49 protein-coding genes and 2 pseudogenes (1 of these 51 only partly in view) are annotated in these 57171 nt (G+C 65.0%); 23 read left to right on the top strand and 28 right to left on the bottom strand.

The window, feature by feature from the left end:
- Positions 1 to 60 precede the first annotated feature (60 nt).
- Together ACVJ19_RS09360 and mepA are read right to left on the bottom strand one after the other, a co-directional pair.
- Complete coding sequence (locus tag ACVJ19_RS09360) at positions 61 to 564, bottom strand: hypothetical protein (RefSeq protein WP_453949221.1); 504 nt, start codon at positions 562 to 564, stop codon at positions 61 to 63.
- Positions 565 to 881: 317 nt separating this feature from the next.
- Positions 882 to 1826 carry a penicillin-insensitive murein endopeptidase gene (mepA, locus tag ACVJ19_RS09355; RefSeq protein ID WP_453949222.1) on the bottom strand — a complete coding sequence of 315 codons (945 nt, stop codon included), beginning with the start codon at positions 1824 to 1826 and terminating at the stop codon, positions 882 to 884.
- Positions 1827 to 1957: 131 nt separating this feature from the next.
- Here mepA and ACVJ19_RS09350 point away from each other — a divergent pair, with 131 nt between their 5' ends.
- Together ACVJ19_RS09350 and ACVJ19_RS09345 are read left to right on the top strand one after the other, a co-directional pair.
- Positions 1958 to 2401, top strand: coding sequence for a L,D-transpeptidase (locus tag ACVJ19_RS09350; protein ID WP_453949223.1), 444 nt, complete (start codon positions 1958 to 1960; stop codon positions 2399 to 2401).
- 348 nt (positions 2402 to 2749) lie between these two features.
- Positions 2750 to 4960: an EAL domain-containing protein gene (locus ACVJ19_RS09345; RefSeq protein WP_453949224.1), complete on the top strand. Its 2211-nt coding sequence runs from the start codon at positions 2750 to 2752 to the stop codon at positions 4958 to 4960.
- 196 nt (positions 4961 to 5156) lie between these two features.
- On the opposite strand, the gene ACVJ19_RS09340 is transcribed toward ACVJ19_RS09345, so the two are convergent.
- Positions 5157 to 6308 carry an acyl-CoA dehydrogenase family protein gene (locus ACVJ19_RS09340; protein ID WP_453949225.1) on the bottom strand — a complete coding sequence of 384 codons (1152 nt, stop codon included), beginning with the start codon at positions 6306 to 6308 and terminating at the stop codon, positions 5157 to 5159.
- 204 nt (positions 6309 to 6512) lie between these two features.
- Here ACVJ19_RS09340 and ACVJ19_RS09335 point away from each other — a divergent pair, with 204 nt between their 5' ends.
- The 7 genes and pseudogenes from ACVJ19_RS09335 (at position 6513) to ACVJ19_RS09305 (ending at position 12576) form a co-directional block, all read left to right on the top strand.
- Positions 6513 to 7157, top strand: a complete 645-nt coding sequence (locus tag ACVJ19_RS09335; RefSeq protein ID WP_453949226.1) for a hypothetical protein — start codon at positions 6513 to 6515, stop codon at positions 7155 to 7157.
- 9 nt (positions 7158 to 7166) lie between these two features.
- A pseudogene (locus ACVJ19_RS09330) lies at positions 7167 to 7397 on the top strand (class I SAM-dependent methyltransferase); the annotation flags it as partial.
- A gap of 72 nt (positions 7398 to 7469) precedes the next feature.
- Positions 7470 to 8480, top strand: a complete 1011-nt coding sequence (locus tag ACVJ19_RS09325; RefSeq protein ID WP_456739377.1) for a hypothetical protein — start codon at positions 7470 to 7472, stop codon at positions 8478 to 8480.
- Between the two features lie 189 nt (positions 8481 to 8669).
- Positions 8670 to 9971, top strand: coding sequence for a serine hydrolase domain-containing protein (locus ACVJ19_RS09320; protein WP_453949227.1), 1302 nt, complete (start codon positions 8670 to 8672; stop codon positions 9969 to 9971).
- Positions 9972 to 10138: 167 nt separating this feature from the next.
- On the top strand, positions 10139 to 11092 hold the full coding sequence (locus tag ACVJ19_RS09315; protein ID WP_453949228.1) for a tetratricopeptide repeat protein: 954 nt from the start codon (positions 10139 to 10141) through the stop codon (positions 11090 to 11092).
- 299 nt (positions 11093 to 11391) lie between these two features.
- Positions 11392 to 11805 (top strand): SRPBCC family protein, encoded by a 414-nt coding sequence (locus ACVJ19_RS09310; RefSeq protein ID WP_453949229.1) that lies wholly within the window; start codon positions 11392 to 11394, stop codon positions 11803 to 11805.
- Between the two features lie 81 nt (positions 11806 to 11886).
- Complete coding sequence (locus ACVJ19_RS09305) at positions 11887 to 12576, top strand: aspartate/glutamate racemase family protein (protein ID WP_453949230.1); 690 nt, start codon at positions 11887 to 11889, stop codon at positions 12574 to 12576.
- A gap of 68 nt (positions 12577 to 12644) precedes the next feature.
- On the opposite strand, the gene ACVJ19_RS09300 is transcribed toward ACVJ19_RS09305, so the two are convergent.
- The 5 genes from ACVJ19_RS09300 to lepA all read right to left on the bottom strand — a co-directional run bounded on the left by ACVJ19_RS09300 (position 12645) and on the right by lepA (position 17608).
- Positions 12645 to 13382 (bottom strand): cupin domain-containing protein, encoded by a 738-nt coding sequence (locus ACVJ19_RS09300; RefSeq protein ID WP_453949231.1) that lies wholly within the window; start codon positions 13380 to 13382, stop codon positions 12645 to 12647.
- 215 nt (positions 13383 to 13597) lie between these two features.
- Positions 13598 to 14296, bottom strand: coding sequence for a helix-turn-helix transcriptional regulator (locus ACVJ19_RS09295; RefSeq protein ID WP_453949232.1), 699 nt, complete (start codon positions 14294 to 14296; stop codon positions 13598 to 13600).
- Between the two features lie 142 nt (positions 14297 to 14438).
- Positions 14439 to 14819, bottom strand: a complete 381-nt coding sequence (locus ACVJ19_RS09290) for a nuclear transport factor 2 family protein (protein ID WP_453949233.1) — start codon at positions 14817 to 14819, stop codon at positions 14439 to 14441.
- Positions 14820 to 14933: 114 nt separating this feature from the next.
- Positions 14934 to 15407, bottom strand: a complete 474-nt coding sequence (locus ACVJ19_RS09285; protein ID WP_453949234.1) for a GNAT family N-acetyltransferase — start codon at positions 15405 to 15407, stop codon at positions 14934 to 14936.
- 389 nt (positions 15408 to 15796) lie between these two features.
- Positions 15797 to 17608 (bottom strand): translation elongation factor 4, encoded by a 1812-nt coding sequence (gene lepA / locus ACVJ19_RS09280; RefSeq protein WP_453949235.1) that lies wholly within the window; start codon positions 17606 to 17608, stop codon positions 15797 to 15799.
- A gap of 114 nt (positions 17609 to 17722) precedes the next feature.
- Between lepA and ACVJ19_RS09275 the strand changes: the two genes are divergently transcribed.
- Positions 17723 to 19348 carry a glycosyltransferase family 39 protein gene (locus ACVJ19_RS09275; protein ID WP_453949236.1) on the top strand — a complete coding sequence of 542 codons (1626 nt, stop codon included), beginning with the start codon at positions 17723 to 17725 and terminating at the stop codon, positions 19346 to 19348.
- 164 nt (positions 19349 to 19512) lie between these two features.
- Here the strand turns inward: ACVJ19_RS09275 and ACVJ19_RS09270 are convergent, their stop codons facing one another.
- The 5 genes from ACVJ19_RS09270 to ACVJ19_RS09250 all read right to left on the bottom strand — a co-directional run bounded on the left by ACVJ19_RS09270 (position 19513) and on the right by ACVJ19_RS09250 (position 23503).
- Complete coding sequence (locus tag ACVJ19_RS09270) at positions 19513 to 19830, bottom strand: HPr family phosphocarrier protein (RefSeq protein WP_157336915.1); 318 nt, start codon at positions 19828 to 19830, stop codon at positions 19513 to 19515.
- Positions 19827 to 20228: a PTS sugar transporter subunit IIA gene (locus tag ACVJ19_RS09265; RefSeq protein ID WP_007597752.1), complete on the bottom strand. Its 402-nt coding sequence runs from the start codon at positions 20226 to 20228 to the stop codon at positions 19827 to 19829. The genes ACVJ19_RS09270 and ACVJ19_RS09265 overlap by 4 nt, the downstream gene beginning before the upstream one ends.
- 208 nt (positions 20229 to 20436) lie before the next feature.
- Positions 20437 to 20886, bottom strand: a complete 450-nt coding sequence (locus tag ACVJ19_RS09260) for an HPr kinase/phosphorylase (protein WP_453949237.1) — start codon at positions 20884 to 20886, stop codon at positions 20437 to 20439.
- Positions 20883 to 22682, bottom strand: a complete 1800-nt coding sequence (locus ACVJ19_RS09255) for a stimulus-sensing domain-containing protein (RefSeq protein ID WP_453949238.1) — start codon at positions 22680 to 22682, stop codon at positions 20883 to 20885. The genes ACVJ19_RS09260 and ACVJ19_RS09255 overlap by 4 nt, the downstream gene beginning before the upstream one ends.
- A 119-nt stretch (positions 22683 to 22801) precedes the next feature.
- Positions 22802 to 23503, bottom strand: coding sequence for a response regulator transcription factor (locus ACVJ19_RS09250; protein WP_008542552.1), 702 nt, complete (start codon positions 23501 to 23503; stop codon positions 22802 to 22804).
- 242 nt (positions 23504 to 23745) lie between these two features.
- On the opposite strand from ACVJ19_RS09250, the gene ACVJ19_RS09245 reads away from it, so the two are divergent.
- The 4 genes from ACVJ19_RS09245 (at position 23746) to ltrA (ending at position 30904) form a co-directional block, all read left to right on the top strand.
- Complete coding sequence (locus ACVJ19_RS09245) at positions 23746 to 24495, top strand: HugZ family pyridoxamine 5'-phosphate oxidase (protein ID WP_453949239.1); 750 nt, start codon at positions 23746 to 23748, stop codon at positions 24493 to 24495.
- A gap of 64 nt (positions 24496 to 24559) precedes the next feature.
- Positions 24560 to 27154 (top strand): CHAT domain-containing tetratricopeptide repeat protein, encoded by a 2595-nt coding sequence (locus tag ACVJ19_RS09240; protein WP_453949240.1) that lies wholly within the window; start codon positions 24560 to 24562, stop codon positions 27152 to 27154.
- A gap of 285 nt (positions 27155 to 27439) precedes the next feature.
- A complete protein-coding gene (locus ACVJ19_RS09235; RefSeq protein WP_453949241.1) occupies positions 27440 to 29056 on the top strand; it encodes a phosphoenolpyruvate carboxykinase in 1617 nt (538 codons plus the stop codon).
- 471 nt (positions 29057 to 29527) lie between these two features.
- Positions 29528 to 30904: a group II intron reverse transcriptase/maturase gene (ltrA, locus tag ACVJ19_RS09230; protein WP_028144467.1), complete on the top strand. Its 1377-nt coding sequence runs from the start codon at positions 29528 to 29530 to the stop codon at positions 30902 to 30904.
- A 265-nt stretch (positions 30905 to 31169) separates the two neighbouring features.
- On the opposite strand, the gene ACVJ19_RS09225 is transcribed toward ltrA, so the two are convergent.
- Together ACVJ19_RS09225 and ACVJ19_RS09220 are read right to left on the bottom strand one after the other, a co-directional pair.
- On the bottom strand, positions 31170 to 31985 hold the full coding sequence (locus ACVJ19_RS09225) for an acyl-CoA thioesterase (protein WP_453949242.1): 816 nt from the start codon (positions 31983 to 31985) through the stop codon (positions 31170 to 31172).
- A gap of 94 nt (positions 31986 to 32079) precedes the next feature.
- Complete coding sequence (locus ACVJ19_RS09220) at positions 32080 to 34596, bottom strand: glycogen/starch/alpha-glucan phosphorylase (RefSeq protein WP_453949243.1); 2517 nt, start codon at positions 34594 to 34596, stop codon at positions 32080 to 32082.
- 220 nt (positions 34597 to 34816) lie between these two features.
- On the opposite strand from ACVJ19_RS09220, the gene ACVJ19_RS09215 reads away from it, so the two are divergent.
- A complete protein-coding gene (locus tag ACVJ19_RS09215; RefSeq protein WP_211404245.1) occupies positions 34817 to 35050 on the top strand; it encodes a hypothetical protein in 234 nt (77 codons plus the stop codon).
- Between the two features lie 91 nt (positions 35051 to 35141).
- Here the strand turns inward: ACVJ19_RS09215 and ACVJ19_RS09210 are convergent, their stop codons facing one another.
- On the bottom strand, positions 35142 to 35432 hold the full coding sequence (locus ACVJ19_RS09210; protein ID WP_453949244.1) for a GIY-YIG nuclease family protein: 291 nt from the start codon (positions 35430 to 35432) through the stop codon (positions 35142 to 35144).
- Between the two features lie 192 nt (positions 35433 to 35624).
- Here ACVJ19_RS09210 and ACVJ19_RS09205 point away from each other — a divergent pair, with 192 nt between their 5' ends.
- On the top strand, positions 35625 to 36056 hold the full coding sequence (locus tag ACVJ19_RS09205; protein WP_453949245.1) for a hypothetical protein: 432 nt from the start codon (positions 35625 to 35627) through the stop codon (positions 36054 to 36056).
- Between the two features lie 102 nt (positions 36057 to 36158).
- Here the strand turns inward: ACVJ19_RS09205 and ACVJ19_RS09200 are convergent, their stop codons facing one another.
- Positions 36159 to 36935, bottom strand: a complete 777-nt coding sequence (locus ACVJ19_RS09200; RefSeq protein WP_453949247.1) for a DUF2865 domain-containing protein — start codon at positions 36933 to 36935, stop codon at positions 36159 to 36161.
- Between the two features lie 247 nt (positions 36936 to 37182).
- The gene (gene pyrE, locus ACVJ19_RS09195) at positions 37183 to 37746 is read right to left on the bottom strand and encodes an orotate phosphoribosyltransferase (protein WP_453949248.1); all 564 of its coding nucleotides are present in this window, start codon (positions 37744 to 37746) and stop codon (positions 37183 to 37185) included.
- A gap of 202 nt (positions 37747 to 37948) precedes the next feature.
- On the opposite strand from pyrE, the gene ACVJ19_RS09190 reads away from it, so the two are divergent.
- A complete protein-coding gene (locus ACVJ19_RS09190; protein ID WP_453949249.1) occupies positions 37949 to 38575 on the top strand; it encodes a glutathione S-transferase family protein in 627 nt (208 codons plus the stop codon).
- A gap of 179 nt (positions 38576 to 38754) precedes the next feature.
- Here ACVJ19_RS09190 and ACVJ19_RS09185 read toward each other — a convergent pair whose 3' ends face one another.
- From ACVJ19_RS09185 to ACVJ19_RS09175, 3 genes are all read right to left on the bottom strand, one after another.
- Positions 38755 to 39390 (bottom strand): LysE family translocator, encoded by a 636-nt coding sequence (locus tag ACVJ19_RS09185; RefSeq protein ID WP_211404240.1) that lies wholly within the window; start codon positions 39388 to 39390, stop codon positions 38755 to 38757.
- A gap of 276 nt (positions 39391 to 39666) precedes the next feature.
- A complete protein-coding gene (polA, locus tag ACVJ19_RS09180) occupies positions 39667 to 42744 on the bottom strand; it encodes a DNA polymerase I (RefSeq protein WP_453949250.1) in 3078 nt (1025 codons plus the stop codon).
- A 187-nt stretch (positions 42745 to 42931) separates the two neighbouring features.
- Complete coding sequence (locus tag ACVJ19_RS09175; RefSeq protein ID WP_453949251.1) at positions 42932 to 43999, bottom strand: acyltransferase family protein; 1068 nt, start codon at positions 43997 to 43999, stop codon at positions 42932 to 42934.
- A 193-nt stretch (positions 44000 to 44192) separates the two neighbouring features.
- On the opposite strand from ACVJ19_RS09175, the gene ACVJ19_RS09170 reads away from it, so the two are divergent.
- The 6 genes from ACVJ19_RS09170 (at position 44193) to ACVJ19_RS09145 (ending at position 51251) form a co-directional block, all read left to right on the top strand.
- Positions 44193 to 45509, top strand: coding sequence for a UDP-glucose dehydrogenase family protein (locus ACVJ19_RS09170; RefSeq protein WP_453949252.1), 1317 nt, complete (start codon positions 44193 to 44195; stop codon positions 45507 to 45509).
- 140 nt (positions 45510 to 45649) lie between these two features.
- Positions 45650 to 48124 (top strand): ATP-dependent helicase HrpB, encoded by a 2475-nt coding sequence (hrpB, locus tag ACVJ19_RS09165; RefSeq protein ID WP_456739376.1) that lies wholly within the window; start codon positions 45650 to 45652, stop codon positions 48122 to 48124.
- A 269-nt stretch (positions 48125 to 48393) separates the two neighbouring features.
- A complete protein-coding gene (locus ACVJ19_RS09160) occupies positions 48394 to 48906 on the top strand; it encodes a TIGR02281 family clan AA aspartic protease (protein WP_453949254.1) in 513 nt (170 codons plus the stop codon).
- Between the two features lie 62 nt (positions 48907 to 48968).
- A complete protein-coding gene (locus tag ACVJ19_RS09155; RefSeq protein WP_453949255.1) occupies positions 48969 to 49265 on the top strand; it encodes a nucleotidyltransferase family protein in 297 nt (98 codons plus the stop codon).
- A complete protein-coding gene (locus tag ACVJ19_RS09150; protein WP_453949256.1) occupies positions 49255 to 49596 on the top strand; it encodes a HepT-like ribonuclease domain-containing protein in 342 nt (113 codons plus the stop codon). The genes ACVJ19_RS09155 and ACVJ19_RS09150 overlap by 11 nt, the downstream gene beginning before the upstream one ends.
- A 155-nt stretch (positions 49597 to 49751) precedes the next feature.
- Positions 49752 to 51251, top strand: coding sequence for a phosphomannomutase/phosphoglucomutase (locus ACVJ19_RS09145; RefSeq protein WP_453949257.1), 1500 nt, complete (start codon positions 49752 to 49754; stop codon positions 51249 to 51251).
- Between the two features lie 143 nt (positions 51252 to 51394).
- On the opposite strand, the gene ACVJ19_RS09140 is transcribed toward ACVJ19_RS09145, so the two are convergent.
- From ACVJ19_RS09140 to ACVJ19_RS09110, 7 genes and pseudogenes are all read right to left on the bottom strand, one after another.
- Positions 51395 to 51904, bottom strand: a complete 510-nt coding sequence (locus ACVJ19_RS09140) for an Lrp/AsnC family transcriptional regulator (RefSeq protein ID WP_453949258.1) — start codon at positions 51902 to 51904, stop codon at positions 51395 to 51397.
- Between the two features lie 98 nt (positions 51905 to 52002).
- Complete coding sequence (locus ACVJ19_RS09135) at positions 52003 to 52926, bottom strand: sugar kinase (protein WP_453949259.1); 924 nt, start codon at positions 52924 to 52926, stop codon at positions 52003 to 52005.
- A 6-nt stretch (positions 52927 to 52932) separates the two neighbouring features.
- Positions 52933 to 53872, bottom strand: a pseudogene (nudC, locus tag ACVJ19_RS09130) (NAD(+) diphosphatase).
- A 10-nt stretch (positions 53873 to 53882) separates the two neighbouring features.
- Positions 53883 to 54302, bottom strand: coding sequence for an HIT domain-containing protein (locus ACVJ19_RS09125; RefSeq protein WP_453949261.1), 420 nt, complete (start codon positions 54300 to 54302; stop codon positions 53883 to 53885).
- Between the two features lie 282 nt (positions 54303 to 54584).
- Entirely contained in the window at positions 54585 to 55712 is a 1128-nt protein-coding gene (locus ACVJ19_RS09120; protein ID WP_453949262.1) for a muconate cycloisomerase family protein, read from the bottom strand.
- Positions 55709 to 56464: an SDR family NAD(P)-dependent oxidoreductase gene (locus tag ACVJ19_RS09115; RefSeq protein ID WP_453949263.1), complete on the bottom strand. Its 756-nt coding sequence runs from the start codon at positions 56462 to 56464 to the stop codon at positions 55709 to 55711. The genes ACVJ19_RS09120 and ACVJ19_RS09115 overlap by 4 nt, the downstream gene beginning before the upstream one ends.
- On the bottom strand, positions 56464 to 57171 hold the 3' portion of the coding sequence (locus ACVJ19_RS09110; protein WP_453949264.1) for an amino acid ABC transporter ATP-binding protein. 87 nt of this gene lie beyond the right edge of the window; 708 of the gene's 795 nt are visible here — the last part of the coding sequence; its start codon lies off the right edge, out of view; the stop codon is at positions 56464 to 56466. Before ACVJ19_RS09110 ends, ACVJ19_RS09115 begins: the two co-directional genes overlap by 1 nt.

The following is a 57171-nucleotide window of genomic DNA, read 5'->3' as shown; positions in this document are numbered from 1 at the left end:
GTGCAAACATAGCAGGCCGGGGCCTCAGGTCAAAGGCGCCGTTTGACTGGCCAGACGGCGCTATTGGGCCGGCAGGATCGCGATCGAGACCGCGTTGTCCCTGGTGCCGCTGACCTGGAGCACGAAAGGCTGCGCCGACAGCTCGTATTTCATGGTCTTGCGGATGCCGTCGCAATCGGTCGCGCCGCTGAAGGCGACGGGCTTGAGGAAATGGCCGTCCTGGACCACGTCGACCCAGGCGCCGACCGACAGGCTGATCGTGTAGAGCCCCGCCTTCGGCGCCTTGATGCTGGTGAAGCCGGCAAAGGTGCCGTCCTTCGGCGCCCGCTCCGGCGGCGAGGGCAGTTTCGCTTCGCTTGGGGCGACCAGCCCCAGCGTGATGGCGGATGATGGTAACGTCGCCTGCTCGCTCCCCGAGGCGAGTTTTGCGCGATCCGGCGCCATCAGCACGGCGCGCTCGCGCTCGATCGGCCATTTGAACTTGTCGCAGCCGCTCGGCTCCTCGGCAGCCAGAGCAGAAGTCGCGCCGAGCAGGAGCGCAGCGAGGAAGGTGAGGACGCGCATGTGAAATCCATCGTTGGCCACGCGAACGGCGCGAGGCGTGCGGTCAGGCTTGTTGAATGACGGGATGCGCGTCCCGGGACGCCGCCGGCTTACGGCACGGCGGCAGGGTGATCCTAACGCACCAGGGAAGGCGCACCAACTCTCTAGTTCGTCATCCCGGGGCGCGCGTAGCGCGAGCCCGGGATCCATAACCACAGGATTGCGTTTGGCGAAGACTCGGAGCGACGACCTCGCGCCATAACCACTCCCTGTGGTTATGCGTCCCGGGCTCGCTTCGCGCCCCGGGACGACACCGGTTGGGAGGCGGCAGCGGTGCACTACGGCTTCGCATCCCCCGCATGCAGCACGGCCTTGCACGCGGCCGGCATCTGCGCCAGCGTCATCGGCGGTTTGGGCTTCGGCGGCTCCGGCGGCGGCTTGGGATGCAGCACGGCGTCCGAGAACCAGTAGGCGAGATCGGCGTCCTTGCAGCCTTCGTCCTCGGACTGCGACGGCTGGCCCTCGCAATCGCCGGCGCCGGCCGGGCAGTGCATGCGGATGTGGAAGTGATAGTCGTGGCCCCACCAGGGACGGATCTTCGACAGCCAGGAGCGGTCGCCCCTGGCCTCGCGGCACAGCGCCTTCTTGATCGCGGCATTGACGAAGATGCGTTGCACCGCCGGCTCCTGCGCCGCATCGCGCAGCACCCGCACATGGCCTGGGGTGAACACCTTCGGATCGATATCGAGCCGGTCCTGACGCACCATCATCACCGCCGACATCTCCTCGCGCTCCTCGCGCGAGAGGCGGCGGTCCGGCATCGGCGTCAGCCAGATGTCGGCGTCGAGGCCGATCTGGTGGCTGGCGTGACCTGACAGCGCCGGCCCGCCGCGCGGCTGGGCGATGTCGCCGACCAGGATGCCCGGCCAGCCGGCGTCCTTGTGCGCCCTGGCCGCAAGGCGCTTGATCAGCGCGATCATGTCGGGATGGCCGAAATTGCGGTTACGCGACAGCCGCATCACCTGCCAATTGTCGCCGTTGAGCGGCATCTGCGCGGCGCCGCCGATGCAGCCCTTGGTGTAGGAGCCGATGACATGCGCCGGCCCTTTCGAGGGCAGCAGTTTTCGCGCGAACAGTTCCTTGGCGCCGAGATGCGGATCGTTGGGGTTGGCCAGCGGCGGCAGCGGCTTCGGATTGACGCTGCCCCTGTCCTGGGCCAGCGCGCCGCCGGCGGCCAGGAGTGTCATGACAAGCAGGAGAGGGGCGATGCGGCGGGGACTCATGCCCGCTCGTTATAACCCAACGCCGCGTCAGGGTTAAGAATTAGGCTTGTCACGCGGGCGCCATCTCACGGCGTCTTTACAGTCGCCGGTTTGCGGCGACATCATGCCCTCGAGGCTGAAGGCTTTTTATTATGACATTTGTCTTGGCGCGGCTCGCGGGGCGGGTCGCCTTGGCCGCTTTTGTGTTGGCGCCGGTTCTCGCGACCGCGGCCCGGGCCGATCTCAGGGTTGACATCGACAAATCAGCCCAGCGCATGTCGGTACGCGTCGACGGCGCGCCGCGCTACTCATGGCCAGTGTCGACGGGCCGCCGCGGCTACGGCACGCCGAGCGGCACCTTCCATCCGCAGGTGATGATGCGGCGCTATTTCTCGCGCAAATACTACAATTCGCCGATGCCGCATGCGATCTTCTTCCACCACGGCTTCGCCATCCACGGCACCACCGACATCTCGCGCCTGGGCGGCCCGGCCTCGCATGGCTGCATCAGGCTGCATCCCGCGCATGCGGCAACCCTGTTCGCGCTGGTCCAGCGCGAGGGCGCGCGCAACACGACGATCCGTATCTCCAACTAGGATCATTCGAAAGTCGCAGTTTTTTTGCGCCCTCCGGCCGCATTTTTAACGGCACGATAACCGTATCCTGCATTGACCAAAATTCGTGCGCGGAATGGGGGAACGCCGCGGCCCGCATGCAATCGCGCGCGATTTCGGAAATGATTCAAGCGCGCGCGTAATTTTGCGCCAGCGCGCCATCTGATGGCGACGGCGGAATGGGTTTGACGCGTCGGCCGACGCATTTTGCGCCTCGCAAACAGGCACGAGTGCCGGCCAGAGGCCGGCGGTCCCGTGGCCAAGATTACTTTTTTTTCAGACACTTGCCCCAAAACTTGCGGCCACAGGGCGCGACTGGGACATGTGACGTTGAGTTTGGGGTCTCGAAAAGCAAAAAGGCGAAAGCGCAGCGAGCTTGGTACGGCCGGCAGGCGGCCGCGCAAGCCGCGATTCGCGCGCGCGCCGCATTCGGCCGTTGCACAGGACGAACTCGTGCAGAGCCGCGCGGAGGCAGAGGCCGCGATCGCGGAGGCGCGCAAGGCCCATGAGCGGCTGCGCCAGGCCATCGACATCCTGCCGCAGGGCATCGTGTTCCTCGATGCCGAGGGGCGTTACGTCCTCTGGAACAAGAAATACGCAGAGATCTACAGCAAGACCGCCGACCTTTTCGCTGAAGGCGCGCGCCTCGAAGACACGTTGCGCGTCGGCGTCGCGCGCGGCGACTATCCCGAGGCTGAGGGCCACGAGGACGAGTGGATCGCCGAGCGGCTGCAAAAGCTCTATCAGCCCGGCGCACGCCACGAGCAGAAGCTGGCGGACGGCCGCGTCATCCTGATCGACGAGCGGCTGACCGAGGATGGCGGCGTGGTCGGCCTGCGCGTCGACATCACCGAGCTGAAGCAGCGCGAGGCCTCGTTCCGCCTGCTGTTCGATGGCAATCCCGTTCCCATGATCATCTGCGCGCTCGACGACGAGCGCATTCTCGGCGTCAACGACGCCGCGATCGCCCATTATGGCTATGGCCGTAGCGACTTCGAGAAGCTGACGATCCGCTCCTTGCAGGCCTTCGACAGCGAGCCGCCCTGGACCATCGACGTGACCGGCGAGGAACAGGCCGGCCGCACCTGGAAGCACGTCAAGGCCGACGGCGCCCTGATCGACCTTGCGATCTATTCCCGCGAACTGACCTATGCGGAGCGGCCCGCGGTGCTGCTCGCGCTGATGGACATCACCGAGCGCAAGCGCGCCGAGGCGCGGCTCGCCTTCATGGCCCAGCACGACGGGCTCACCGGCCTGCCGAACCGCAACCTCCTGCGCCAGCAGGTCGACGAGATGCTGCTGCATACGCGCCGCAGCGCCGAGAAGGTCGCGGTGCTGATGCTCGGGCTGGACAATTTCAAGGCGGTCAACGACACGCTGGGACACGCCATCGGCGACAAGCTGCTGCGCGGCGTCGCCAAGCGGCTGCGCTCCACCTTGCGCGAGGAGGACGCGCTGGCGCGCCTCAACTCCGACGAGTTCGCGATCGTGCAGAGCGGGTTGGCCCGGCCGGAAGATGCGGTGGGACTCGCAAAACGCCTGCTCGAGGCCATCTCCGATCCCTATCTGCTCGACGGCCATTCCGTGGTGATCGGTGCCTCCATCGGCATTGCGATGGCGCCCGGCGACGGCGACGATTCCGAAAAACTGCTCAAGAGCGCCGACATGGCGCTGTCGCGCGCCAAGCTGGATGCGCGCGGCACCTTCGCCTTCTTCGAGGCCGCGCTCGACGCCAAGGCGCAGAGCCGCCGCAAGATCGAGGTCGAGCTGCGCGATGCGATCCAGAACGACGTGCTGCGCCCCTATTACCAGCCGCTGATCGACCTGCAGAGCGGCCGCATCACCGGCTTCGAGGCGCTGGTGCGCTGGCCCCATGCCGAGCGCGGCATGGTCTCGCCGGCCGAGTTCATTCCGGTCGCGGAAGACACCGGCCTGATCAATCCGCTCGGCGGCCTGATGCTGCGCCGGGCGTGCCTGGACGCCGCGACCTGGCCGGACGATGTCCGCGTCGCCGTCAATCTGTCGCCGCTGCAGTTCCGCAGCGGCAACCTGCTCTCGATGGTGACGGACGCGCTGAAGCATTCCGGCCTGCCGCCGCGCCGGCTCGAGCTCGAGATCACCGAGACGCTGCTCTTGGAGAAGAGCGCGCAGGTGCTGGCGACGCTGCATGCGCTGCGCGCGCTCGGGGTGCGCATCTCGATGGACGATTTCGGCACCGGCTATTCCAGCCTCAGCTATTTGCGCAGCTTCCCCTTCGACAAGATCAAGATCGACCAGTCCTTCGTGCGCGATCTCGGCGCCAATCGCGAGGCGCAGGCGATCATCCGCTCCATCGTCAGCCTCGGCAAAGGCCTCGGCGTCACCATCACCGCCGAGGGCGTCGAGACCGAAGCCGAGCTCAGCTGCCTCCGCGCCGAGGGCTGCGACGAAGGCCAGGGCTTTCTGTTCAGCAAGGCCCGGCCCAATATCGAGATCATCAGCCTGCTGCAGGCCCAGCGCGGCATCGATGGAGCAGACGAGGACGCTGCGCTGGTGGCGTGAGCGGGTGCGCCGTTTGAAGATTCCGACGTAAGGGATGCACCGCTCTCTCGGTTAACCTCTCCCGCTTGCGGGAGAGGTCGCGCCGGAGGCGCTGGTGAGGGCTCTTGCCTCTAGGGGGTTCTCGATTGTGGAGACACCCTCTCCCCAACCCTCCACCGCAAGCGGGGGAGGGAGCGCAGCGTCTTTGCGGCTGCTATCAGCCTCCAGCCAAAATCACCTTCCCCACATCCTCGTAATGCGTATCCCGCGCCTGGATCTGCTGAGCGATCGCGTGCATGTCGCGGAAGCGCCGCTCGAACGGCTGGCTGCGGAACACCGCGGTGGCGCCGGCCATGTGATAGGCGGTGTCGACCACCTTTGCCGACTGGTGGATGGTCCATGTCGCCGCCAGCCGAACGGCGCTGTGATGCGCCGCGCTGAATTCGCCGGTCGCGCCGAGATCGCGCCACATCGCATTTGCCGTGGCATAGAGGTAGGCGCGCGCGGCGCGCAAATCGCCCTCGGTGCGGCCGATCAATCCCTGGACCGCCGCGTTGTCGCGCATGGCGCTGGCCGCGAGCGACTGATGCTTTGCGCGCGCCAGCGCAATGGCGGCATCCAGCGTGGCGCGCGCAACGCCGAGCGAGACCGCGGCAAAACCAAGGCTGAAGGTCGAGCCGGTACCGATCCTGTAGAGCGGCCCCGTCTCACGCAGCGCGGACGGCACGTCGCGGAACGCGGTGAAGCGCTCGGGGATGAAGAGGTCGGCCACCTCATAGGAGTCCGTCCCGGTGCCGGCGAGCCCGATCGCCTGCCACACGTCGTGCAAGGTCGCGTGCGCGACCGGAAACAGGATGGTGCGCACCTCCGGCGAGCCGTCCGCATTTTTGCGCGGCGTGCCGTCATCATTGACGATGCGGACATGTGCCCCAAGCCAGCTCGCCTGCCGCGAGCCCGAGGCAAAATCCCAGCGCGCCGTGACGCGATAGCCGCCCTCGACCGCGCGCGCCTCATGCGCGATCGCGCCCCAGGCGAGGATGCCGGGCGCGGTGTTGAAAATCTCATGCGCGGTGTCGTGATCGAGCCAGGCCGCGATCATCGCGCAGACGCTGCATTGGCCGAGGCACCAGGCGGTGGAGGCATCCGCCTTCGCAATCTCCTCCAGCATCTGTATGAAGGCTTCCGGCGCGGCCTCGCTGCCGCCGAGGCTCTGCGGCAGCAGTGCGCGGTAGAACCCGTTCTCGATCAGGGCGGAGACCACGGCAGGCGTCAGCCGCCGCGTACGTTCGATCTCGTCGGCTTCGCCCGCGATCAGCGGCGCGAGCGCGCGGGCACGTTCGACCAGGCCAAGTCCGGAAGCTGCATTCATTGCTGCGTTTCCTCGCCCATTCTTGTTGTGAGCGGTCTTGAGGATGCGATGGTGGTCTATTTGGCGGGAAGGATCAAGGCGGTGTGGCTATCGCTTCAGAGCCCAACCCATCCCGCGACCTGCTTGATTGATCTCGCCTGATTTCGCGCGGGAGGACGTTCAATCCGGGGGGCAATCTGTCCCGTTCTCGTTCGGTCAGGTCGGATGTCGATTGAAACGGCTGCTGCGATCACGCGCATTTTTGGTCCGTGCCGGATCGTGCAATGGAATGCCCGTGACCCGAATCTGCTGCATGAGCTGCTTCTCATGGGATGCGATGCCCACGCCGTCGGCCGGGGAGCATTCGCGCATCCGCGCTGGATTTCACGCTGCAGCGATACCCGCGTTCCGCCCAAGCCTATCGCCGTCGTCGAAATCGCCGCCGGGCAGGAGACGCTTGTCCTGATCGAGACGCTCGCGGCGCTGGATCATCTGCAAGGCCTGTTCCTGATTGGTCCGGATGTTGCCGGCCTTCGCAGGCCGCTCGAGAACCGGCTGTTCGAGCGGGGATGGCGGCGCCATCCGGCCGCGCTCGCCACCTCCGATTACGAGCGCATGCAGGATGATGTGCTGCCGCGCCATGCCGTCTACCAGCGCATTCCGGCGGAGGCCGCTTCCCGATGGCCGGTGGAGACCTTGCTGGGCGAACGCAATCTCCACATGGACATGCTACGCGAAAGCGGATCGCGCGCCGATGCGCATGTCGTTCGCTATGCGCTGGCCGCTTCGCTCGTCCGGCCCGGCGACATCGTGCTCGATTGCGCCTGCGGGCTTGGCTACGGCTCCGCGGTGATCGCCGCGACCAGCTAGGCATCGCAAATCATCGGCGTCGATGTCGATGCCAACACCGTAGCGTATGCGCGTGCGAATTACGGCGGGCAGAACCTGCGTTTCGAGACTTCAGATGCCTCGCGCCTCCACCATCTTGCCGATGCCTCCGTCGATCTCATCGTCTCGATGGAGACGATCGAGCATGTCGAAAACTGGATAGCCGTGGCCAAGGAGTTCGCACGGGTGCTGAAGCCGGACGGGCGTCTGGTCGCCAGCGTTCCGGACCGATGGGCGGACGAGACCGGAAGCGATCCCAATCCGTATCACCACCACGTCTTCGACTGGGCCAAATTGCGCGAGGGGCTGGTCGAGGATTTCGTGATCGAAGCGCGCTACATGCAGACGGCGCCGGGCGGTTTCAAATGGCAGCAAGCCGCCCGCCGGCTGGGCCGCGTGCCCCTCGACAGCGATGTCGAAGGCGAATGGATCCTGGTCGTTGCCTCCGCCAATCCCTTCGCCAGGGCCGAAGAGCTGCGCGAGTCATTCCGCCACCCCGCATTCGCCGACGCGCTGTCCGCGAGCGGAGCGGCGGCGCTCGATTTCGGCGGATGTTACGACAATCCATGGCTGTACCGGACGCTGGTCCAGGTCGGAGAGCGCCTCGACGATGCGGCGGTGCTGGGCCGGCTCGCCAGCTGGGTTGCCGACAACGCCCGTCCGGAATCGGCGGACCGGGGCGCGGCGCTTTGCGTCGCAGGCTATCGCATCCTCGAACGCCGCAAGGCGCAGGAGACCGGCGAACTGATCGGGCGGATCGAGAGCTATTGCCGGAGCACCCGGCACACGACGAACCCCCATGTCCAGCGCTGGCGCATCTCGCTGGCGTTTCTGGCGGGCTGCCTGTGCGAGCTGTCGGGTGCGCTGGACGACGCGCTCAAATGGTTCTCGCTCGCGGCCGAGCTGGACTGGCGCTCTTTCTCGCCGATCCTGACCACCAAGACCATCGCAGCGGCCTTTCATGCGGCCCGCCTTTCCCTGACCTGCGGCGACGAGACGGGCGCACTTTCGTTCTTCAGGATCGGTTTCGAGACGGCGCTGGAAGCCGCGCGCAGCAAGCCTACGGATTTTGCCGGCTCGGTTGAATCCCCGATTCCATTCGGCCTCGTCGAGCTCGCCGAGGTCATGGACATGGGCGGCCAATGCGCGGTCGCGATTGCAACGCTTCCGCTCTGGCGGCGTGCGCCGGGCGCCTTCTGGTCCCGGGTGGACACCAAGCGCTTCGGACTGCTGGCCTGGAATCAGGCGCTCGAACGGGAAAACGCCTGTCTGCGCGGCCAGCTTCAGAACGCGGGTGTCCGGTGAGGCAGCGCACCTCGTCCGACGAGGCCGCATTGGACTCGCCGAAGTAGCTCGCACCGACGCTCGTGTCGATCTGGTCGCCGTGTTTGCCGCTATCCCCGTCGACCCACATGCTGACTCCCTCCACCCCTGATGATAGCCTGCCTCTCATCAATGCACGCACACGCCAGAACGTGTGAGGAGGCAAGTCCAATGCACCGGGGAGCGCTCTGCAGGCCGCGCGGTTGCCGCGAGCTTTTCTTAGCCGTCATTCTCGCCTCCGCGCTCTCAGCGCCCCTGGCCTGCGCACAGGACGTCCGCAGCGCTCCGGGCGAAGCGGGACCGGTCTTTTCGGAGAGCGGCCCCGATGCCGAGCTCTACGGCGCGGCTGAGGGCTATCCAGTCGGCACGCGCGGGACCACCACCCCGCTTGACAAGCTCGTCGGGGTCTACAGCCATTTCGGCGAGATCTACCCCTCGCGCCCGATCGCTCGCGCGACGGCGCCGTGGCACTTCAAACGCGCACCGGAGCCATCGATCGCCTACAGCTTTGGCACGGAACGGCTGAGCATCGCGGATTACCTCAAGCGCAACCCGGTGACAGGCCTTCTGATCGCCAGGGACGACACCATCCTGTACGAGCACTATCAATATGCGCGGACCGACCACGACCGCTTTCTGTCGCAGTCCATGGCCAAGACGCTGGTGGCCATGCTGGTCGGGATCGCGGTCTCGGAGGGACGGATCAAGTCGATCGACGACCTCGTCTCGACCTATGTCCCCGGCCTTGCAGGAACGGAATATGGAAACACATCCATCCGCGCCTTGCTGAACATGTCTTCGGGCGTCGAGTTTTCGGAAGTCTATGACGGGCACGATGACATCGCCCGGCTTGGGCGCGCCCTGTTCGTCGAAGACACGAAAGATCCCGTCGCCGTCGTCGCGCAATTCAATACAAGAACCGCACCGCCGGGCACCCGATGGCACTATGCGAGCGTGGAAACCGAGATCCTGGGCCTGGTGCTGCGCGCCGCCACGGGCGCCCCGGTTGCCGACTATCTCCACGACCGGATCTGGGATGCCATCGGCACCGAAGCGGATGCCTCATGGGCGATCGACGGCAGCGGGCAGGAGATTGCGTTCTGCTGCTTCAACGCAACCCTGCGCGACTATGCGCGCCTCGCCCGGTTGCTCGCGCACGACGGCGCCTGGGAAGGTCGTCAATTGATCCCCCGGCAATGGCTGCTGGATGCCACGACCGTCAGGCCGGGCGATAATCATCTCGCTCCGCGCGTGGCCACACCCTATTTCGGCTACGGCTATCAGGTGTGGCTCCTCCCCGGCGAGCAGCGCCGATTTGCCCTGCTCGGCATCCGCGGTCAGGTCATCCTGGTCGATCCGGCCTCGAAGCTCGTCATGGTGCATACGGCCGTTCGCCAGAAGCCGTCCGAGCCGGGAGCCCTCAGGGAGCCGCTGGCGTTGTGGTCCGCCGTGCTTCAACAGCTCGGTCAATGATGATGTGACGGCGTCCGCCGGCGCGCTGTCGATCGCGCTCGTCCTCCTGGCCGGGACCTGGCGACCAGCCATGGGCCCGCCGGCGCCGCGGCTGCATTGAACCTGTCCGGCTTCCGGGAGCACCAAGGGCGTGGAGGTCCCTGATATCAGCGACGAAGGAACGCGCGATGAAGGCCCTGAAAGCGTCGATCCGTGTTGCAGTCACCGCGCTTGCCTTGAGCCTGTCGTTCGGCGCGCCATCCTATGCCGAAGAGGATGAGGCGGGCACGCTCACGCGGCAGATGAAGGAGTTTTATCGGGCCGGGAAGTACTTGGAAGCGCTGCCACTGGCCCAGAAGTCCCTGGCCCTTCGCGAGAAGGAGTTCGGCCCTGATGACGCGCACGTTGCGATGCCGCTGAACGACCTCGGCACGATCCATTACAATCTCGGCCAATACGCCGTCGCCGAGCCGCTGTACAAGCGCGCGCTGGCCATCCGGGAGAAGACGCTCGGTCCGGATCATGCGGAAGTCGCAATGGTGCTGAACAATCTGGGCGATCTCTATCGCGCGGAAGGGCGCTACGCGGAAGCAGAGCCGCTTCTCAAGCGGTCGATCGCCATCAGCGAGAAAACAAATGATCCGTCGATCGTGCTGGCGTTGAGCAATCTCGGCGCCGTCTACAGCCATCAGCGCCGGTACGACCAGGCTGTACCGCTGTTCAAGCGAGGCCTCGCCGTGCTCGAGAAGGCGCTCGGGCCGGACGATCCCGAAGCCACGGTGCTGATGAACAATTTGGCCGACGCTTATATCAACCGGCATCGCTATGCCGATGCCGAGCGGCTGCTGAAGCGGGCGATTGCGGTGACCGAGAAGGCGTTCGGCCCCGATCACCCCGACATCGCGCAGGCGCTGAACAATCTGGCTGCGCTCTATGCGCGTCAGGGGCGTAACGCCGAGGCCGAGCGGCTGTTCAAGCGGTCGGTGGCCACTTTCGAGAAAACCCTCGGTCCCAACCATCCGGATCTCGCCGATATCCTCGATAACCTCGCCGGTCTCTACAAGGATCAGGGCCGCTATGCCGATGCCCAACAGGTCCTGAAGCGGTCGATGGCCATTCGAGGCAAGACAAGGCCGATCTGAATAGCTTTCGTAGGGTTGGCAAAGGCGCGAGAAGCGCCGTGCCCACCACTCTTCCCGACGGCACACAAGTTGGTGGGCACGCTTCCGCCTTCGCTCTTCGAGCTACGGCGGACAAGTCGCTTTGCCCATCCTACGACTTTTCTAACTTTTTTGGCGCATTGACGGCCGGACCATGTCGGCATGGACCGGTCTCGATCGTCCTTGGGTGGACACGTTCCGGACGTGCTGGAGATGGACCCCGCACACGTGACGTGATTTCGTCAATTCGAGCCGTCAAAGTCGCAACCGGAGCAATGCCCATGAGGATCACCGTCGAAACCAGCGTAGCCGCCCCCATCGATCAGGTCTGGCGTGCCTATACGACACCAGCCGACATCGTGAACTGGAATGCCGCGTCCGACGACTGGCATACTACCAGGGCGACGGTCGACCTGCGGGACGGCGGCGCCTTCTCCTCGCGCATGGAGGCCAAGGATGGCAGCATGGGCTTTGACTTCGCCGGCACCTACACCAAAATCGTCGAACACAAGCGGATCGAATATGCGTTCGGCGATCGAAAGGCCGAAGTCGAGTTCGTACCCGGTCCGAACGGGATTGTCGTCCGCGTCGTCTTCGACAGCGAACCGACGCACTCGGTCGAGCAGCAGCAGGGCGGCTGGCAGGCGATCCTCGACAATTTTGCACGGTACGTCGAGGCGAAGAAGACGGCGTGAGGGTGTGCAGGGCGCGGAGCCTTGGCGGGCGTCCGCGTCTTCGTCTACGATCCGATCGCGCTATTTTCCGGAGACGCAAGGATGCGAACCATTGGCCTGATCGGAGGCATGAGCTGGGAGAGCACCGCGCTCTACTACAAGCTCATCAACGAGCGCGTCCGCGACCGCCTCGGCAAGCTGCATTCGGCTCCGCTGCTGATGTATTCCTACGATTTCCAGGAGATCAAGGAGATGCAGTATGCCGGCCGCTGGCAGGAGGCAGCAAGCAGCCTCGCGGAGGTCGCGCGGCGTCTCGAGAGCGCCGGCGCGCGCGCCATCGTGCTGTGCACGAACACGATGCACAAATTGGCGCCCGACATCACGTCGAGCCTGACCATCCCCTTCATCCATATCGGCGACGCGACCGCGCAACGCATCCGGGCCAAGGGATACCGGCGGGTCGGGCTGCTCGGCACCAGGTTCACGATGGAGGAGGACTTCTACATCGACCGGCTGCGCGCCCATGATCTCGACGTCCTGGTTCCTCCCGAAGGCGCACGAGCGGACGTGAACCGGATCATCTACGAGGAGCTGTGCCTTGGCATCGTCGCCGCGCCCTCGCGCCGCCGCTATCAGGACGTGATGGCGGCGCTCGTCGCCTCGGGCGCCGAGTGCATCATCCTCGGCTGCACCGAGATCACGATGCTGGTCGGGGAGAGTGACACTACGGTCGAGACATTCGACACCACCGCCATTCACGCGGAGACGGCGGCTGATTTTGCCATCGGGTGATGGCTGTCAAGTCATCCTGCGGGCTGCAAACGGCCCGCGGGGACAGCCCTCCTGCAACTCTCCGGGTGTCAGGCGCGCTTCCCGCCGACCGAGATAAACGCCATGAGGCAGGGCTCCGGCAACGGGTTGCGCCAGCGATGGCGCGTTCCGTTCTGCACGATGCAATCGCCTTGACGCAGATGGACCTTCTGCCCATCGTCCAGCTCCAGCGTCATCTCGCCACGAACCACGACTCCGTAGTCTATGGTATCCGAGGTGTGCATCCCCGGAGTGCCGCGCTCGAAATGGTCGCCCATGCCGGGGATCTTCTCCGACATTTCTCCAAGCCCACTCTCGAAGGTGACGCCGGCCGGCGGCTTCCAGCCTTCGGGGCGCTTCGGCGGATACGAGATGAGTCGAAACATGGTGCCCCCAGGACCTGGAAAGGCTTTCGTTCCGCTCGACATCGGATCCGGCTCCAGGCCGGTGAGAGCCGGCACGCCCTCGGTCATGTACAATTCATAGAAGGTCAGTCCTGGATTGGCGTCGATCTCCACCACCTTTGGAGTCACGTCGAAAGACTTGAACACCGACCTGCCGGCTTCGTCGCGGCCGGTCAGCGCCCGCTTTGGAGGCGGCAAATCACTCGAATCCTTTGCTTCGGCGGAATCTGATATCCCGACCAGCGCACTGCTGGTGGCGAGGACGGACAGCGCCTGCAGCAAATGTCGCCGATCCCCGCCTTCGAACTGTTCAGAACAGTGCTCCACCCCGTTCCGGGATTTGTTTTTGCGCCGTTGCCACAAGCGCCGAAGCAAGCTGCTCATCTGCGTTCTCCGTGGTTACGTGTCGTCGGACCCGCACGCCGCTGCAGTGGCACGCGGAGCGCGACGGCAACGATGTTGGCCGATATGTCGCCTCGCAAGGAAGTCCGATGCAATCCGCAAGATAACGACAACTACCAGATGCACCGTCCGCCTGCCAGGGTGATGGGTTTCGCAAGGGCTCAACCCATCTTACGGGCTACGAGCCTGGTCGCCGGTCAGTCCGCAGCCTTGCGGCGATCTGCGTCAACTTGCGCCCGCCATTGCTTGACGAGGTCGCGTCGGCGGCCGGGATAGCGTTCCGTCTTGAGCCGGAGCTTTTCGATCCGATCCGCCCGGAAGGAGCGAAAGTCCTTCCTCATTTCACACCAGCCGGCCAGGATGCGCCGGGAGTCGAAAAAGGCGACGCCAATCGGCCAGATCGTCCGGGTGGTCTTCGCGCCTTTCGGATCGCGGTACACGATGGAAAGCTTGTGCTGGTCGCGCATGGCCTGGCGCACAATGCGGAGATCGACGGCCTCAGGCTGCTTCGGCCTGCGCCCGACATGAAAGGCATTGTCGTCGACCTTGTGGCGCAGCTCCGACGGGAGGACGGCGCCGATTTTCGCGAGTGCATTACGCGCTGCCAGCGCGAACTCTTCATCGGTCTGGCGGGACACCCATTGGGCACCGAGCGCCAGAGCCTGGATTTCCTGCTCGGAGAACATCAGCGGAGGCAGCAGAAAGCCGGGCTGCAGGACATAACCAAAGCCCGGCTCGCCCTCGATCTGCGCGCCCAGTGCCTGCAGGTCGGCGATGTCGCGATAAATCGTGCGCAGCGAGACGCCCGCCTCGGCAGCAAGATTGCTGCCCGACACCGGATGACGGTGCCGCCGCAGGATTTGCATGAGGTCGAACAGCCGTTGGCTCTTGGACATGCTGCAAGTCTAACATATCCTGCCAAAAGCTGGCAGCAACCGACCATCCAAAGCGCGATGACGATTCATCTCAATCCCATCGCGCTTTGGATGGCATTCTCATTGCGATCGGCGTTTTGCCGGCGAGCTTGCGCCGGCTATGTTAGTGCGGTCGTGCGGTCGCCATGTAGGCCGCGAATGGTGCCGCATCGTAGATCACGTCGGTCGACGCGATCTTGCCATTCTGCACCTTGAGCAGTTCCGCGACGACGGCGTTGGCAACCGGATGGGTGTCCGCGTTGTAGACGACGACAGCCTGCTGATCGTCGCCGTAGATGGCGAGAATCGTCACCTTCTGGAGCATGCGGGCAAAGCCGCCGTGGAATTCACGGAACCTCTGGGTCCCCGTAATCCGCCCGATTGGCGACGTGCAAACAAGATCATCCGCCGAGACGGAGATGATCGCATCGACGTCTTTGCGTGCGATGGCCTCGACATAGGTCCTGGCGATCTGCAATGCCTCGCCGCTGCTTTGGGTATTCATGGTCTTCCTTTCAGTGCTGGGGAACTGAAAGGAAGCCTAGCGCAGCATAGTGACAGATTCTGGCAGTAGGAGATCGGCGCTGCCGGGACCGCTCACCCGAACCCGCTGTCGACCTCATATGCGAGCAGTTGTGTCGCGCATCGTTCTTTGGTGGGACCAGGCCAGACCGACAACGCGGCTAAATCCAATCGCCTCCCAAAACTGTGCTGCAGCCTGATTGCCTGCATGTACAGTCATGGCAGAAACGCTCCCTGCCGCGTCCTGCAACAGCGCCATGGCGATGGCGTAGGCAACATTGCGCCGTCTAAATTCGCGATGCACGTAGAACCGTCGCATTCTCCACGTCGGTTGCCCTGTCGGTGCAGGTTCGTCGGTCATCGCGCCGATGCCCGCGAGTCTGCCGCCGAGATAACAGGCGTATGCTGCATGAAAGATGGCGGGGGTCTCTGCTAGTTCAGCGGCCAGGCGGGTCATTTGCCGATGGCCATCCGCCATTGCATCCGCCTCCAGGTCAGCGAAGCCAGCCGGTAATTTGTCGGCTATTCGTTCAAGTCTAGGGTCCATCACTCCCGGAGCCTTGTCAGGCACGGTCAGAACTACCTTGGCCGGATACGGAGCTCTTGGGATGGGTAGAGTGACTTGTCCGCCGTAGCTCGAAGGCGGAAGCGAAACCCATCAAACTTCATCCTCGCGATCGGATCGAGCTGGCAAGAGTCACTGGATACTGCGTCCGCCCCTCAGGGCGATGGGTTTCGCAAGAGCTCAACCCGTCCTACGAGCTCGGGCTACCAATCACACCGGCTGCGATGATGCCACCATACCCCTGTTTTGCCCGACGGAGCAAACGGATTTCGTAAAATCGAAAAAGCACAATGCCGCCAAGGGGGCGGCTACTGTGCATGGGGTTGTTTTCGCAGTTTTTGTTTGAGGCGGGGTCGCGCAGCCGGGGCGACGCCGGCGACAGGCAGCGCGGTGCCTCAGCTGTCCACCTTCAGCGCGGCAATGAAGGCTTCCTGCGGGATGTCGACCTTGCCGAACTGCCGCATCTTCTTCTTGCCTTCCTTCTGCTTCTCCAGAAGTTTTCGTTTGCGCGTGATGTCGCCGCCGTAGCATTTTGCGGTGACGTCCTTGCGCAGCGCGCGCACCGTCTCGCGGGCGATCACCTTGCCGCCGATCGCCGCCTGGATCGGGATCTGGAACATGTGCGGCGGGATCAGCTCCTTCATCTTCTCGACCATGGCGCGGCCGCGCCCTTCCGCGCGGGTGCGATGGACCAGCATCGAGAGCGCATCGACCGGCTCGGCGTTGACCAGGATCTGCATCTTGACGAGATCGGCCGGCTTGTAGTCGGTGAGATGATAGTCGAACGAGGCGTAGCCCTTGGAGACCGACTTCAGGCGGTCGTAGAAGTCGAACACGACCTCGTTGAGCGGCAGGTCGTATTTCACCATGGCGCGGGCGCCGACGTAAGTGAGCTCCTTCTGCGAGCCGCGGCGGTCCTGGCAGAGCTTCAGCACGCTGCCGAGATATTCGTCGGGCGTGAGGATGGTCGCCTCGATCCAGGGCTCCTGGATCTCCTCGATCTTGACCACGTCGGGCATGTCGACGGGATTGTGGATCTCGAGCTCGGTGCCGTCGGTGAGCTTCATCTTGTAGATGACGCTCGGCGCGGTCGCGATCAGGTTGAGATCGAATTCGCGCGACAGCCGCTCCTGGATGATCTCCAGATGCAGCAGGCCGAGGAAGCCGCAGCGGAAGCCGAAGCCGAGCGCGGCGGAGGTCTCCATCTCGAAGGAGAAGCTGGCGTCGTTGAGGCGCAGCTTGCCCATGGCGGCGCGCAGTGTCTCGAAATCGTCGGCGTCGACCGGGAACAGGCCGCAGAACACCACGGGGATCGCCGGCTTGAAGCCCGGCAGCATGTCCGCGACCGGCTTCCTGTCGTCGGTGATGGTATCGCCGACGCGGGTGTCGGCGACTTCCTTGATCGCGGCGGTGATGAAGCCGATCTCGCCGGGGCCGAGCTCGTCGACCTGCTGCATCTTCGGCGTGAAGAAGCCGACGCGCTCGACGTCGTAGGCCGCGCCGGTGCCCATCATACGCACGCGCTGGCCCTTCTTCATGGTGCCGTCGACGATGCGCACCAGCACGACGACGCCGAGATAGACGTCGTACCAGCTGTCGACCAGCAGCGCCTTCAGCGTCGCCTCGCGATCGCCCTTCGGCGGCGGCAGGCGGGTGACGATGGCTTCCAGCACGTCGGGAATGCCGAGGCCGGTCTTGGCCGAGATCATCACAGCGTCGGAGGCGTCGATGCCGATGACGTCCTCGATCTGCTGCTTGACCTTCTCGGGCTCGGCGGCGGGCAGGTCGACCTTGTTCAGGACCGGAACGATCTCATGATTGTTGTCGAGCGCCTGGTAGACGTTGGCGAGCGTCTGCGCTTCGACGCCCTGGCTGGCGTCGACCACCAGCAGGGAACCTTCGCACGCCGCCAGCGACCGCGAGACTTCGTAGGCGAAGTCGACATGGCCGGGCGTGTCCATCAGGTTGAAGATGTAATCCTTGCCGTCCTTGGCGCGGTAGGAGAGGCGCACCGTCTGCGCCTTGATGGTGATGCCGCGCTCGCGCTCGATGTCCATGGAATCGAGCACCTGCTCCTTGCCCGCCATCTCGCGGTCGGAGAGGCCGCCGGTCATCTGGATCAGACGGTCGGCCAGCGTCGATTTGCCATGGTCGATATGGGCGACGATGGAGAAATTGCGGATGTTGGAAATGGGGACGGTCGTCATGGGCGCGGGATACCACTCACATCCTCGTGCGGCAACCATATTGCTGTATTTTCAGGGCCTTTCTTCACGCCAAGCTGATTCCACGGCGGGCCAAAACGCGCTAGCAAGCGGGCCATGTCGACCACCTCGATCCCCTCCGCCAGAACGCGGGCGAAGACCCGCTTGAGTTACAACCGTTTCCGGGCCTGGCTGGTCGCCTGCGCGACCCGCCCCGAGGCGCGGCTCTGGCTGGTGATCCAGCTCGCGGCCTTGCATGCCGTGCTCTGGACCTTCATCCTGATCAATCTGAAGGCGGCGCAGGACGTTCACATGGACGTCGCAGAAGCCTGGGGGTGGGGCCAGAAATTCCTCTGGGGCTATGGCAAGCACCCGCCGCTGTCGGGCTGGGTTGCCGGCCTCTGGTTCAAGCTGTTCCCGGCGACGGACTGGGCGACCTATGCGCTGGCGATGGCGACCGTCGGCGTCGGCATGGTGATCTGCTGGCTGGTTGCCTTGCGCGTCGTGGATGCACGGCGCGCGTTCCTGGTCGTGGTGATGATCGCGCTCTACCCGATCTTCAATTTCAAGGGCTTCAAGTACAACCCCGACCTGCTCCAGCTCGTCACGCTGCCGCTGCTGGTGCTCGCCTATCTCAACGCCTTCGAGAAGCGGACATGGCAATCGGGCATCTGGCTCGGCCTTGCCGGCGCGCTGGCGCTGATGACCAAATATTGGGTGCTGACCATGATCGGCGCCATCGGCCTTGCCGCGCTGATCCATCCGGAGCGGATGAGGTTCCTGATGTCACCGGCGCCGTGGGTGGCGATCGCGACGATGCTGGCGGCGATGATCCCCCACATCGTCTGGCTCGCGGAGGCGCATTTCGTACCGCTGACCTATGCCGGCGACACCTACAGCCTCGATGACAGCCGCCTCGTGCATCAGCTCGTCGCCGGCTATGCCCTGCATAATTTCGCGCTGCTCGCTTTGCCGGTGGCGCTGGCCGCGCTCGCGATGGCGTGGGTGCCGCCGTGGCTCAAGCTGCTCGTGCGTGCGCCCTCGCGCATCGTCACGCGCGCCTGGGCGCGCGGCGCCAATCCGGGCGTCAATGTTGCGCAGGCGCTGAATGTCTGGATCGTCCAGATCATCGTTGCGGTCGGCCCGCCGCTCGGCGCACTCGCCTTCAGCATCTACATGAAGACCGATTGGGGCATCTCGCTGTTCTTCCTGGTGCCCTTGGCGCTGGTCGCGATCCCCGCGCTGCGGGTGCAGAGCGCAGTGCTGTTCAACATCGCCGCGATCTGGCTCGTGCTCAGCGTCGCGACGCTCGCGGCCTCGCCCTGGATCGCCGCGCGCGAGATGGCGGCCAATGCCGGCAACGCACAGATCTATGGCGCGCGCTCGGAGCTCGCGCGCGAAATGACCCAGGCCTGGCACACGCGCTTCGGCTCGCGCTGGGCCGTCGTTGCCGGCACGATGGAACAGATCCAGCCGCTGGTGTTCTACAGCCCGGATCATCCGTCCGCGCTGCTGCCGCTAGAGGCCTGGGATTCCGGGCTGACCTCGCGTGACGATGCCAAAAAATATGGCTTCATCGGCGTGTTCGATCCGACCGACGGCCGCCTGCCGGCGTTCGAGAAGTGGGTCTCGGAAGTCGCGCCCAACGCCGAGCGTATCGTGATGACGACGCGCCGTTTCACCCACGGCAAGGCCGGCCCGTCGATGAGCTGGAACATCTACATCGCGCCGCCGGCGAAGTGAGCTCTTCACCTCTCCCCGCTTGCGGGGAGAGGTCGGATCGCTCTTGCGATCCGGGTGAGGGGGTACAGGTCTATCGACGACCGCCCGTGTGGAGAGAGCCCCTCACCCCAACCCTCTCCCCGTAAGAACGGGGCGAGGGAGCGCAGTTGAGCGGATGGTGAGAGTTAGACACCTTCCTCGTTGAACTTGCTCTCAACGAGTTCTGTAATCGCCGCAAGCGCGGCTTCCGCATCATCACCCGCCGCTGCAACGGTGATCGTCGTGCCCGGCCCCGCAGCCAGCATCATCAGGCCCATGATCGAAGTGCCGCCGACGGTCTCGCCGCCGCGCGTCACCCACACTTGCGCGTTGAAGCGCTCGACCGCCTGGACGAATTTCGCCGAGGCGCGCGCGTGCAGGCCGCGCTTGTTGATGATCAGGAGCTCCTTGGAGATCGCGCCCGCGGGCACGCCCGTCCCGGTTTGCGGCGCGTCGTCGCTCATTTGCCGGCGAGCACGCGGCTGGCGATGGTGACGTATTTGCGGCCCGCTTCCTGCGCCATCGCGATCGCGTCCGGCAGCGGACGCTCCTCGCGCACCTTGGCGAGCTTCACCAGCATGGGAAGATTGATGCCCGCGAGCACTTCGACCTTCGGCCTGCTCATGCAGGAGATCGCAAGGTTGGACGGTGTGCCGCCGAACATGTCGGTGAGGATCGCAACGCCGTCGCCGGAATCGACGCGGTTAACCGCCTCGATGATGTCGCTTCGGCAGAGATCGGAATCATCTTCGGCGCCGATCGTGATCGCTTCGATTTGCTTTTGTGGGCCCATGACGTGTTCAAGCGCTGCCTTGAATTCGTCGGCAAGGCGCCCGTGGGTCACAAGTACTAGACCAATCATCGGAAAACTCCTCGCGGGCGCTTTTGGTGCACCGCACGAACGCGCCACTTTGACCATCCAGAGCCCCCGCGCAAGAGGGGATGTTGCGTATCTCCCTGAATCTATACGGATGGATGAGGGGAGCTGCGCCGGTCTACTCGGTCGCGATAGTGGGGTTCATATGGTTACCAATTCCCTTCAAACAATCGCCTGAGGGATTAGCAGAAGGTTAACTCTTGGTAGTGGTCAAGGCCGCGACAACCAAAGGGAGGGGCGAATAGTCGCGGCTGACCGGGATTCGCGGTATTTCCACACCGAAAATGCTTGTTTTCAGGGATTCGGCCGAAGGAAGCCGTTCCGCGTCCTGAGCATCCAGATCGACCACGAGGCCGACGGTCGCACGCTCCACGAAGTCGCAGCGGCGGATTCCGAGGCCGCGAATTTCGATCAGGCCGGCCAGCGGCGGAGCGGGGCGGACCTCAATTTCGTTGCCGACTGTCGCCAGATGGACACGGTCATCACCGACCAGAACGGCCCTTTCGACCACGCCTGACCGCCCCGCCATGATTAAATCGAAGGCAAGGCGCGATTTGCCGGAGCCCGAGGGACCGCGGATCAGCACCGCGATCTGTCCGACCTTGACCGCAGAGGCGTGCACGCTGGGCGCGCCCTCGCTCATAGCGCCGGCAGCCTCACCACGAAGCGCGCGCCGGCGATTGTCGGGACGCCCTCGTCGTCCGGCGGGCCTGCGCGATTCTCCGCCCAGATACGCCCGCCATGAGCGTCGACGATCTGCTTGGAGATCGAGAGCCCGAGACCGGAGTTCTGGCCAAAGCCCTGATGCGGACGGTCGGTGTAGAAGCGCTCGAAGATGCGCTCCAGCGCGTCATCGCGAATGCCGGGGCCGTCATCGTCGACCACGATCTCGATCTCTCCGCGGACGCGGCGGCAGGTAAGGCGCACCTTGCTGCCGGCTTCGGAGAAGGACTGCGCATTGGAGAGCAGGTTTGCGACCACCTGTCCCAGTCGAGAGTCGTGGCCGGTCACCGCGAACGTGTCGGCCGGCCCGCGGCCCTCGAAGCGCGCCTCGACCGCGACGTCGTGGCCGAGCTTGGTTTCGTTGGCGACGGAGACCAGCGTGCCGAGCAGGCGCCTGAGGTCGACAGGGATCGCATCCTGCCGCTGCAACTCGGCATCGAGGCGGCTGGCGTCGGAGATGTCGGAGATCAGGCGGTCGAGCCGCTTGACGTCGTGCTCGATCACCTCGAGCAGGCGGGCGCGGCTGTTCTCGTTGCGCGCCAGCGGCAACGTCTCGACTGCGGAGCGCAGCGAGGTCAGCGGGTTCTTCAATTCATGGGCGACGTCGGCGGCGAACATCTCGATCGCCTCGATGCGGCTGTAGAGCGCGTTGGTCATGTCGCGCAACGCGCCGGACAGATGCCCGATCTCGTCGCGGCGCCGGGTGAAGTCGGGAATCTCGACGCGGGTCTTGATGCGGCGGCGGACGCGCTCGGCGCTGTCGGCGAGCCGGCGCACGGGACCGGCGATCGTGCTGGCGAGCAGCAGCGACAGCATGATCATGACCGCGGCCGCGACGCCGCCGACCTTCAGGATGGCGAGGCGCTCGGCGGTCACCATCTGGTCGATGTCGTCGCCCTGGGTGGACAGCATCAGCGCGCCGTGGATGGCGCGCGAGCGCAGCACGGGCACGGCCACCGAGACGATCACCTCGCCGCGCGCATTGACCCGCACCATCGAGCGCTTCTGGCCCTGCAGCGCATCACCCACTTCCGCATAGCCATTGCCGTTCTCGGGCCCGAGCTCGCGATAGAGCGGCAGGTCGCCGCGGTTCAGCCAGGTGCGCACCGCGACCAAGGCGCGCTCGACCACGCCGGGCTTCTCGGCGGACACTGGCGGCAGGGGGAAGCGCAGCACGTTTTCGAGGTTGCGGCTGTCGAGCAGCAGGCTGCCGTTCGGATCGTAGATCCGTGCGCGCGTCTTGGTCGGCGAGATCAGCGTGCGCAGCACCGGCGCGACGCGCTCCGGATTGATCGGGAAATCCAGCGGCGAATAGTCGTCCGAGCCGCCATAGGTCTCGCCCGGCTTGAGGTCGAGCAGCCGGTCGGGGTCGATGGTGATGGCGTTGGTCTGCACGGTAGCGGAGGCCGCAATGGCGCCGGCGATGATCTCGGCCTGCACCAGGAGGCTCTGCGCGCGCGCGTCGATCAGGCCGGCGCGGAATTGCGACAGATAGAGGATGCTGGCCACCAGCGCGACGAGGCCGGCGAGGTTGAGCGAGACGATGCGGCGGGTCAGGCTCGAGAAGGACAGCGCGAAGAAGAACTGCCCGGCGCGCTTGAGCCAGTTCAGCGGCCGCCAGCCCTGCGGCTTGTCTTCGACGACGTGCTCCGGAGCGCCGTCGGATGCGATATCCCCGGCGCTCTGGTTCGTGTCAGGCTGCGTTCGGTCCAGCAATGCTTATGCCCGCGTTAGGACAGCTCGTGGCAATGGTCCCCGCATCCTAGAGCCATCCCGGTCCTGATGGAATCAGAACCGGCGATGCTCTCAGTCCTTCGCGAAGGCGCCCGCCGCCCTCAGGCTTCCTTGAAACGGTAGCCGACGCCGTAGAGCGTCTCGATCATCTCGAACTCGTTGTCGACCACCTTGAACTTCTTGCGCAGCCGCTTGATGTGGCTGTCAATGGTGCGGTCGTCGACATAGACCTGGTCGTCATAGGCGGCGTCCATCAGCGCGTTCCGGCTCTTCACCACGCCGGGCCGGGTCGCGAGTGCCTGCAGGATCAGGAATTCGGTGACGGTCAGCGTCACCGGCTCGTTCTTCCAGGTGCAGGTATGCCGTTCCGGATCCATGCGCAGCAGGCCGCGGTCGAGCGCCTTGGCATCGTTCTCCTTCGGCGCGACGGTGGGGTCCTTCGGCGCCGAGCGGCGCAGCACGGCCTTGACGCGCTCGACCAGCAGGCGCTGCGAGAACGGTTTGCGGATAAAGTCGTCGGCGCCCATCTTGAGGCCGAACAGCTCGTCGATCTCTTCGTCCTTGGAAGTCAGGAAGATCACCGGCAGGTCGGACTTCTGCCGGAGCCGGCGCAGCGTCTCCATGCCGTCCATCCGCGGCATCTTGATGTCGAGGATGGCGAGGTCGGGCTGGGTGGTGCGGAAACCGTCAAGCGCGGAAGCGCCGTCGGTGTAGGTCATGATGCGGTAGCCTTCGGCTTCCAGCGCGATCGAGACGGATGTGAGAATGTTGCGGTCGTCGTCGACCAAAGCGATTGTGGGCATGAGCCTCTGCTTTCTGCTTTCCGTTTGGGTCGTGGCTTGAAACGGCGAGCAATCCAGTGATGCGCCGCATACATGGGTGCCGAAGTTGGCGTTCGAAACCTTGTCACCGAGCAATGCAAGCTGGGCTGAAGTGTGACCAAGTTCCACGAAACACGGCAGATTCGCCGCATCTCGTCCCATAACCGGGCCCCCGTTTACCCGAAAAATGGCCCCCCATGCAACCACCTGACCTGAGAAAGCCGATGCAACCGACCCCCGATTTCGACCCCGCAAAGCTCGCCAAATCGCTGCTGAGGCGGTCGCGGCAGGGCGCTCTCGCAACGTTGATGGTGGGCTCCGGCGATCCCTATTGTTCCCTGGTCAATCTGGCCAGCCACCCGGATGGCTCGCCCATCCTGCTGATTTCGGGGCTGGCCGTGCACACCAGGAACATCCTGGCCGACCCCAGGGTCTCTCTGATGCTGGACGAGCGTGCGTCCGGCGATCCCCTGGAAGGGGCCCGGATCATGCTGTCCGGGCGGGCGGAACAGGCCGGGGACGAGAGGGATCTGCTCCAGCGACGGTATTTGGGTGCCCATCAGTCGGCGGAAGCCTTTGTTTCGTTTAAGGACTTCTCGTTCTTCCGGATCCGTCCCACGGGTACCCATCTGGTCGCCGGCTTCGGCCGGATCGTCGATCTCAAGCCCGAGCAATTCCTCACCGACCTCAGCGGCGCCGAGGACCTGCTGGCGGCGGAAGAGGGCGCCGTGGAGCACATGAATGCCGACCACCGCGATGCCATGGGCCTCTATGCGACCAGGCTGCTCGGTGCGCCCGCCGGCGACTGGCGCTGCACCGGCTGCGACCCTGAAGGCCTCGACATGCAGGACGGCCAGACCGCGCTGCGGCTGGACTTCCCGGAGCGGGTGACGAGCGGCACGGCGCTACGCAAGATGCTGGTCCGCCTCGCTGGCGAAGCACGCAAGACGATGGACCAGAGCGCAAGCCTTTGAACGCTGCCGCCGATCGCTGCGACCCAAGACCGTGATGGTTTTCGGGCTCGCAGCGAGAGGGATCATGGCGCGTCATCGTTTGGCATTGGCCGCGGGTCTGGGGCTCGCGCTCGCCGCGTTGCTTGTCACCCCCGCTCTTGCCCAGAAGGGCGATCTCGCCGCGCAGGGCGCGCGGATCAACGCGCTCAACCAGGCCGGCAAATATGCGGAGGCGCTGCCCTTGGCGCAGGCGATGGTCGCAAGCCTCGAGAAGAGCGACAACGGCCGTGAGCTGTCCGCCGCGCTCAACAATCTTGGCCAGGTCTATGCCGGTCAGGGCCGCGACGATCTGGCCGAGCCAGTCTACAAGCGCGCGATCGCGCTGATGGAGAAGGCGCTCGGTCTCGACACCGTCTTGATCGCGCCTGAGCTCAGCAATCTCGCCGCCCTGTATCAGCGGCAGGGCCGCTTCGCTGAAGCCGAGCCGCTGTTCAAGCGCGCGCTTGCCGTCAGCGAAAAGAGCCTGTCGCGCGAGCATCCCGATGTCGGCCGCGCCCTCAACAATCTCGCCACGCTCTATGTGAAGCAGGAGCATTTTGCCGATGCCGAGCCGCTGTTCCAGCGTGCGCTCGCGATCTATCAGAAGGCCGCGGGTCCCGAGCATCCCGCGGTCGCGACCGTCCTGAACAACATCGGCCAGGTCGACCGCGACCTCAATCGCGATGCAGAGGCCGAGGCGCCGATCAAGCGCTCGCTCGCCATCCGCGAAAAAGTGCTGGGGGCCGATCATCCCGATGTCGCGCGTTCGCTTAACAATCTCGCCGGGCTCTACGAGCACCAGCAGCGCTATGCCGATGCCGAGCCGCTGTATCGCCGTGCGCTGGCGATCCGCGAGCGTGCGCTCGGGCCGGAGCATCCGGACACTCTGACCTCGACCAGCAATCTTGCCTATTTCCTCTACGTCTCCGGGCGCACCGCCGATGCGCTGCCGCTGGCGGCAAAGACGCTTGCCAGCGGTCGCGCGCAGTTGCGTATCGTTCTGCCGATCCTGTTCTCCGCACGGCAGCAGCGTCTCCTGCCCGACGACAAGGCGCTGGACGAGGCGCTCGCCGCGATCCAGCGCGGCACGCAATCCTCCGCGGCATCGGCCGTCAACAAGCTCGCGGTGCGGCTTGCCGCTGGCAGCGACCGGCTCGCCGAGCTCGTGCGCAAGGACCAGGATCTCGGCGCCGAGGCCGAGGCGCTCGACAAGGCGATCATCACGGCGGTGTCCAAGCAAGCCGGGCAGCGCGACGTCGCGGCCGAGCAGCGCAGCCGCGCGCGGATCGCAGCGATCGCGAGCGAGCGTGCAGGCCTGCAGAAGACGCTCGCCATCGAATTCCCCGACTATGCCTCGCTCTCCAACCCGCTGCCGCTGGCGGTGAAGGACATCCAGCCGTTATTGTCGGCCGATGAGGCGATGACGATCTATTCGGTCGTCGACAAGCAGAGCTACGTCATCGCGATCACGCGCGAGGGCGTGGACTGGAAGCAGGTTCCGCTCGGCGCGAACACGCTGACCGAGAAGGTGTCCGCCTTCCGCAAGGGGCTCGACGTCGGCAAGGCGCGCGATGCCTCCGGCAAGTCGGGCCTGTTCGATCTCGCGCTCGCCCATGAGCTCTATACCGCGCTGCTCGGCCCGGTCGAGGCGCTGACGAAAGACAAGCGCAGCCTTCTGGTGGTGCCGTCGGCGGCGCTGACCGCATTGCCGTTTCATCTGCTCGTCACGGAGACGCCGCAAGCTGCGATCCCCGACAAGCTCGAGGGCTATCGCAACGCAGCCTGGCTGTTGCGCCGTCAGGCCGTCTCGGTGCTGCCGTCGGTGATCAGCCTGAAATCGCTGCGCGCCTTTGCGCGCCGGGATCACGGCGTCAAGCCGATGACCGGCTTCGGCGATCCCGTGTTCAACCCGGCAGCCGAAGGGCCGGCCGATCGTCGCGCCGCGGGCGGCAAGGTTGCCGCGCGCAGCATCGCGACGATCGCCTATACCGACTTCTGGCGGGGCGCCGGCGTCGATCGCGCGCAGCTTGCAAAAGCGCTGCCGCAACTGCCGGACACCGCCGACGAGTTGAACGCGGTGGCGAAGGACGTCGGTGCCGGCGAGGTCGACATCCATCTCGGCCGCGATGCCAGCGAAACGACGCTCAAGCGTGCAGCGCTTGCTCAATACAGCATCATCTACTTCGCCACCCACGGCCTCGTTGCAGGCGACGTCAAGGGATTGGGCGAGCCGTCACTTGCGCTCTCCATTCCCGATCAGCCCACCGAAATTGACGACGGCCTGTTGACCGCGAGCGAAGTCGCCCAGCTCAAGCTCAATGCAGATTGGGTTGTGCTGTCGGCCTGCAACACCATCGCCGGCGACAAGCCCGGTGCGGAGGCGCTGTCGGGACTGGCACGCTCATTCTTCTACGCCGGCGCCCGTGCGCTGCTGGTCTCGCATTGGGCAGTGGATTCGGAAGCTGCCACCCGCTTGACCACGTTGACTTTCGCGCTGCTCAAAAACGAACCAAAAATCGGTCGTGCCGAAGCTTTGCGCCGCGCCATGTTAACGTACGTTGATGACGCTTCTTCACCGCGCAATGCTTATCCTGCGATGTGGGGACCCTTCGCTCTGATCGGCGAGGGTGAGGTAAGATAAAACGCCGCAAGGGATTGTGCGTCGCAATAACCCTCGACAACGCCGAAAGACGCATTTGGTTGCGCGATCATTCGTGATTTTTTGATGCGCCTGCTCAGAGCAGACATGCGCGACGTTTGGCGCGGTCCTTGAATAAACCAAATCCTGCGGGATCAGCTTGGCAACGCCAGCGTTCATCAGTATTAGGTCGTCCAGCCGAGGCCGGATGGCCTGCTATTCACGGTGACCGCGATGGTGCCAAAGCTTGGTCGCGCTGAGTGTCGCGGGTTCTAGGAGGATTTTTTCGTGCAAGAGACGGGCGTGCGCAACGGTGCCTTCGGCGCCGACAAATTCGGCTTAAAGAAGCTCAAGCAGGTTCACTGGAACCTCGGCGCACCACAGCTTTATCAATACTCGCTCTCCGAGGGCGAAGCGGTGCTGTCTGCTGACGGAGCGCTTTGCGCGGATACCGGCGAGTTCACCGGCCGCAGCCCGAAGGACAAGTTCACGGTGCGCGACGCCACCACCGACCAGAAGATGTGGTGGGCCGGCAACCAGTCGATCACTGCGGAGCAGTTCGAGGCGCTCTACCAGGACTTCCTCAAGCACGCCGAGGGCAAGACCCTGTTCGCGCAGGACCTCTATGGCGGCGCCGATCCGGCCTACCGGATCAAGACGCGTGTCTTCACCGAGCTCGCCTGGCACTCGCTGTTCATCCGCACCCTGCTGATCCGTCCCGAGGCGGTCGAGCTGTCGAGCTTCACGCCGGAGCTCACCATCATCGACATGCCGAGCTTCCGCGCCGATCCGAAGCGCCATGGCTGCAAGTCGGAGAACGTGGTTGCGATCGACTTCGCCCGCAAGATCGTGCTGATCGGCGGCTCCTACTATGCCGGCGAGATGAAGAAGTCGGTCTTCACCACGCTGAACTACTATCTGCCCGAGCGCGGCGTGATGCCGATGCACTGCTCGGCCAATGTCGGCGCCAATGGCGACACCGCGATCTTCTTCGGGCTGTCAGGCACCGGCAAGACCACGCTGTCGGCCGATCCCAACCGCACGCTGATCGGCGACGACGAGCACGGCTGGGGCCCGAACGGCGTCTTCAATTTCGAAGGCGGCTGCTACGCCAAGTGCATCAAGCTGTCGAAGGAAGCCGAGCCCGAGATCTATGCGGCTTCGACCCGCTTCGGCGCGGTGCTCGAGAACTGCGTGCTCAACGAGGACACCCGTGTCGTCGACTTCGACGACGGCTCGAAGACCGAGAACACGCGTTCGGCCTATCCGCTCGATTTCATCCCGAACGCCTCGCGGACCGGCCGCGCGCCGCAGCCGAAGAACGTGGTGATGCTCGCCGCGGACGCCTTCGGCGTGCTGCCGCCGATCGCAAAGCTCTCGCCGGCGCAGGCGATGTATCACTTCCTGTCCGGCTATACCGCCAAGGTCGCCGGCACCGAGCGCGGCCTCGGCAACGAGCCGCAGCCGGAATTCTCGACCTGCTTCGGCTCGCCCTTCCTGCCGCTCGACCCCTCCGTCTACGGCAACATGCTGCGTGACCTCATTGCCCAGCACAATGTCGATTGCTGGCTGGTCAACACCGGCTGGACCGGCGGCAAGTACGGCGTCGGCTCGCGCATGCCGATCAAGGTGACGCGCGCGCTGCTCACTGCCGCGCTCGACGGCAGCTTGCGCAACGTCGAATTCCGCACCGACAAATATTTCGGCTTCGCGGTCCCGACCGCGCTGCCGGGCGTGCCGGCCGAGATCCTCAACCCGGTCAACACCTGGAAGGACAAGGACGAGTTCGACAAGACCGCCCGCGCGCTGGTAGGCATGTTCCAGAAGAACTTTGCCAAGTTCGAAGCCCAGGTCGATGCCGAGGTGCGCGCCGCGGCGCCGGACGTGAAACTGGCGGCGGAGTAATCTTGCATCGTTTGAAATGCAAAAGGGCGGCCGCGAGGCCGCCCTTTTTGTTGTGTGCCGAGTATGAGCGACAGCTTGGAGGTGGAAGTCCTCTATCCAGCCTGATGGCGGCGAAGGATTAGCGAAGCGCAAGGGCGTCATCGTGAGGTGGGGTCTGAAGAAAGCGTGGAGCAAAGCCGCGGCCCGATGGACAAACACCGGATAACGAGGCCTACCCGGCCGGACGAGCGAGCAATTGATCGCGAAGTCCAAGGTCATCAAAGGTCGGGGTGGTAAATTCGGCGGGCGTGCGGTGAAGGCGGTCGGTCTTACCTCGGGAGGTCTGCGCTGTGTCTCGGCAACGAGACTGAGACCGTCGCAAGACGGCCTGACCGCAGCGCAGAAGTCAGCCGAGGGCGTAGTAGGCGGCAGCGCGCCGCTGAAGGCCTGAACGGTGGAAGTGGTCAGTAGAGCGGCGATCTCGTGCGAGCCATGCGGCAGAAGAATCAGGTCGAGCTGAACTTGAGCCCCGGAGCGGAGGGTGAAGCCCGAAGCGCCGGCGCCCGAGAGCCTGAAGCGCGTGCGGCGGAAGTCTGTCTCGAACGCCCGGCGGTCGCAGGACCGTCGATGGAAGACGTTGTCGAGAGTGAGAATCTGAAGGCAGCGTTGGCGCAAGTAAAGCGCAACAAGGGCGCGGCGGGCGTCGACGGGATGACCGTCGGCGAGCTGTCAGCCCACCTGAAGGAGCACTGGCCTGCGATCCGAGCCCAGTTGCTTGACGGCACCTACAAGCCACAGCCGGTGCGGCGGGTGGAGATACCGAAGGCGTCGGGCGGCCTGCGGCCGCTCGGCATTCCGACGGTGCTCGACCGCTTGATCCAGCAGGCGGTGATGCAGGTGCTGCAGGCGGATTGGGATAGGACGTTCGCCGAGACGAGCTTCGGCTTTCGGCCGGGGCGCTCGGCACATCGGGCGGTGGAACGGGCGCAGGCGTACATTGCGGCCGGCCACAGCATCGTGGTGGACATCGACCTGGAGAAGTTCTTTGACCGGGTCAACCACGACATCCTGATGGGACTGGTTGCCAAGCGGGTTGCTGACAAGCGCATCCTGAAGCTCATCCGCGCCTTCCTGAATGCGGGTGTGTTGGAAGGAGGGCTGGTCAGTCCGACGGAAGAGGGCACGCCGCAGGGCGGTCCGCTCTCGCCGCTGTTGTCGAACCTGATGCTGGATGTGCTGGACAAGGAACTGGAGAAGCGCGGCCACCGCTTCGTGCGTTACGCCGACGACTGCAACATCTACGTGCGCAGTCAGCGGGCGGGCGAACGGGTGCTGGCTGGCGTCGAGAGGTTCCTCGAAAAGCGCCTCAAGCTCAAGATCAACAAAGCGAAGAGCGCGGTTGCCAAACCGAGTGTTCGCAAGTTCCTGGGCTTCAGCTTCACCGGCGGGCAAGAACCGCGGCGGCGCATCGCGCCGCAGGCACTCGCCCGCTTCAAGGCGAAGGTTCGGGAGCTCACGCGACGCACGCGTGGTCGATGCCTCGTGCAGATCGCCAAAGAACTGTCGACCTACCTGATTGGGTGGCACGGCTACTTCGGCTTCTGTCAAACCCCGTCGGTGTTGCGCGTGCTTGACCAGTGGATCAGGCGACGGTTGCGCGCCGTTGCCTGGAAGCAATGGAAGTATGGACCCGCTCGCTTTGCCGAGTTGCGACGCCGCGGCGTCGGCCGGGATCTGGCGGCGCAAACCGCCGGCAGCCCACGTGGCCCTTGGCGGCTCGCGAACAGCCCCGCGCTCACCATTGCTCTGCCAAACGGCTTCTTTGCCTCACTCGGCTTGGCTTCCGTCGCGGCACGGCGACCCGCATAATCCGCTGAACCGCCGGATACGGACCCGTATGTCCGGTGGTGTGGGAGGGGCGGAGCCGCGAGGCTTCCCCCTATCCCGATTGTGGCCACTCGCGCGAACCACACATCAGGTGTCGTCCCGGCGAAGGCCGGGACCCATAACCACAGGCCACAGTTTGGCGAAGATTCGTCGTGACCTTTTCTTCGCCGGTACTTGCACCGCGTTTCCTCGATAGATCACGCGGTATGGGTCCCGGCCTGCGCCGGGACGACGTTGGGGCTGCGCCTCAGGCCTTGAAATACGCGATCTGCGTCGTCGTCGCGAGCAGCCGCCCGTTCGGCGACCACAGCTCGGCGTTCTGGTCGGCGTAGCTCTTGTGCATGATCTTCGAGTCGGCCGTCGCCAGCACGCGCGTGATGTCCTCGGCGGCGAGCTCTTCGCTGTCGGTGTGGAAATAGGTCGTCAGCGACACCGTGCCGAACGGCACCAGTTCGCGCCGTGCGTGGAAGATGCGGCCGAAGAAGGCGTCCGACATCGACATCAGCGACAGCATGTCGAGCTGGCGCGGCGTGCGGTCGCTGATCCAGATTTTCGAATAGGTGCTGGCAAGCTCGGCCTGCGGCGGGCCGATGCGCATCTCGCCCTCGACGAAGCGGAATTCATACTGGTTGGCCCAGGACGCCGAGATTTTTGGGAACGGCAGCGTCTGTTCGAACGGCTTTGCATCCGGGGCCTTCGCCACCCGGTGCTCCCAGGACGGCCGGCGTTCGGCGAACACCGCGGTGGCGAGCGTCGCGACCTCACCGCCGCCTTGCGACAGTTCGACGCTCCAGTGCTGGCTGGAGCGGTTGGCCTTGACCAGCCGCACGTCGAGATCGAACGGGCCCTTGGCGATCGGCGCGCAGTAATTGACGGTGAGAGCGAGCGGATCTCCGGCGCGTTCGGGATGGTCGATCAGCGCGCGCAAAATGGTCGCGGCGGTGGCGCCGCCGAACGGGCCGACAAAGGCCCAGTAATCGTCGCTGGTGTGTCCCTGCCAGCTGGAGTCACCGGCACTGATGCGCGTGGCGTCGTCGAAGGGATGCGGGAGCTTGGCGTGCATTGTTTGATCCAGCTTTCAATGACGGACGTCATATAACGTCCGGTGCCGGTTTGTGCAATTACCTCTGGGGTAGCCGATTTCACGCCGCGGAAAATCAGCCTGCGACGTCGCGCAAATTCGGCAGCATCGGCGTGGTCGGGTTGACCGGCACGTTCCATATCTCCTCGGCATATTCGCGGATGGTGCGGTCGGAGGAGAACCACGCCATGCGCGCGACGTTGAGGATGGAGGCACGCGTCCAGGCCGGCGCCACCTGCCAGCGCGCGTCGACGGCGCGCTGCGTCTCGTAATAGGAATCGAAATCGGCGCTGACCATGTAATGGTCGAGATAGCGCAGTGCATGCGCGATGGATTCGAAGCGGCCGGGATCGCCGGGCGAGAATTCGCCGGCGCCGATCGCATTGATGGCGCGCTGCAGCTTCGGCGACTTGCGGATCACGTCGGAGGCATCCAGCCCCTGCTTGCGACGGATCATCACGTCACCGGCTTCCATGCCGAAGATCGCGATGTTTTCGCTGCCGACATGGTCGCGGATTTCGATATTGGCGCCGTCGAGCGTGCCGATGGTGATGGCGCCGTTGAGCGCCAGCTTCATGTTGCCGGTGCCGGACGCTTCCATGCCGGCGGTCGAGATCTGCTCGGAGAGATCGGCCGCGGGAATGATGACTTCGGCGAGGCTGACATTGTAGTCGGGCAGGAACGCGACCTTCAGCTTGCCGCCGATCGCGGGATCGTTGTTGACGACTTCCGCGACGTCGTTGATCAGCTTGATGATCAGTTTTGCGTAGCGGTAGCTCGCCGCCGCCTTGCCGGCGAAGATCTTCACCCGCGGCACCCAGTTGCCGTTGGGATCGTCCTTGATCGCCTGGTACAGCGCGACCGTCTCGATGACGTTGAGCAGCTGGCGCTTGTATTCGTGGATCCGCTTGATCTGCACGTCGAACAGCGCGCCGGGGTCGACCTTGATGCCGAGCCGCTCGCCGATCAGGCGCGCCAGCGCCGCCTTGTTGGCGTGCTTGACGGCGCGGAACTTCTTCTGGAATTCGACGTCGCTGGCGCGGGCCTCGATCAGCGAGAGCTGGGTCGGATCGTCGAGCACGGCATCGCCGCAGGTCTCGCGCAACAGGTCGGTCAGCTTGGGGTTCGCCAGCATCAGCCAGCGGCGGAAGGTGATGCCGTTGGTCTTGTTGGTGATGCGGCCGGGATAGAGATGGTTGAGGTCGTGGAACACGGTCTCGCGCATCAGGTCCGAATGCATCGCCGAGACGCCGTTGATGCGGTGCGAGCCGACGAAGGCGAGCTGGCCCATGCGGACGCGGCGGCCGCTCTTCTCGTCGATCAGCGAGACCGAGGCGCGGAAGTCGATGTCGCCCGGGGCGCGCGCTTCGGCGAGCGCAAGATGCTGCACATTGATGCGGTAGATGATCTCGAGATGCCGCGGCAACAGCCGCTCGAACAGCTCGACCGGCCAGGTCTCAAGCGCCTCCGGCAGCAGCGTGTGGTTGGTGTAGGAGAGGGTGGCGACCGTGATCTTCCAGGCCTCGTCCCAGCGGAAATTGTGCAGGTCGACGAGGATCCGCATCAGCTCGGTGACGGCAAGGCTCGGATGGGTGTCGTTGAGCTGCACCGCGACCTTGTTCGACAGGCTGCGCAGCTGGCCGTCCGACGACAGATGCCGCTTCACCAGATCCTGCAGCGAGGCCGAGACGAAGAAATATTCCTGCCGCAGCCGCAGCTCGCGGCCCGCCGGGCTCTCGTCGTTCGGATAGAGGAATTTGCAGATCGCTTCCGCGCGCGCCTGCTCGGCGCTGGCGCTGACGTAATCGCCCTTGTTGAAGGCGTCGAGCTTCAGCGGATCGGGCGAGCGCGCCGACCACAGCCGCAGCGCATTGACGTGCTGGCCGCGCCAGCCGACGATCGGCGTGTCATAGGCGATGGCCTGCACGGTCTCAGCCGGATGCCAGATCGCGCGGTCGCGGCCCTTGTCGTCGACATGCTCGACGCCGCCGCCGAAATTGATGTCGTAGATCACCTCGGGCCGCTGCAATTCCCAGGGGTTGCCGAAGCTCAGCCATTCGTCGGGATATTCCTGCTGCCAGCCCTGATTGATGATCTGGCGGAACAGGCCGTAATCGTAGCGGATGCCGTAGCCGATCGCGGGGATCGACAGCGTCGCCATGCTCTCCATGAAGCAGGCGGCAAGCCGTCCGAGACCGCCATTGCCGAGCGCGGCATCCGGCTCGCATTTGCGCAGCTCGGGCAGCGAGACGCCGAGATCGCCGAGCGCGACCTCGAAGATCTTCAAGAGGCCCATGTTGTTCAGCGCGTCGGTGAAGAGGCGGCCGATCAAAAATTCGAGCGAGAGATAATAGACGCGCTTGCGCCCGGCATCGTAGCTGCGCTTCTCGGCACTGAGCCAGCGATGCACGATGCGGTCGCGCAGCGCGAGCGCGGCGGCCTGGTACCAGTCGTGCTTCGTCGCCATGCCTGCGTCCTTGCCGATGGCAAGGCGCAGCTTCGCCAGGATCGCGCCCTTGATCTCAGCCAGCGCGAGCTCGTCGATGGGCTGGCCGGGAGCGGGAAAATTTGGCTGGAACGATTGATCTTGCAAGGCCGTCACTTCCTGGTCGAAACAACACCACTAAACCTACGCGTCTTGTAACCCTAAGCGTCCTGCCCCTGCACCGGAACCATCGCTGGCGCGGCCGTGCACTGCGCTGGCGTAAATTTATGCAAGGAATGGGCCGTTTGGGAACCCGGACGAGCACGGAAAGACGCGGATTTCCTGCTAGAATGGCGGCCAATTCAGCCATCAGTGTGGAGGAGACGCCATGCGACTGTTGATCGAGATCGCCGCCGCCACCTTCCTCGTCGTCTGCATCACCGCCTCCAGCGCGGCATTCGCCGCCGGCAAGATCGGCCGCAGCGCCGACGGCCTCAGTTGCGGCTTTGCCGTCCCGCAAAACGCCTCACCGGCCACCCGCTGCGCCGCCATCAAGCGCCAATGCGGCGGCAAGTTCTACGCGAACGCGTGCGGGGACAGGTTAGTGTCGGCGGCGAATTGAGGGAGTACGCGCCGCGGATGCGGCGTTGCTTCAGCACCAGCTCCCACCACATCGTCGTCCTGGCGAAAGCCAGGACCCATTACCCCGACTGTCAGATGAGGCCCGACCGGTCATTCCAGTCGGGATTTTCTTGTTCGATCAGTTTGATTTTCCAGTCGCGCTTCCAGAACTTCAGCTGCTTCTCGCGCGCGATCGCCTCCTGCGGTGTGGCGAAGGCTTCGACGTGCACGAGACGGAAGATCTTGTACTTCTGCACGAACTTGGAGCCACGTCCCGAGCGGTGCAACTCAAGACGCGCCCGTAAATCATTCGTGACGCCAATATAGATCGTGCCGTGATGACGGCTCGCCAGCATGTAGACGTAGTAGCTGCCTGTGCTCATGTGGCTTCAGCTCGCAAAAGCAACGCTGACCGGGGTAATGGGTCCTGGCTTTCGCCAGGACGACGATCTCAATGGCCGGTCTTCAGGTGTTAGAACAAATTAAGAACAAATTAGCAAGTCTTTGATATATCATTGTGATTCGGTGCGTTGCCGACACAATATCTAGCGTCTGCCAGACTTCGCGAGGACTACATGTCCACCATTGCCTTCGACCAGTTTGCCCTCACTCGGATCGCCGATTTCGCGCGCTCGCTGTCGCGGCTGCATCAGGCGGCGCGGCGGCAGAGGATCGATGACGATCAGTTCGACCGCGAGTTCAACGCGGTGTGCCATTCGATCTGGGGCTACACCATTGACGACATCAGCGACGATCTGTTCTCGACCGAGGATCATCTGTTTCTCGACACGCTGGACGAAGCGCATGCGCGCATCTTCGCAGCCGAGCAGGGTTATGACCTCATAGGCGAGGCCGGCATGCTCACCGACTGGTGGGGATTCTGCTGGATGATTTTGGCCGAGAAGCGCGGCTTGCTCACGGCCGAGAACCGCGCCGCCGCGCGTGCTGCGATCGAGGAGAAATACCTGGCGGCGCCGAACGTGATCGGGGTGATCATCGGGAGGTGACGGCTTGCTTGCCGTCATTCCGGGGCATCGCGCAGCGATGAACCCGGAATCTCGAGATTCCGGGTTCGATGCTGACGCATCGCCCCGGAATGACGTGAGTAACTACTCCAGCCCCGCCCGCTTCGCCGGCTTCTGCGTCTTCGGCACTGTCACATCAGGCAGTGGCTCGCGCACGATCTCGGCCGGGGCCGGCGCATCCGCCGACACCGTCTCCGCGCGCACCGGGGCCACCTTCATCTCGCCGAGGCGGGCGCGCACCTGCGCGGTGAGGCCGGGATAGGAGGCAACCGGGGTGAAGTCCGCAGCCTGGTCGTTGCCGACGCGGATGCCGGTATAGGCGACGAGGCCGTCGGAGGTTGCGATCACGTCGCCGGCCTTCAGCGAGGAGTCGAGTGCGAGATCGACCGGGGCAAGGCCGACCGGCTCGCGGCCGTTGCAGGTGCAATCCGAACGCAGCGCCTTGCGATAGGCGAACGCGTTCTCGCTGTCGGCGTAGCGCTCGCCGGTCTGGGAATAGGCGCCGTCGATGGAGGAGCCGAAATAGACCTTGGTTGCGGTGGCGGGACAGAATGCCTGACACATCTGCGCAGGTGAGACGAGGCCGCGCATCAGCGGAAAATATTTGCCGTCACAGCTGCGCACGCAGAAAGCCGGGCCGGAACCGCCGGCCGCGGCCGAGCGTGTCGGCGGCACATATTGCGGGGTTGCGGCATTCTGCTGGCCGGTGAATGGATCGGTGTAGGAGTTCGCCTGCTGCGGCACCTCACGCTGCGGCCGCTGCTGCTGCCTCCCGCCGAAGAGGAAGTCGAACAGGCCCTCGGCCGAAACCGGGGCCGGAGCCGCGAGCAGCGGAGCCGCAAGCATGGCGGCCACAAGCATCGCGCGACGCCGCCGGCGCGCATGGGACATGACTGTACGCAATGCCAACTCCACCCGACGCTACTGAACCGGCTGGGACCATCAGGTCTCAGCACATGATTCACCATAAGGCGCGATGGTAAATGAGCAGTTGCGCGGAGGCGGTTTCAAGACGAGGCGGTGGCCTCTTTAAGGCCGGGCACAGCTTTGGACGGATGGTTGCTTTCGGGGCACACGGAGGCATGACGGCGAAGCATGTTTCGCCGCGTCAAGCCTTCAAGAATTCCGAAGCCTTGTACAGCGCGCGGAACGGCAGGCCGGCTGCACCGAACGTATCGGTGGCGCCTTCCTCGCGGTCGACCATGGTCAGCACCAGCACCACTTCGGCGCCGGTCTCGCGTACCGATTCCACCGCCTTCATCGCCGAGCCGCCTGTCGTGGTGACATCCTCGACGATCACCACGCGCTTGCCGGCCAGCGTCTCGCCCTTGGGCAGGCCTTCGATCGCGAGCTTGGCGCCATGCTCCTTCGGCTTCTTGCGCACGAAGAAGGCTGCGATCGGATGGCCCTTGATCCAGGAGATCTGCGCCAGCGCGCCGGCGAGCGGCACTGCGCCCATCTCGAGCCCGCCGATGAAATCGAGCTCGTCGTCCTTCAGGGCCTCGTAAGTGAGCTCGGCGAGCAGCGTCGCGCCCTCGGGGTCGAGCATGGTCGGCTTGAGGTTGAAGTAGAAATCGCTCTTGCGGCCCGATGCGAGCGTCACCTCGCCACGGCCGAATGAGCGCCGGCGGATGATCTCGAACAGGCGGGCGCGGGAAGCGGATTTCGACACGGCGGTCCCTCGAACAGCGTTTTTGGAGGAGGCGGAATTTATCCGCGACGGCCGCGACATTCCAGTGGGGGCAGGCCCCGCAAGATCACCGTCAACAGGGCATCGCCCGCGGCGATCGGACAGCCACCATGCCCGACCGCTGGTTGAAAGACCGCGATGTCCTGGGCTAGTGGGATGCCAGCAATGCGGAAGGAACAGCCACATGACCATCGAGCTCCACACCTGGAATACGCCGAACGGCCGCAAGATCTCGGTCGCGCTGGAGGAAATGGGGCTGCCCTACAAGGTGATCCCGGTGAACATCGGCAAGGGCGAGCAGATGGCGCCGGAGTTCCTCAAGTTGTCGCCCAACAACAAGATTCCCGCGATCGTCGACCCCGAAGGGCCGGACGGCAAGCCCGTCAGCATCTTCGAGTCCGGCGCGATCCTGCTCTATCTCGGTGAAAAGACCGGCAAATTCCTACCGAAATCGCTTAGCGGCCGCATCCCGGTCTATGAATGGCTGATGTGGCAGATGGGCGGCTTCGGTCCGATGCCCGGCCAGGTGCACCATTTCATCGCACTCGAGAACGAGCAGGACCGCGCCTATGGCCTGAAGCGCTACATGGCCGAGACCCGCCGGCTCTACGCCGTGCTCGACCGCCGGCTGGCGGACCGCGACTTCGTTGCCGGCGACCTCTCGGTTGCCGATTTTGCTATTTTGGGCTGGGCCTGGCGCCACCCTCGCCACAAGGTTGATCTGGCGGACTTCCCCAACGTCAAGCGCTGGTACGACGCCCTGATGGCCCGGCCGGGAGTGAAGCGGGGGATGGAGGCGAAGCTGGATTGAGGCTTCGCCTTCTCCCTCTCCCCGTTCTTACGGGGAGAGGGCTAGGGTGAGGGGCCTCTCTCCGCTGATGAGATGGCCGTGAGACCTGTACCCCCTCACCCGGATCGCGCCGGACGATGCTTCGCATCGCCGGGGGCGATCCGACCTCTCCCCGCAAGCGGGGAGAGGTGAAAGGCGCCTCACACCTTCTTCGCCTCGACCGCCATCCGCACCGCAAGCCCGGCCAGCACGGTGCCCATCAGCCAGCGCTGCACCAGCATCCAGCTCGGCCGGCTCGCCAGGAACAGCGCGATTGAACCTGCGGCGAGCGCGATCATCGCATTGACGCTGACGCTGATCGCGATCTGGATCGCGCCCAGCACCACCGACTGCGTCAGCACGCTGCCCGCGGTGGGATCGATGAACTGCGGCAGCAGCGCCAGATACAGCATCGCGATCTTCGGGTTGAGCAGATTGGTGACGAATCCCATCGCGAACAATTTGCGCGGGCTGTCGATCGCGAGCTTCTTCACCTGGAACGGCGAGCGTCCGCCCGGCTTCACCGCCTGCCAGGCGAGCCACAGCAAATAACCGGCGCCGGCAAAGCGCAGCGCGTCATAGGCGAAGGGAATCGCGAGCAGCAGCGCCGTGATGCCGAACGCCGCGCACAGCATGTAGAACACGAAGCCCAATGCCACGCCGCCGAGCGAGACGATGCCCGCGGCCGGCCCCTGCGTGATCGAGCGCGAGATCAGATAGATCATGTTCGGCCCGGGCGTGAGCACGAGGCCAAGGCAGACGAGGGCGAAGCCGAGCAGGGCGGAAGTGTGAGGCATGGGTGAACCGGTGCGGGAGATGCAGAGGTTCTAGTATGCGAGGGGCGGCGGGGCCATCGCGCAATTGCTCGGAGGACAATTGAGTGTGGCGCCGCGAGCTCGGTGCGCTCCCTCGCCCCGTTCTTACGGGGGCGCGACGAGCTTCGCTCGCGCTGAGAGGGTTGGGGTGAGGGGCTCTCTCCACAGGGGCGGTCGTCGATAGACCTGTACCCCCTCACCCGGATCGCAAGAGCGATCCGACCTCTCCCCGCAAGCGGGGAGAGGTAAAGGAAGAGCTCAATGCGCCTCGTCCCAATTGTTCGCCGCGCGCGCGTCGACATGCAGTGGCACTGACAGCAGCACGGCCGGGAACGGCGCGTCCTGCATCACCTTCTGCACGACGGGGAGCGTCGCTTCGACCTCGGCGTCCGGCACCTCGAAGATCAACTCGTCATGCACCTGGAGCAGCATCTGTGCCGAGAGCTTCTTCTCGGCCAGTGCGTCCTCCACCCGCGTCATCGCGCGGCGGATGATGTCGGCGGCAGTGCCCTGCAGCCGCGCGTTGATTGCCGCGCGCTCGTTGAAGGCGCGCACCGAGGCGTTCGAGGCCTTGATGTCAGGGTAGTGGCACTTGCGGCCGAACAGCGTGGTGACGTAGCCGTGGCTCCGGCAGAAGTCGCGCGTCTCGTCCATATAGGCTCGGATGCCGGGGAAGCGTTCGAAATATTTCTTGATGTAGGCGGACGCCTCTTCGCGCGCGATGCCGAGCTGGTTGGCGAGGCCGAACGCGGAGATGCCGTAGATGATGCCGAAATTGATCGCCTTCGCGCGGCGGCGGATCTCGCTCGGCATGCCCTTGATCGGCACGCCGAACATTTCGGAGGCCGTCATCGCGTGAATGTCGAGCTCGTCGCGAAACGCCTGCTTCAGCACGGGGATGTCGGCGATCTCGGCGAGCAGCCTGAGCTCGATCTGCGAATAGTCGGCCGAGACCAGCTTGTGCCCGGGCGTGGCGATGAAGGCGCGGCGGATCTTGCGGCCGTCCTCGGTGCGCACCGGAATATTCTGCAGGTTAGGCTCGTTCGACGACAGCCGGCCCGTGGTGGTCGCGGCCAGCGCGTAGGTCGTGTGCACGCGATGCGTCTGCGAATTGACATAGGTCGGCAGCGCGTCGGTGTAGGTCGATTTCAGCTTGGAGACCTGCCGCCACTCCAGGATCTTCTTCGGGAAGTCGTGGCCTTGCTCGGCGAGATCATCCAGCACCTGTGCGGTGGTCGACCAAGCACCGGTCTTGGTCTTGGTGCCGCCTGATAGTCCCATCTTGCCGAACAGGATGTCGCCGATCTGTTTGGGGCTACCGACATTGACGGGCTCGCCCGCGATCTCCTGGATCTCGGCTTCGACCCGCGCGGCGGTCTGGGCGAAGTCGCCTGATAGCCGCGACAGCACCTGGCGGTCGATCGAGATGCCGCGCCGTTCCATCCGCGCGAGCACCGAGACCAGCGGCCGCTCCAGCGTCTCGTAGACCGTGGCCATGTGCTCGGCGACGAGGCGCGGCTTGAGCACGCGCCAGACCCGCAGGGCCAGGTCGGCGCCCTCTGCCGACAGCGGCGCGGCCTTGTCGATCGGCACCTGGTCGAAGGTGATCTTGCCCCTGCCGCTGCCGAGCAGCTCGCTCTCCTTCAGCATGGCGTGGCCGAACCAGCGCTCGGACAGCGATTCCAGCGCGTGCGAGCCGCGTCCAGCGTCGAGCACGTAGGAGATCAGGAGCGCATCGTCGATGTTGCGCAAGGTGACGCCATGCTGCGCCAGCATCACGGCGGTAAACTTGACGTCGAAGCCGATCTTGAGAATGCCCGATGATTCCAGCACCGGTCGCAGCGCTTGAATAGCGTCGTCATGCTTGACCTGATCGGGCGCGAGGCCCGCGTCGAACAGACCGCCGCCACCGCCCGACTGCTTGTGCGCGAGCGGAACGTAGCAGGCCTCGTTCGGCGCCAGCGCCAGCGCGATGCCGCAGAGGTCGGCCTGCATCGGATCGATCGAGTTTCCTCGAAGTTCGACCGCGACATGACCCGTGTCATGAATGCGCGCGATGAAGGCGTTGAGCTCCCTCAGCGACTTGATCGCCTGATATTTGGCTCGGTCAACCGGCAGCTTGCGCAGCGCCTCTTCGCGCGCCGCGGCGAGCGAGATCGGCGCGCCCTTCGGGCTCGCGGCCTTGTCCTCCTTGCCCGCTGATTTGCTGGGCTCGTTCGGCCGGGCCTGCGGTGTCGTGCCGGTGCCGGGTGTGGGCACGACGTCCGAGGGCGGCAGCGGCGAGAAGACGCTGGCGCCGCTGGTATAGCCGGGATCGGCGTCCACATTGGACGGATCGATCTGCGAATGTTCGGCGACGCGGCGCGTCAGCGTGGTGAACTCCATCGCCTTCAGGAACGCGATCAGCTTGCGCGCGTCCGGCTCGTGGACCGCGAGGTCGTCCAGCGGCACCTCCAGCTCGACCTTGTCGTCGAGCAGCACGAGCTGTCGCGAGACGCGCGCCTTCTCGGCATTCTCGAGCAGTGCCTCGCGACGCTTGGGCTGCTTGATCTCGGTGGCGCGGAACAGGAGCTGTTCGAGGTCGCCATATTCGGTGATCAGCTGCGCCGCGGTCTTGATGCCGATGCCGGGCACGCCGGGCACGTTGTCGGTGGAATCGCCGGCGAGCGCCTGCACTTCCACCACCTTCTCCGGCGGCACGCCGAATTTCTCGATCACCTCAGGGATGCCGATGCGGCGATCCTTCATGGTGTCGTACATCATGATCTTGTCGTTCACGAGCTGCATCAAATCCTTGTCGGAGGACACGATGGTCGTGGTGGCGCCGCGCGCGGAAGCCTGCCGCGCGTAGGTCGCAATGAGATCGTCGGCTTCGAAGCCCACCTGTTCCAGGCAGGGCAGGTCGAAGGCGCGCACCGCCTCGCGGATCAGCGCGAATTGCGGGATCAGATCATCCGGGGCCGGCGGCCGGTGCGCCTTGTACTCGGGATAGATCTTGTTGCGGAAGGTGATCTCCGACTTGTCGAAGATGATCGCCAGATGCGTTGGCCGGTCGTTCTCGGGCATGTCGCGCAGCAGCTTCCACAGCATGTTGCAGAAGCCGAGCACGGCATTGACCTGGAGGCCGTCGGATTTGCGGTTCAGCGGCGGCAGCGCGTGATAGGCGCGGAAGATGTAGGAGGAACCGTCGACCAGGAAGACGTGATCGCCCTTGCCGGCCGCCTTGGCCGCGACCGGTTTGGCAGCAGCTGTCGCAGCCGTGGGCTTGGCGTCGGCGGCCTTTGGCGCGGCCTTGGTGTCAGCTTTGGCGGTGGTCTTCGGGGATGTTTTGGGCATGGCCGCAATGTATGAATTTTTGCGGGGTTTGACAGCCTTGGGAGGGGGATTTTTGGCTTGCTGGCGCCGCTATCCCCACTGTCATTCCCCGCGAAAGCGGGGAATCCAGTACGCCGCGGCTTCTCGGCTTAATCACTGGCGTCTCGGCGTACTGGGTCGCCCGGTCAAGCCGGGCGACGACAGCGAGCTACTCCGCCGCCTGCAGCACCGGCCCCGCCTTCTTCGGCGCGATCCAGAATGCGTCCGGCCGCTCGAACAGGAAGCGCGCGTTCAGCCGCAGCACCAGCTGCCAGATCGCGAGCGAGCCGATCACGCCGGCGATGGTGACGATCAGCGACACCGTGCCGATATCAGCGATGATGCCGGTGCGGAGCAACAGGGTTCGTGTCGCCGCCATCGGCAGGAAGAAGGCGAGATAGATCACGATCGAATGCTCGCCGCAGAAGCGGAAGAAGTTCAGCCACTGCGCGCGCGCGAGAAGCGTGCCGGTCGTGATGATGGCGCATGCACCGGCGAAGCCGAGGACGAGCGACACGATCTTCCATTCGCTGGCGCCAGTCGCGACGAGGCCGGCATTGACCAGTGCCCAGGTCGCGAGCGCTGCGAGGGCCCACGCGGGATGATTGCGCGCGCGATCCGACAGCGCGAACACGTAGGGCGCGAACAGATAGCCCGAGTAGAAATAGACGAAGCGCCCGCAGAACTCGTCGATCGCGGTCCAGCCGGTCGAGATGTGCGCCGTCTCCAGCGCCGCGGCGATGAGCCAGATCGCGAGCGGCGGGATCTTGCGTGTCAGTTTTGTGACGACGAAGAAGACCGGCAGCAGATAGATGAACCAGAGCGTGCCGAACGGCTCGATGAAGGATTCGAGATACAGGAGGCCGACCTCGCGCCAGCTCGTCTCCGCGGCAAAAGCGGGCGCCTTGAAGCCGAACTGGATTGTCACCCAGACGACATAGAAATAGGCGAAATGCATCACCTTGCGGTCGAGATAGGTACGCCAGTCGCGGTCGATCACGAGCGGCAGGAACAGGCCCGAAATCAGGAAGAAATCCGGCATCCGGAACGGCTTTGCGAAGGCCACGGCGACATGCATGAAACCGGTCTCGCCGGCGGCGATCTCGACCCCCAGAACCGAATGCATCATCACGACCATGACGATGCAGATGCCCTTGGCATAGTCGACCCAGTCGACACGCGCGGCGGCAGGGGCCCTGGAAAGCCCGTGTGCTGCGATTATGCCTGGTGAGGTCATGGTGTCCCTTTTCGAGCCGTGTTCCGCCCGGCCCTGTATGGGCGTGGGGCAGTTTGGAGCCTTCCGGTTTCCGACTTCTTTACCGGTTCAATTCGCGTGCCGGTTTTTGCGCGCGGACTGTTCCTCCACTGCCGGAAAATGCTAAACCGCCCCGCATTGGGGTTTCGTTAACCAAGCCAAAACAGGGTTTTTCATGCGAATCGCGATGATCGGAACGGGCTATGTGGGACTGGTGTCCGGAGCCTGCTTTGCGGATTTCGGTCACGACGTCACCTGCGTCGACAAGGACGAGAAGAAGATCGCGGCCCTGCACCGCGGCGAGATCCCGATCTACGAGCCGGGTCTGGATGAGCTGGTTGCAACCAACGTCAAGGCCAAGCGGCTCGACTTCACCACCGACCTGTCCAAGCCGGTCGCCGATGCCGACGCCGTGTTCATCGCGGTCGGCACGCCCTCGCGCCGCGGCGACGGTCACGCCGATCTGTCCTATGTCTACGCCGCCGCGAAGGAGATCGCGCAGTCGCTGACCGGCTTCACCGTGGTGGTGACCAAGTCGACCGTGCCGGTCGGCACCGGCGACGAGGTCGAGCGCATCATCCGCGAGACCAACCCGAAGGCGGACGTCGTCGTTGCCTCCAACCCCGAATTCCTGCGCGAGGGTGCGGCGATCCGCGACTTCAAGTTTCCCGACCGCGTCGTCGTCGGCACCTCCGACGAGCGTGGCCGCAAGGTGATGGGCGACATTTATCGCCCGCTGTCGCTGAACCAGGCGCCGCTGATGTTCACCGCGCGCCGTACCGCGGAGATGATCAAATACGCCGCGAACGCGTTCCTCGCGACCAAGATCACCTTCATCAACGAGATCGCCGATCTCTCCGAAAAGGTCGGTGCCAACGTGCAGGAGGTCGCGCGCGGCATTGGCCTCGACAACCGCATCGGCACCAAGTTCCTGCATGCCGGCCCCGGCTTCGGCGGCTCGTGCTTCCCGAAGGACACCAAGGCGCTGATCAAGATCGCGCAGGACTATGACGTGTCCTTGCGCATCGTCGAATCCGTGCTTGCCGTCAACGAGAACCGCAAGCGCGCGATGGCGCGGAAAGTGAGCCAGGCGCTCGGCGGCTCCTTGCGCGGCAAGACCATCGCGGTGCTCGGCCTCACCTTCAAGCCCGACACCGACGACATGCGCGACGCGCCGTCGATCCCGCTCGTGACCGGACTGATCGACATGGGTGCGAAGGTCAAAGCCTTCGATCCCGTCGGTATGGAGCAGGCCAAGGGCGAGCTGCCCAACATCACCTATTGCGAGGACGCGTATTCCTGCGCGCAAGGCGCCGACGCGCTGGTCGTCGTCACCGAATGGGTGCAGTTCCGCGGACTCGATCTCGACCGGCTGAAGAGCGTGATGGCGCAGCCCATCGTCGTCGACCTCCGCAACATCTACAGCCCCGAAGACATGCGCGCTGCCGGCTTCACCTATGAGAGCGTCGGCCGCCCGCCGGCGCAGGGCTGATCGTTACACATTGTTGTCATACCCCGCGAAGGCGGGGTATCCAGTACGCTGGGATCTTCGGAATGGCCGGGATCTGACATGACTGGATCGTCCGTCCGGCGCGCGATTGCGTGCGAGACGGACGATGACGGACCGAGACCTTGCCCCGCAGTTTCGACACGCCCCTCCCGATCGATGCCGTGCTCGACGATTTGTCGCGCACGCTGGATCAGCACAACGCGGCCGTGCTGGTGGCCCCGCCCGGCGCGGGCAAGACCACGCGCGTGCCGCTGGCGCTGCTCGATGCGCCCTGGACGAAGGGCAAGAAAATCATCGTGCTGGAGCCGCGGCGCATCGCGGCGCGGGCCAGCGCCGACCGCATGGCCAAATCGCTTCGAGAGCGCGCCGGGGAGACCGTCGGCTATCGCGTCCGCTTCGGCTCAAAAATCTCGCGCGCGACGCGTATCGAGGTGGTGACCGAGGGCATTTTTACCCGCCAGATCCTCGACGATCCTGAACTATCAGGCGTTGCCGCCATCCTGTTCGACGAATTCCACGAGCGTTCGCTCGACGCCGACATGGGCCTCGCGCTGGCGCGCGATGCGCAAACGGGCCTGCGCGAAGACCTGCGTATCCTCGTGATGTCGGCCACGCTCGACGGCGCGCGCGTCGCAAAACTGCTCGGCGATGCCCCCGTCGTCGAGAGCGAGGGGCGCGCCTTTCCGGTCGAGACCCGCTATCTCGGCCGCAAGGCGGATGCGCCGATCGAGCGACAGATGGCCGATGCCATTGCGTCTGCGCTCCGCGCCGACAGCGGCTCGGTGCTGGCATTCCTGCCGGGCGCGGCCGAGATCCGCCGCACCCAGAATTTCCTTGGCGAGCGCGTGCAGGACGCCAGCATCGAGATCGTGCCGCTGTTCGGCGCGCTCGACGCCGCCGTGCAGGACCGCGCCATCGCGCCGGCGCCGAAGGGAACGCGAAAAGTGGTGCTGGCGACCTCGATCGCGGAGACCTCGCTCACCATCGAGGGTGTGCGCATCGTCGTTGATTCCGGTCTTGCCCGCGTGCCGCGCTATGAACCCGACATCGGCCTGACGCGGCTCGAGACCGTGCGCGCTGCGCGCGCAGCGGTCGACCAGCGCCGCGGCCGCGCCGGCCGCACCGAGCCCGGCGTCTGCTACCGGCTCTGGGACGAGCCGCAGACGGCCTCGCTCGCGCCGTACACCCAGCCGGAAATCCTCAGCGCCGACCTGTCCTCGCTGGTGCTCGATCTCGCGCAATGGGGCGTCACTGATCCCGCCGCGCTGTCGTTCCTCGATCCGCCGCCGCAGCCGGCCTGGAAGGAAGCAAAAAGCCTGCTGTCCGAGCTCAACGCGCTCGACGCAGAAGGCCGCATCACCGCGGAGGGCAAGAGCCTGCGCGCGCTGGCGCTGCCGCCGCGGCTGGCGCGCATGATCGTGGATTCGCATCGCGTCGGCGAGGGCGAAGCCGCCGCCGAGATCGCGGCCATCATCACCGAGCGCGGGCTCGGGGGCGACAGCGTTGACCTCGAGCACCGGCGCGACCAGTTTCGCCGCGACCGCTCGCCGCGCGCCGCGAGCGCACGCGATCTGGCGCGACGCTGGGCCTCGCAGGTGGCAGCGTCCGAGAAGGCGGTCCAGCAGGACGATCTCTCCACCGGCCTGATGCTGGCCTACGCCTTCCCGGATCGCGTCGCGCGCAATCGCGGCAATGGCACTTTCGTGCTCGCCAACGGCCGCGGTGCCGCCGTGGAGCAGACCTCCCCGCTCGCCCGCGCGCCCTATATCGCGATCGGCGAGATGACGGGAACGGCGGCGAGCGGCCGCATCCTGCTCGCGGCGCAAATCACGCAGGACGAGATCGAGCTTCACTTCGCCGAGCATATCGAGAGTGTCGACGAGATTTCCTTCGATCGTGGCGCGATGGCGTTGCGTGCACGGCGCAAGCGCGCGCTGCATGCGATCACGCTGTCCGAGGCAACGCTCGCCGTGTCGCCCTCGGAGGACACTGCGCGCATCTTCGCCGATGGGCTGATCGCGGCCGGCCTCGACCGGTTGCCCTGGTCGAAAGCCGCAAAACAGTGGCGCGACCGCGTCACGTTCCTGCGCAAGGCCGAGGGCGACAGCTGGCCGGATCTGTCCGACAACGGATTGATCTTGCGGCGCGACGACTGGCTGGTGCCGGCGCTCTACGACAAGATCGCGCTCAAGGACATTTCCCCCGGCGATCTCTCCGATGCGCTGATGGCGCTGCTGCCCTGGGAGATGCGTGCCCGGCTCGACCGCGAGGCGCCGACCCATTTCGAGGCGCCGACGGGCAGCGTGCTCGCGATCGACTATGAGGCCGAGCAGGGGCCGACCATTGCGGTGCGGCTGCAGGAATTGTTCGGCCTCAACACCCATCCGTCCATCGCGGCCGGCAAGGTGCCCCTGGTGCTGGAATTGCTGTCGCCGGCACAGCGCCCTGTGCAGGTGACGCGCGATCTCCCCGGCTTCTGGCGCGGCAGCTACGCCGCCGTGCGCTCCGACCTGCGCGGCCGTTATCCGCGTCATCCCTGGCCGGACGATCCCGCGAGCGCGCTGCCGACCCGGCGGGCGAAGCCGCGCGGGACGTGAGATGTGTTCTCCCTCGCCCCGCTCTTGCGGGGAGAGGGTTGGGGTGAGGGGCTCTCTCCTCGAACTGACCTCTATCGGTAGATCTGTACCCCCTCACCCGGATCGCAAGTGCGATCCGACCTCTCCCCGCAGGCGGGGAGAGGTTCAAGTCGCCGCATTAACCATCCGCTCATCCTTTTCGTCAAAATAGCGGCGCTCCGGCCGCGGCGTCGCTCGCGGCCCGGCGTGTTGCGTGGTGAAATCGGGCTTTCCGGCCCGGAAGCGGTGTGATGCGTAACATTATGATCTTCGCGGCCATCATGATCGGCCTCGGCACCTTCATGGCGCAGATGGCGGACAGGGTGAGCTCCGCCTCCGCCACGTCAGTGCCGCGCACGACGGTTGCTGTCGCCGCCGCAGCTCCGGCCGGAGGCCGCAGCCTCGCCATTCCCCGCGATAGTCGCGGGCACTTCCAGACCGAAGGCCGCATTGACGGCCAGCGCATCGGCTTCATGGTCGATACCGGCGCCTCCGTCGTCGCGCTGAACGAGACCTCGGCTGCCCGCTTCGGCCTGCGTCCCTCGCGCGGCGAGTACAACGCCGCCGTCTCCACCGCCAACGGCACCATCAAGGCCGCGCGCACCCGCATCGCCATGCTCGATGTCGGCGGCCTCATCGTGCGCGACGTCGATGCCATGGTGCTGCCGGACGAGGCCTTGTCGGAGAACCTGCTCGGCCTGTCCTTCCTGTCCCGCCTGAAGCGCTTCGAATACGCCAACGGGCAGATGGTGCTGGAGCAGTAGGTCCGCGCTAATTGGCCCAGTGGGGCCTCCCTTAAGGGCGGACGGGGTGCTATATTCCGTCCATGACCGGCCCCGACGCGATTGCCATCCTGCGACAATCCGAGCCCGCGCTGCGCGAGCGAGGCGTTTTGCATGCCGCGTTGTTCGGTTCGGTCGCGAGGGGTGAAAATCACACCGGCAGCGACGTTGATATCATGGTCGAGATCGATCCGGAGGCGCGGATCACGGTCTTCGACTACGTTGAGCTCAAAGAATATATCGCCAACCTTTTTGACGGGCCGGTTGATGTCGTCAATCGCGACGGTCTGAAATCATACGTCGCGCCTGCCGCGACGGCCGATGCTGTCTATGCCTTCTGATCGCATCGGCGGGGTCCTGCGGGACATCTTACATCACATCGATTTTGCGACTGGATTTGCCGCAGGTCTCGATCGCGAGGCATTCGCGGCGGACTTGCGGGCGGTCTATGCTGTTACGCGGTGTCTGGAGATCATTTCAGAGGCGTCTCGGCGTCTGCCAGAGGAACTGAAGGCGAGGCACCCAGCGATCGCATGGAGGCAGATGGCGGCGGCGGGCAATGTCTATCGCCACAACTATGAGGACGTTGCAGCCCGTCTTGTGTGGGAAACCGTTCAACAGGCCCTGCCGCCTCTCAGGGCAGTCGTCGAAGATGAGATGGCGCGTCCATAGCCGATCTGGCCAGAAATCAAGGACTCTGCTGGCGCACCATCCCCGTTACCAAACTGCCGCAATTATCGGCCATAAGCCTTCATTCCCGCCTTCCGCTGCGGCCCGGCATTCGCTAAGGCTGCATCAATTCCTGCCCTTTTCACGAGACCGTCTCAATGTTTCCCAAGCCGAAACCCGTCTTGCTGCCCAACACCTACGCCTTCGAATCCGAGCCGATGGTGAAGCCCACCGGCTTTCGCGAATACGACGCGCGCTGGTTGTTCCAGAAGGAAATCAACCTGATGGGTGTGCAGGCGCTCGGCATGGGCCTGGGCGCGTTGATCGCCGAGCTCGGCGTCAAGCAGGAGATCGTCACGGGTCATGATTTCCGCGGCTATTCGGCCTCGATCAAATACGCGCTGATCTCCGGCCTGATGGCGGCGGGCTGCAAGGTGCATGACATCGGCCTCGCGGTGACGCCGATGGCCTATTTCGCGCAGTTCGATCTCGACGTGCCCTGCGTCGCCATGGTCACGGCCTCGCACAACGACAATGGCTGGACCGGCGTGAAGATGGGCGCTAACCGCCCGCTCACCTTCGGCCCGGACGAGATGACGCGGCTGAAGGAGATCGTCCTCAACGCCGAGTTCAAGAACAAGGCCGGTGGCGCTTACCAGTTCCACGAGAATTATCCGGCGCGCTACATCGCCGATCTCACCAATCGTCCGAAGCTGACGCGCAAGCTCAAGGTCGTCGCGGCCTGCGGCAACGGCACCGCCGGCGCGTTCGCGCCGCAGGTGCTGGAAGCGATCGGCTGCGAGGTGATCCCGCTCGACACCGAGCTCGATCACACCTTCCCGAAATACAATCCGAATCCTGAAGACATGGAGATGCTGCACGCGATCCGCGACGCGGTGCTGCATCACAAGGCCGATGTCGGCCTCGGCTTCGATGGCGACGGCGACCGCTGCGGCGTCGTCGACAATACCGGCGAGGAAATCTTCGCCGACAAGGTCGGCGTGATGCTGGCGCGCGACATGTCGGCGATCCACAAGGACGCGCAGTTCATCGTCGACGTGAAGTCGACCGGCCTCTTCATCACCGATCCCGTGCTGCAGAAGCAGGGGGCGAAGACCGCCTATTGGAAGACCGGCCATTCCTACATGAAGCGCCGCACCAACGAGACGGGCGCGCTCGCGGGCTTCGAGAAGTCCGGGCACTTCTTCTTCAACAAGCCCTATGGCCGCGGCTATGACGACGGTCTGGTGTCGGCGATCGCGATCTGCGACATGCTCGACCGCGCGCCCGGCAAGTCGATGGCCGATTTGAAGAACGCGCTGCCAAAAACCTGGTCGTCGCCGACCATGTCGCCGCATTGCGCCGACGAGGTCAAATACGGCGTCATCGACAAGGTGGTGAAGCATTTCGAAGGTCTTCAGGCGAAAGACGCGAAGATCGGCGGCCAGTCGATCCGCGATCTCGTCACCGTCAACGGCGTCCGCGTCACGGTCGAGGACGGCAGCTGGGGCCTGGTGCGCGCCTCTTCCAACAAGCCCGAGCTCGTCGTCGTGGTCGAGAGCCCGGTCTCCGAGCAGCGCATGCACGACATGTTCGAGATGGTGAACCGCGTGCTGCGCACGCATCCTGAGGTCGGCGAGTACAATCAGACGATTTGAGGGCGGGGCGTGTAACCGAGTCGCTTCGTCTTATACAGCTGTCATGCCCCGCGAAGGCGGGGCATCCAGTATTCCAGAGACAGCGAGGCTTGAGCCGAGAAGCCGCGGCGTACTGGATCGTCCGCCTTCGCGGACGATGACAGTTAACCCGCCACCACGGCCGGGATCGGCAGCGCGGTGACCGACTTGATCTTCTCCATCGCGAAGCGCGAGGTGACGTTCTTCAGCGGCACCGCGCTGATCAGCTTCTTGTAGAAGATGTCGTAGGCCTGCATGTCCGCGACCACGACGCGCAGCATGTAATCGACGTCGCCGGCCATGCGATAAAACTCCATCACCTCCGGCATGGCGCTGACCGCCTCGGCGAACCGCTTCAGCCAGGCGTCGGAGTGATCCGCGCTCTCGACCGACACGAACACGGAGATGCCGAGCCCGATCTTGTTCTGGTCGACCAGGGCGACCCGCTTCAGGATCACGCCATCGGCCTCCAGGCGCTGGATGCGCTTCCAGCACGGGGTCGAGGACAACCCGACGCGGTCGCCGATTTCGGCGACGGACAGGGAGGCATCTTCCTGGAGTACCATCAAAATCTTGCGGTCGATGGCGTCGAGGCGGCGGCTGGTCTCGGGGATCTGGACGGCGACATCAGTCATTTTGAAGAACTTTGTTCCATTTCAGGGGCCAATTTCCCTGATATAGAGAAAATCTTTCCACAGCAAGCCTATAATCTCGGCGTTTCAGTGGAATCGCTCTAGGGTTGGCTGCGTAAAAACTCTTCAACTTCAATGCGTTGCCGGGCAGCCGGGCCGCCGCCGTGGCGGGTGCATTTCAGCGCTGCGGCGGCCGCGGCGAATCGCAGCGCCTGCCGTAGTCCCTTACCCTCGGCGAGGCGGAGCGCGAATGCGCCATGGAAGACGTCGCCGGCACCAAGCGTATCGACGGCCTGGACCGGGAAGGCCGGGGTCTCCTCAAGCGCGCCCGCCTTGTTGAGCCAGATCGTGCCATGCGGGCCGCGGGTGGCGGCAAGGAAGGCCGGCGTCAGGGCGGAGAGGCGCTTCAAGGCCTCGCCGTCGCCGGCGATGCCGGCCGTCTCCTGCGCCTGTTCGCTGGCGAACAGCAGATGCGAGGCGGCGGTGAGCAGGCCGTCCTGCAACGACATCGCGCGATCGACGCCAACGACGACGGGGATGCCGCGCCGGCGCGCCTCGGTGCAGAGATCGATGCAGAAGGTGCCGCAGCGACTCTCGATCAGAACCGCCTGACAATCGGCCAGCAGCTCGTCAGCGTCGGGCAGTTTTACGGTCCACAGCCCGGGATCGCGATAGATCGTGAGTGTCCGCTCGCCGGAGGGCTCGATCATGATCGCGGAGACCGGAGTGGTCAGGCCCGGCATGCGCACGATATGCGTGGTGTCGATGCCCTCCTGCGTCATCTGCGCGAGAATGAAATCGCTCGACGTCTCCCGCGCATCGCCCATCGGCCCCGCGAACGAAACGCGGCCGCCAAGCCGTGCCATTGCGATTGCGGCATTGAGCGCGTTGCCGCCGCAGATCTCCGCGAGATGTGTGGCGTTGGCCTTGCTGCCGCGCGCGGGCACGGCCTCGACGCGAAAGGTGAGATCGCGCACGGGAATGCCGATGCAGAGGATGCGCGGCGCGGTCGCAGGTAGCGCCATCGGCGGTCAGCTCTTGTCGTGCACCCAGCGACCGAGCAGGTGATGGGCGATCGCGAAGGGATGCGGGCCGGCGAGCCCGTCCGGATGCGTCCGCGTCAGCATCTTCGCCGCCTCCTCGCGCGTGAACCAGCGTGCGTCCTCGAGCTCGGAATGATCGACGACGATGTCCTCGCTCACGGCCCGCGCGCTGCAGCCGATCATCAGCGACGACGGATAGGGCCAGGGCTGGGTCATGTAATACTGCACGTCGGTGCAACGGATGCCGGACTCTTCCAGGATCTCGCGGCGCACGGCGTCCTCGATCGTCTCGGCGGCTTCGACGAAGCCGGCGAGGCCACGAAAACATGCCCGGCGGAAACTGCTTCTGGCGGCCGAGCAGGCACTTGTCGCCGGAGGCGACGTGCATGATCACGACCGGATCGGTACGCGGAAAATGCTCGGCCTTGCAAGCAGGGCATTCGCGCTTCCAGCCGCCTTCCTTCATCGCGCTGCGCGCGCCGCAATTGGCGCAATAGCCGTGGCGCTGGTGCCAGCCGACCATCGACTTCGCCATTGCGATCGCTGACAGCTCGACGGGCGGGATCGCGCCCTGCATCGCCATGCCGCGCAGCTCGGTGACGGTGTAGTCCTCGCGGCCGATCAGCTTCTCGGCGGCGGCCTGCGACATGCCCATGCCGAACATTGCCGCGCCATCGCGCAGGCCCAGGAAGATCGTGCCGGGATTGGCGCCGCATTTCAGCGCCTCGTCGATTCCTAGCAGCGCGCGCACCTTGTCGCCTTCGCGCTTCACCAGCAGCGAATCGCGATAGACGACATAGGCGCGCGACGATGGCTTTTGCTCCAGCGCGAACAGCTTCTCGTCGTCGCGGCGCAGATGCGCGGCGCGCTCGAGGACGTTGGTGACGAAGGCCGGCTGCCCCAGCGGAAATGCGTCGAATGCTGACATTGCTGTTCTTTCAACCCAACCAGATTTTTCGGCGAAGCGCGCTGATGAAATTCTGAACCTCTGCCGCATCGTGTGCCAGAGGCGGCATCACGCCCCAGACTGGCCGCGGCCAGGCCGCGTCACTGGTCCGCCGCGCGATGATGTGGACGTGCAGCTGCGGCACGAGATTGCCGAGTGCGGCGACATTGAGCTTGTCGCATTTGGTGATCTCCTTCAGCGCGCGCGAAACGCGGGAGATCTCGGTCATGAGCTGCGCCTGCTGCACCTCGTCGAGATCGATGATCTCGACCGCATCCACCCGCCGCGGCACCAGCAGCAGCCAGGGATAATGCGCGTCCTTGATGACCAGCACCTTCGACAGCGGCAGATCGCCGATGTCGATGGTGTCCTCTTTCAGGCGGGAGTGCAGCGACCAGGCGGGTTCGGACATATGCGTTTCCGGATGGCCCGATGGGGAACGGGCTTGTTTGATGCGACCATACGACAGCGATTCCGATAGGGGAAGGATGGCAACTGCATACACGCTCGTCGTCCCGGACAAGCGCGCCCAAGGCGCGCGCTGATCCGGGACCCATAACCACAGGGAGTGGTTATTACGCGAACCGGCAACTCCGAATCTTCGCCAAACTCGATCCGGTGGTTATGGGTCCCGGGTCTGCGCTGTCGCTTGCCCGGGACGACGACCGAGTTTGTGGTGGTGCGCGCGGCTGCCTTACGCTTCCGCCAGCACCCGCGCATTAGCGCGGACCGAGGCTTCGCTGACGCGGATGCCGAGGCCGGGGCCGTCCGGCACCACGACATGGCCCGCGCGGTTGGCGACGCGCTCTTCCAGCACGTCCTCGGTCAGCACGTGATGCGGCATGTAGAATTCGCAGCCGAGCGAGATGCCTGATGTCGCCGCGATCAGCTGGGTGCCGGCGGCAAGGCCAATGCCGCCTTCCCACAGCGTGCCGCCATAGCCGGGCAGGCCGGCGATGTCGGCGATCGCCATGATCGCCTGCGCCTCGAACAGGCCGCCCGCCTTCATCAGCTTGATCGAGACGGCGTCCGCCGCCTCGCGGCGCACCACCTCCATCATGTCGCGACGGTCGAAGCAGCTCTCGTCGGCGAGCAGGGGCGTCTCCAGCGCCGCGGTGAGCTGCGCCATCACGTCGAGAAATTTGCGCGGCACCGGCTGCTCGATGAAGGTCGGCGCGAACTGCTCGACATCGCGCAGGATTTTTATGGCGCCGAACGGCGCCAGCGCCTGGTTGTAGTCGACGCGCAGATCGACCTTGTCGCCGAACTCTTTGCGGATCGCTTCGAGATGGTCGAGGTCCTCCCGATGCGGCTTTACGCCGGTCTTGACCTTGTAGATGACATTCCCTTCGGGAACCATCTTGCGCATGCGCTCGAGGTCGGCGGCAAAGTCAGGATCTGCGATCGAGAAGGAGAGGGGGATGGTGTCGCGCACGCGGCCACCGAGGAGGTCGGCAACCGACAGGCCCGACGATTTGCCGACGATGTCGAGCAGCGCCATCTCGATTCCGACTTTTGCTTCGGCGTGGCCGACCAGCGCGCGGTCAAGCTCGGCCATCAGCGCGCGGATGCGGCGCACCGATTTGCCGAGCACGATGGGGCGCAGATAGATGTCGAGCGCCGAGAACGCCGCTTCCGGCGTGCCGGTAAACACCTCCCACGGCGCGGCCTCGCCCCAGCCGACCACGCCGTCGCTCGACGTCAGCTCGATCAGCACGCGCTTCACGGTGCCCTTGACGTTGCCGACGCCCTGCAGGCGCGCCATCTTGATCGGGCTTTCGATCAGGAACAGCCTGATGCGTTCGACGGTTGCTTCGGTCATGTCAGGCCTCCATTGACGTGCCAGACCTGGCCGGTGACGTAGGACGCCTTCGGTGATGCCAGGAAGGCGATGATTTCGGCGACTTCCTCCGGCCGCCCGCGGCGGCGCATCGGGATCAGTGCTTCGGTTGCGGCGATCTGCTCGGGCGACAATCGGCTCTCGCTCGGCTTGTCCTTGACGATCAGGCCGGGTGACACCGCGTTGACGGTGACGCCGTCTTTCGCAAGCTCCATCGCGGTGAGCCGCACCAGCGCTTCCAGCGCGGAGCGGCTCGCGGCGGTCGCCGCGAAGGGCGCGAATTCGGGCCGGATCGCGTGCGCGACGAAGGACGACACCGCGACGATCCGCGCATCTCGCCCAGCACGCAGTAGCGGCAGCGCGGCGTCAACGAGCCGCGTGAAGGCCAGCGCCGATTCGTCCATGGCCTTGCGGAACTCCTCCGCGGGCGTGCCGATCGCGCTGCCGCGGCGGGCATGGCCACCGACGAGAACCAGTCCATCGAGCCGGCCGAAGGCCGTTTGGGTCGCTGCGATGGCATCGGTGGCCGCTGTTTCCTCGGCGAAATCGCCGAGGCACTTTGCGACAGCCGCGCCCTTTGCTTCGGCTTCCGCGGCAGTGGCGTCGAGACCTTCGGCGTTGGAGCGCGTGTGCAGCAGCAGGGCGGTGCCGGGCGCCGCGAGCAGTCTTGCGGTGGCGCGGCCGATGCCGCTAGCGGCGCCGGTGACGAGATAGACGCGATCGATACTAGGCATCACGGTGTTGCGTTGGCCGGCGGCAATGCGCCGGTGCGGTGGAAATGGCTGAGGAAGGCGCGCGTCGCGGCTTGCTGCGGATTGTCGATCACCTGCCGCGCCGGGCCTTCCTCGACGACGACACCGTCGCGCATGAAGATCAGGCGGTCGGCCACCTCGCGGGCAAACGCGATCTCGTGGGTCACGATCACCATCGTCATGCCCTCGGACGCCAGCCGCTGCATCACGTTCAGCACCTCGCCGACGAGCTCGGGATCGAGCGCCGAGGTGGCCTCGTCGAACAGCATCACGTCAGGCTCCATCGCAAGTGCCCGCGCGATCGCGACGCGCTGCTTCTGCCCGCCGGAGAGCGTCGCCGGATATTGGTCAGCCTTCTCCGCGAGACCCACCTTGGCAAGCTGCGCACGTGCGAGCTTTTCCGCATCGGCCTTGGCCATGCGCCGCACCGTGACCGGGCCCTCCATCACGTTCTGGAGCGTGGTCATGTGCGGGAACAGATTAAAATGCTGGAACACCATGCCGGTGGTGGCGCGGAACTTTGCGAGAGACTTCACATCGGGGAGCTTCGCACCTTCACCGAATGCAAAGCGGGTGTCGCCGACGCGGACGCTGCCGCCGTCGGGCACGACCAAGAGATTGATGCAGCGGAGCAGCGTCGACTTGCCGGAGCCGGATGGCCCGATCAGCGCGACGACGCCGCCCTTGGC

This window comes from Bradyrhizobium sp. USDA 376 (assembly GCF_054063675.1).
The sequence above is the reverse complement of the archived record's forward strand: the minus strand, read 5'-3'. Positions and strand labels throughout refer to the sequence as shown.

Excerpts from the sequence above, each read along its gene's own strand:
- ACVJ19_RS09145 (WP_453949257.1), top strand. The coding sequence starts at position 49,752 with ATGTTTCCCAAGCCGAAACCCGTCTTGCTGCCCAACACCTACGCCTTC.
- ACVJ19_RS09155 (WP_453949255.1), top strand. The coding sequence starts at position 48,969 with ATGACCGGCCCCGACGCGATTGCCATCCTGCGACAATCCGAGCCCGCG.
- ACVJ19_RS09315 (WP_453949228.1), top strand. The coding sequence starts at position 10,139 with ATGAAGGCCCTGAAAGCGTCGATCCGTGTTGCAGTCACCGCGCTTGCC.
- ACVJ19_RS09190 (WP_453949249.1), top strand. The coding sequence starts at position 37,949 with ATGACCATCGAGCTCCACACCTGGAATACGCCGAACGGCCGCAAGATC.
- lepA (WP_453949235.1), bottom strand. The coding sequence starts at position 17,608 with ATGACGACCGTCCCCATTTCCAACATCCGCAATTTCTCCATCGTCGCC.
- ACVJ19_RS09245 (WP_453949239.1), top strand. The coding sequence starts at position 23,746 with ATGCAACCGACCCCCGATTTCGACCCCGCAAAGCTCGCCAAATCGCTG.
- ACVJ19_RS09135 (WP_453949259.1), bottom strand. The coding sequence starts at position 52,926 with ATGGCGCTACCTGCGACCGCGCCGCGCATCCTCTGCATCGGCATTCCC.
- ACVJ19_RS09335 (WP_453949226.1), top strand. The coding sequence starts at position 6,513 with ATGTCGATTGAAACGGCTGCTGCGATCACGCGCATTTTTGGTCCGTGC.
- ACVJ19_RS09275 (WP_453949236.1), top strand. The coding sequence starts at position 17,723 with ATGTCGACCACCTCGATCCCCTCCGCCAGAACGCGGGCGAAGACCCGC.
- ACVJ19_RS09170 (WP_453949252.1), top strand. The coding sequence starts at position 44,193 with ATGCGAATCGCGATGATCGGAACGGGCTATGTGGGACTGGTGTCCGGA.
- ACVJ19_RS09340 (WP_453949225.1), bottom strand. The coding sequence starts at position 6,308 with ATGAATGCAGCTTCCGGACTTGGCCTGGTCGAACGTGCCCGCGCGCTC.
- ACVJ19_RS09205 (WP_453949245.1), top strand. The coding sequence starts at position 35,625 with ATGTCCACCATTGCCTTCGACCAGTTTGCCCTCACTCGGATCGCCGAT.
- ACVJ19_RS09115 (WP_453949263.1), bottom strand. The coding sequence starts at position 56,464 with ATGCCTAGTATCGATCGCGTCTATCTCGTCACCGGCGCCGCTAGCGGC.
- ACVJ19_RS09140 (WP_453949258.1), bottom strand. The coding sequence starts at position 51,904 with ATGACTGATGTCGCCGTCCAGATCCCCGAGACCAGCCGCCGCCTCGAC.
- ACVJ19_RS09185 (WP_211404240.1), bottom strand. The coding sequence starts at position 39,390 with ATGCCTCACACTTCCGCCCTGCTCGGCTTCGCCCTCGTCTGCCTTGGC.
- ACVJ19_RS09350 (WP_453949223.1), top strand. The coding sequence starts at position 1,958 with ATGACATTTGTCTTGGCGCGGCTCGCGGGGCGGGTCGCCTTGGCCGCT.
- ACVJ19_RS09210 (WP_453949244.1), bottom strand. The coding sequence starts at position 35,432 with ATGAGCACAGGCAGCTACTACGTCTACATGCTGGCGAGCCGTCATCAC.
- ACVJ19_RS09320 (WP_453949227.1), top strand. The coding sequence starts at position 8,670 with ATGCACCGGGGAGCGCTCTGCAGGCCGCGCGGTTGCCGCGAGCTTTTC.
- ACVJ19_RS09120 (WP_453949262.1), bottom strand. The coding sequence starts at position 55,712 with ATGACCGAAGCAACCGTCGAACGCATCAGGCTGTTCCTGATCGAAAGC.
- ACVJ19_RS09300 (WP_453949231.1), bottom strand. The coding sequence starts at position 13,382 with ATGAGCAGCTTGCTTCGGCGCTTGTGGCAACGGCGCAAAAACAAATCC.
- ACVJ19_RS09270 (WP_157336915.1), bottom strand. The coding sequence starts at position 19,830 with ATGAGCGACGACGCGCCGCAAACCGGGACGGGCGTGCCCGCGGGCGCG.
- ACVJ19_RS09305 (WP_453949230.1), top strand. The coding sequence starts at position 11,887 with ATGCGAACCATTGGCCTGATCGGAGGCATGAGCTGGGAGAGCACCGCG.
- ACVJ19_RS09250 (WP_008542552.1), bottom strand. The coding sequence starts at position 23,503 with ATGCCCACAATCGCTTTGGTCGACGACGACCGCAACATTCTCACATCC.
- ACVJ19_RS09240 (WP_453949240.1), top strand. The coding sequence starts at position 24,560 with ATGGCGCGTCATCGTTTGGCATTGGCCGCGGGTCTGGGGCTCGCGCTC.
- ACVJ19_RS09295 (WP_453949232.1), bottom strand. The coding sequence starts at position 14,296 with ATGTCCAAGAGCCAACGGCTGTTCGACCTCATGCAAATCCTGCGGCGG.
- ACVJ19_RS09125 (WP_453949261.1), bottom strand. The coding sequence starts at position 54,302 with ATGTCCGAACCCGCCTGGTCGCTGCACTCCCGCCTGAAAGAGGACACC.
- mepA (WP_453949222.1), bottom strand. The coding sequence starts at position 1,826 with ATGAGTCCCCGCCGCATCGCCCCTCTCCTGCTTGTCATGACACTCCTG.
- ltrA (WP_028144467.1), top strand. The coding sequence starts at position 29,528 with ATGCGGCAGAAGAATCAGGTCGAGCTGAACTTGAGCCCCGGAGCGGAG.
- polA (WP_453949250.1), bottom strand. The coding sequence starts at position 42,744 with ATGCCCAAAACATCCCCGAAGACCACCGCCAAAGCTGACACCAAGGCC.
- ACVJ19_RS09175 (WP_453949251.1), bottom strand. The coding sequence starts at position 43,999 with ATGACCTCACCAGGCATAATCGCAGCACACGGGCTTTCCAGGGCCCCT.
- ACVJ19_RS09290 (WP_453949233.1), bottom strand. The coding sequence starts at position 14,819 with ATGAATACCCAAAGCAGCGGCGAGGCATTGCAGATCGCCAGGACCTAT.
- ACVJ19_RS09225 (WP_453949242.1), bottom strand. The coding sequence starts at position 31,985 with ATGCACGCCAAGCTCCCGCATCCCTTCGACGACGCCACGCGCATCAGT.
- ACVJ19_RS09160 (WP_453949254.1), top strand. The coding sequence starts at position 48,394 with ATGCGTAACATTATGATCTTCGCGGCCATCATGATCGGCCTCGGCACC.
- ACVJ19_RS09200 (WP_453949247.1), bottom strand. The coding sequence starts at position 36,935 with ATGCTTGTGGCCGCCATGCTTGCGGCTCCGCTGCTCGCGGCTCCGGCC.
- ACVJ19_RS09360 (WP_453949221.1), bottom strand. The coding sequence starts at position 564 with ATGCGCGTCCTCACCTTCCTCGCTGCGCTCCTGCTCGGCGCGACTTCT.
- ACVJ19_RS09215 (WP_211404245.1), top strand. The coding sequence starts at position 34,817 with ATGCGACTGTTGATCGAGATCGCCGCCGCCACCTTCCTCGTCGTCTGC.
- ACVJ19_RS09150 (WP_453949256.1), top strand. The coding sequence starts at position 49,255 with ATGCCTTCTGATCGCATCGGCGGGGTCCTGCGGGACATCTTACATCAC.
- ACVJ19_RS09265 (WP_007597752.1), bottom strand. The coding sequence starts at position 20,228 with ATGATTGGTCTAGTACTTGTGACCCACGGGCGCCTTGCCGACGAATTC.
- ACVJ19_RS09310 (WP_453949229.1), top strand. The coding sequence starts at position 11,392 with ATGAGGATCACCGTCGAAACCAGCGTAGCCGCCCCCATCGATCAGGTC.
- ACVJ19_RS09260 (WP_453949237.1), bottom strand. The coding sequence starts at position 20,886 with ATGAGCGAGGGCGCGCCCAGCGTGCACGCCTCTGCGGTCAAGGTCGGA.